46 protein-coding genes (2 of these 46 running past the window's edge) are annotated in these 57,671 nt (G+C 54.2%); 25 read left to right on the top strand and 21 right to left on the bottom strand.

The features are described from left to right. From ACESTR_RS07270 to ACESTR_RS07255, 4 genes are all read left to right on the top strand, one after another. Nucleotides 1–433, top strand: the 3' portion of a protein-coding gene (locus tag ACESTR_RS07270) for an indolepyruvate oxidoreductase subunit beta (protein WP_373179044.1). It extends 152 nt beyond the left edge of the window; the window shows 433 of its 585 coding nt (coding positions 153–585); its start codon lies off the left edge, out of view; it ends in the stop codon at nt 431–433. After that, nucleotides 433–1,746 carry an aminotransferase class I/II-fold pyridoxal phosphate-dependent enzyme gene (locus ACESTR_RS07265; RefSeq protein WP_373179043.1) on the top strand — a complete coding sequence of 438 codons (1,314 nt, stop codon included), beginning with the start codon at nt 433–435 and terminating at the stop codon, nt 1,744–1,746. The genes ACESTR_RS07270 and ACESTR_RS07265 overlap by 1 nt, the downstream gene beginning before the upstream one ends. Nucleotides 1,747–1,750: 4 nt before the next feature. Continuing rightward, entirely contained in the window at nt 1,751–3,043 is a 1,293-nt protein-coding gene (locus ACESTR_RS07260; protein ID WP_278728333.1) for an acetyl-CoA hydrolase/transferase family protein, read from the top strand. A 155-nt stretch (nt 3,044–3,198) separates the two neighbouring features. Then, on the top strand, nt 3,199–3,846 hold the full coding sequence (locus ACESTR_RS07255) for an HAD hydrolase-like protein (protein ID WP_009597796.1): 648 nt from the start codon (nt 3,199–3,201) through the stop codon (nt 3,844–3,846). A 230-nt stretch (nt 3,847–4,076) separates the two neighbouring features. On the opposite strand, the gene ACESTR_RS07250 is transcribed toward ACESTR_RS07255, so the two are convergent. The 6 genes from ACESTR_RS07250 to ACESTR_RS07225 are packed head-to-tail and all read right to left on the bottom strand — an operon-like array spanning nt 4,077 to nt 15,486. Continuing rightward, entirely contained in the window at nt 4,077–6,248 is a 2,172-nt protein-coding gene (locus tag ACESTR_RS07250; RefSeq protein WP_237958767.1) for a S46 family peptidase, read from the bottom strand. Between the two features lie 56 nt (nt 6,249–6,304). Beyond that, the gene (locus ACESTR_RS07245) at nt 6,305–8,257 is read right to left on the bottom strand and encodes a 4Fe-4S binding protein (protein WP_227042542.1); all 1,953 of its coding nucleotides are present in this window, start codon (nt 8,255–8,257) and stop codon (nt 6,305–6,307) included. Between the two features lie 37 nt (nt 8,258–8,294). Beyond that, nucleotides 8,295–9,902, bottom strand: coding sequence for a fimbrillin family protein (locus ACESTR_RS07240; protein ID WP_373179042.1), 1,608 nt, complete (start codon nt 9,900–9,902; stop codon nt 8,295–8,297). Between the two features lie 17 nt (nt 9,903–9,919). After that, nucleotides 9,920–11,419 (bottom strand): DUF6850 family outer membrane beta-barrel protein, encoded by a 1,500-nt coding sequence (locus tag ACESTR_RS07235; protein ID WP_244076257.1) that lies wholly within the window; start codon nt 11,417–11,419, stop codon nt 9,920–9,922. A gap of 3 nt (nt 11,420–11,422) precedes the next feature. Then, nucleotides 11,423–12,652, bottom strand: coding sequence for a DUF4876 domain-containing protein (locus ACESTR_RS07230; protein WP_009597840.1), 1,230 nt, complete (start codon nt 12,650–12,652; stop codon nt 11,423–11,425). Nucleotides 12,653–12,657: 5 nt separating this feature from the next. After that, the gene (locus ACESTR_RS07225) at nt 12,658–15,486 is read right to left on the bottom strand and encodes a TonB-dependent receptor (protein ID WP_009597766.1); all 2,829 of its coding nucleotides are present in this window, start codon (nt 15,484–15,486) and stop codon (nt 12,658–12,660) included. A 441-nt stretch (nt 15,487–15,927) separates the two neighbouring features. Here ACESTR_RS07225 and ACESTR_RS07220 point away from each other — a divergent pair, with 441 nt between their 5' ends. From ACESTR_RS07220 to ACESTR_RS07195, 6 genes are all read left to right on the top strand, one after another. Continuing rightward, nucleotides 15,928–16,617, top strand: a complete 690-nt coding sequence (locus ACESTR_RS07220; RefSeq protein WP_009597793.1) for an ABC transporter ATP-binding protein — start codon at nt 15,928–15,930, stop codon at nt 16,615–16,617. Beyond that, nucleotides 16,614–17,870 (top strand): ABC transporter permease, encoded by a 1,257-nt coding sequence (locus ACESTR_RS07215; RefSeq protein WP_009597886.1) that lies wholly within the window; start codon nt 16,614–16,616, stop codon nt 17,868–17,870. Before ACESTR_RS07220 ends, ACESTR_RS07215 begins: the two co-directional genes overlap by 4 nt. Before the next feature lie 6 nt (nt 17,871–17,876). Then, nucleotides 17,877–19,136, top strand: a complete 1,260-nt coding sequence (locus tag ACESTR_RS07210) for an ABC transporter permease (protein WP_373179041.1) — start codon at nt 17,877–17,879, stop codon at nt 19,134–19,136. 25 nt (nt 19,137–19,161) lie between these two features. Then, complete coding sequence (locus tag ACESTR_RS07205; protein WP_237958774.1) at nt 19,162–20,271, top strand: efflux RND transporter periplasmic adaptor subunit; 1,110 nt, start codon at nt 19,162–19,164, stop codon at nt 20,269–20,271. A 6-nt stretch (nt 20,272–20,277) separates the two neighbouring features. Next, entirely contained in the window at nt 20,278–21,663 is a 1,386-nt protein-coding gene (locus ACESTR_RS07200; protein ID WP_373179040.1) for a TolC family protein, read from the top strand. A gap of 385 nt (nt 21,664–22,048) precedes the next feature. After that, the gene (locus ACESTR_RS07195; protein WP_009597735.1) at nt 22,049–23,710 is read left to right on the top strand and encodes a putative transporter; all 1,662 of its coding nucleotides are present in this window, start codon (nt 22,049–22,051) and stop codon (nt 23,708–23,710) included. A 49-nt stretch (nt 23,711–23,759) separates the two neighbouring features. Here the strand turns inward: ACESTR_RS07195 and ACESTR_RS07190 are convergent, their stop codons facing one another. From ACESTR_RS07190 to ACESTR_RS07160, 7 genes are all read right to left on the bottom strand, one after another. Then, the gene (locus ACESTR_RS07190) at nt 23,760–25,178 is read right to left on the bottom strand and encodes a mechanosensitive ion channel domain-containing protein (protein WP_009597868.1); all 1,419 of its coding nucleotides are present in this window, start codon (nt 25,176–25,178) and stop codon (nt 23,760–23,762) included. A gap of 269 nt (nt 25,179–25,447) precedes the next feature. Next, nucleotides 25,448–25,948, bottom strand: coding sequence for an NUDIX hydrolase (locus ACESTR_RS07185; protein WP_009597837.1), 501 nt, complete (start codon nt 25,946–25,948; stop codon nt 25,448–25,450). After that, nucleotides 25,935–27,092: an MFS transporter AraJ gene (gene araJ / locus ACESTR_RS07180; protein WP_227042547.1), complete on the bottom strand. Its 1,158-nt coding sequence runs from the start codon at nt 27,090–27,092 to the stop codon at nt 25,935–25,937. Before araJ ends, ACESTR_RS07185 begins: the two co-directional genes overlap by 14 nt. A gap of 202 nt (nt 27,093–27,294) precedes the next feature. Further along, nucleotides 27,295–29,853 carry an OstA-like protein gene (locus ACESTR_RS07175; protein ID WP_302267906.1) on the bottom strand — a complete coding sequence of 853 codons (2,559 nt, stop codon included), beginning with the start codon at nt 29,851–29,853 and terminating at the stop codon, nt 27,295–27,297. 4 nt (nt 29,854–29,857) lie between these two features. After that, nucleotides 29,858–31,264 (bottom strand): peptidylprolyl isomerase, encoded by a 1,407-nt coding sequence (locus ACESTR_RS07170; protein ID WP_009597835.1) that lies wholly within the window; start codon nt 31,262–31,264, stop codon nt 29,858–29,860. 4 nt (nt 31,265–31,268) lie between these two features. Continuing rightward, nucleotides 31,269–32,147: a hypothetical protein gene (locus ACESTR_RS07165; protein WP_373179039.1), complete on the bottom strand. Its 879-nt coding sequence runs from the start codon at nt 32,145–32,147 to the stop codon at nt 31,269–31,271. A 59-nt stretch (nt 32,148–32,206) separates the two neighbouring features. Beyond that, on the bottom strand, nt 32,207–33,121 hold the full coding sequence (locus ACESTR_RS07160) for a CPBP family intramembrane glutamic endopeptidase (RefSeq protein ID WP_081488068.1): 915 nt from the start codon (nt 33,119–33,121) through the stop codon (nt 32,207–32,209). A gap of 113 nt (nt 33,122–33,234) precedes the next feature. Between ACESTR_RS07160 and ACESTR_RS07155 the strand changes: the two genes are divergently transcribed. The 13 genes from ACESTR_RS07155 (at nt 33,235) to ACESTR_RS07095 (ending at nt 46,291) form a co-directional block, all read left to right on the top strand. After that, the gene (locus ACESTR_RS07155; RefSeq protein WP_014774660.1) at nt 33,235–34,005 is read left to right on the top strand and encodes a ParA family protein; all 771 of its coding nucleotides are present in this window, start codon (nt 33,235–33,237) and stop codon (nt 34,003–34,005) included. A gap of 12 nt (nt 34,006–34,017) precedes the next feature. Beyond that, entirely contained in the window at nt 34,018–34,893 is an 876-nt protein-coding gene (locus ACESTR_RS07150; protein ID WP_009597738.1) for a ParB/RepB/Spo0J family partition protein, read from the top strand. Between the two features lie 3 nt (nt 34,894–34,896). Beyond that, nucleotides 34,897–36,057 carry a DUF5683 domain-containing protein gene (locus ACESTR_RS07145; protein WP_130063010.1) on the top strand — a complete coding sequence of 387 codons (1,161 nt, stop codon included), beginning with the start codon at nt 34,897–34,899 and terminating at the stop codon, nt 36,055–36,057. 3 nt (nt 36,058–36,060) lie between these two features. Next, nucleotides 36,061–37,443, top strand: a complete 1,383-nt coding sequence (locus ACESTR_RS07140; RefSeq protein WP_130063011.1) for a lytic transglycosylase domain-containing protein — start codon at nt 36,061–36,063, stop codon at nt 37,441–37,443. 1 nt (nt 37,444) lies between these two features. Further along, on the top strand, nt 37,445–38,875 hold the full coding sequence (gene mnmE, locus ACESTR_RS07135; RefSeq protein WP_302267893.1) for a tRNA uridine-5-carboxymethylaminomethyl(34) synthesis GTPase MnmE: 1,431 nt from the start codon (nt 37,445–37,447) through the stop codon (nt 38,873–38,875). Nucleotides 38,876–39,145: 270 nt separating this feature from the next. Next, nucleotides 39,146–40,024 (top strand): helix-turn-helix domain-containing protein, encoded by an 879-nt coding sequence (locus ACESTR_RS07130; protein ID WP_032581293.1) that lies wholly within the window; start codon nt 39,146–39,148, stop codon nt 40,022–40,024. Nucleotides 40,025–40,141: 117 nt separating this feature from the next. Next, nucleotides 40,142–41,257: a tyrosine-type recombinase/integrase gene (locus tag ACESTR_RS07125; protein ID WP_014774667.1), complete on the top strand. Its 1,116-nt coding sequence runs from the start codon at nt 40,142–40,144 to the stop codon at nt 41,255–41,257. 167 nt (nt 41,258–41,424) lie between these two features. Further along, a complete protein-coding gene (locus ACESTR_RS07120) occupies nt 41,425–42,270 on the top strand; it encodes a membrane protein (protein WP_032531600.1) in 846 nt (281 codons plus the stop codon). Between the two features lie 99 nt (nt 42,271–42,369). Beyond that, complete coding sequence (locus ACESTR_RS07115) at nt 42,370–42,744, top strand: helix-turn-helix domain-containing protein (protein WP_014774676.1); 375 nt, start codon at nt 42,370–42,372, stop codon at nt 42,742–42,744. A 2-nt stretch (nt 42,745–42,746) separates the two neighbouring features. Further along, nucleotides 42,747–43,817: an AAA family ATPase gene (locus tag ACESTR_RS07110; RefSeq protein ID WP_014774677.1), complete on the top strand. Its 1,071-nt coding sequence runs from the start codon at nt 42,747–42,749 to the stop codon at nt 43,815–43,817. A gap of 314 nt (nt 43,818–44,131) precedes the next feature. Beyond that, entirely contained in the window at nt 44,132–44,551 is a 420-nt protein-coding gene (locus ACESTR_RS07105) for a plasmid mobilization protein (protein ID WP_014774678.1), read from the top strand. Then, complete coding sequence (locus ACESTR_RS07100; RefSeq protein ID WP_032531601.1) at nt 44,548–45,759, top strand: relaxase/mobilization nuclease domain-containing protein; 1,212 nt, start codon at nt 44,548–44,550, stop codon at nt 45,757–45,759. The genes ACESTR_RS07105 and ACESTR_RS07100 overlap by 4 nt, the downstream gene beginning before the upstream one ends. 4 nt (nt 45,760–45,763) lie before the next feature. Then, entirely contained in the window at nt 45,764–46,291 is a 528-nt protein-coding gene (locus tag ACESTR_RS07095) for a hypothetical protein (protein ID WP_014774680.1), read from the top strand. Nucleotides 46,292–46,351: 60 nt separating this feature from the next. Here ACESTR_RS07095 and ACESTR_RS07090 read toward each other — a convergent pair whose 3' ends face one another. Together ACESTR_RS07090 and ACESTR_RS07085 are read right to left on the bottom strand one after the other, a co-directional pair. Continuing rightward, a complete protein-coding gene (locus ACESTR_RS07090) occupies nt 46,352–46,738 on the bottom strand; it encodes a hypothetical protein (protein WP_032531602.1) in 387 nt (128 codons plus the stop codon). Between the two features lie 105 nt (nt 46,739–46,843). After that, nucleotides 46,844–47,770 (bottom strand): tyrosine-type recombinase/integrase, encoded by a 927-nt coding sequence (locus ACESTR_RS07085; protein ID WP_014774681.1) that lies wholly within the window; start codon nt 47,768–47,770, stop codon nt 46,844–46,846. 40 nt (nt 47,771–47,810) lie between these two features. Here ACESTR_RS07085 and ACESTR_RS07080 point away from each other — a divergent pair, with 40 nt between their 5' ends. Continuing rightward, a complete protein-coding gene (locus ACESTR_RS07080; protein WP_032597889.1) occupies nt 47,811–49,007 on the top strand; it encodes a restriction endonuclease subunit S in 1,197 nt (398 codons plus the stop codon). On the opposite strand, the gene ACESTR_RS07075 is transcribed toward ACESTR_RS07080, so the two are convergent. Further along, nucleotides 49,000–49,482, bottom strand: a complete 483-nt coding sequence (locus ACESTR_RS07075; protein ID WP_215907884.1) for a restriction endonuclease subunit S — start codon at nt 49,480–49,482, stop codon at nt 49,000–49,002. The genes ACESTR_RS07080 and ACESTR_RS07075 overlap by 8 nt on opposite strands. Before the next feature lie 148 nt (nt 49,483–49,630). Here ACESTR_RS07075 and ACESTR_RS07070 point away from each other — a divergent pair, with 148 nt between their 5' ends. Beyond that, complete coding sequence (locus ACESTR_RS07070) at nt 49,631–50,167, top strand: restriction endonuclease subunit S (RefSeq protein WP_373179038.1); 537 nt, start codon at nt 49,631–49,633, stop codon at nt 50,165–50,167. Here ACESTR_RS07070 and ACESTR_RS07065 read toward each other — a convergent pair. The 5 genes in view from ACESTR_RS07065 to ACESTR_RS07045 are tightly spaced (at most 13 nt apart) and all read right to left on the bottom strand, a layout consistent with a single transcriptional unit that may run on beyond the window. Further along, a complete protein-coding gene (locus ACESTR_RS07065; RefSeq protein ID WP_137569174.1) occupies nt 50,160–51,356 on the bottom strand; it encodes a restriction endonuclease subunit S in 1,197 nt (398 codons plus the stop codon). The two genes, ACESTR_RS07070 and ACESTR_RS07065, sit on opposite strands and share 8 nt — an antisense overlap. Nucleotides 51,357–51,361: 5 nt before the next feature. Beyond that, entirely contained in the window at nt 51,362–52,768 is a 1,407-nt protein-coding gene (gene rhuM, locus ACESTR_RS07060) for a RhuM family protein (RefSeq protein WP_014774686.1), read from the bottom strand. Nucleotides 52,769–52,775: 7 nt separating this feature from the next. Further along, a complete protein-coding gene (locus tag ACESTR_RS07055; RefSeq protein WP_014774687.1) occupies nt 52,776–54,329 on the bottom strand; it encodes a type I restriction-modification system subunit M in 1,554 nt (517 codons plus the stop codon). Between the two features lie 4 nt (nt 54,330–54,333). After that, nucleotides 54,334–55,038, bottom strand: a complete 705-nt coding sequence (locus tag ACESTR_RS07050) for a GIY-YIG nuclease family protein (RefSeq protein WP_014774688.1) — start codon at nt 55,036–55,038, stop codon at nt 54,334–54,336. A 13-nt stretch (nt 55,039–55,051) separates the two neighbouring features. Continuing rightward, on the bottom strand, nt 55,052–57,671 hold the 3' portion of the coding sequence (locus tag ACESTR_RS07045) for a type I restriction endonuclease subunit R (RefSeq protein WP_014774689.1). The gene runs 209 nt beyond the window's last position; the window shows 2,620 of its 2,829 coding nt (coding positions 210–2,829); the start codon falls outside the window, past its right edge — the gene reads right to left on this strand; the stop codon is at nt 55,052–55,054.

The following is a 57,671-nucleotide window of genomic DNA, read 5'->3' as shown; positions in this document are numbered from 1 at the left end:
CCTGCGCATCGCGTCGGGCGAAATCGCTTCGGACCTCATTGCGCGGGGCGTCGCCGACATCATCATTTCGCTCGAACCGATGGAGGCCCTGCGCTACCTGCCGTGGCTTTCGAAGGAGGGGTGGGTAATCACCAACACCGCGCCGCTGATCAATATCCCGAACTATCCCGATGCGGAAGCCCTCCGGCGCGAGTTCGACGCACTGCCGCACGTCGTGGCGCTCGACGTGGACGCCATTGCCAAGAGCGCGGCATCGCCCCGCGCCGCCAACATCGTACTGCTGGGCGCAGCGGCGCCGTTTCTGGGCATCGACGCCGAGAAGCTCGAAGCCGGCATCCGCGCCATCTTCGCCCGCAAAGGTCAAGAGATCGTAGAGATGAACCTCGCGGCGTTCCGCGCAGGATACCAATACGCACAAAAACAGACCGAATAATGGAACGGCTTCCACTCGACCGCTCCGTGCTCGACTCCGCGCTGGAGCGCATGGACATCGCCGACATCGCGCAGGCGACCATCCGCCAGTCGGGCGACATCGCCCGCATACTGGAAAACGAAACGGGAACGGAATTCCTGCACCTCGAAATGGGCGTTCCGGGACTCCCGCCCGAACAGGTCGGCGTCGAAGCCGAATGCAAAGCCCTCCGGCAGGGCGTGGCGTCGCAGTACCCCAGCATGTCCGGCATTCCGGAACTGAAGGAGCAGGCTTCGCGTTTCATCCGCGCGTTCCTCGACATCGGCATCGCACCGCAAGGCTGCATTCCGACCGTCGGCTCGATGCAGGGCAGTTTCACACTGTTCCTGCTCTGCTCGCAGCTGGACCCGAAGAAGAACAAAATCCTCTTCATCGACCCCGGATTCCCCGTACAGCGCAATCAGGTGCATATCCTCAATATCCCGCACGCGTCGTTCGACATCTACGAGTACCGCGCCGAAAAGCTGGGTCCCAAGCTGGAAAGCTACCTCGCGCAGGGCGACGTGGCGGCCATCGTCTACTCCAACCCCAACAATCCGGCATGGATATGTCTCACGGAAGAGGAGCTGCGCACCGTCGGCGAACTGGCGAGCAGGTACGACGCCATCGTCATCGAGGATCTGGCCTACCTCTGCATGGACTTCCGCAAACCGCTGGGACGGCCTTTCGAAGCGCCCTATCAGTCCAGCATCGCCCGTTATACGCAGAATTATATCCTGATGATCTCCGGGTCGAAGATATTCAGCTACGCCGGACAGCGCATCGCCGTCGCGGCGATCTCCGACGCGCTCTACACCCGCCAGTATCCCGCGCTCCGGGAGCGTTACGGCATGGCCCGTCTGGGCGACGCCTATGTGCTGACGATCCTCTATGCGGCATCGTCGGGCACGAGCCATTCGGCCCAGTACGCCCTCGCGGCCATGTTCCGCGCCGCGGCCGACGGCCGGCTGGATTTCGTGGCCGAAACGTCGGAATACGCACGCCGCGCACGGCTGACCAAGGAGCTGTTCCTGCGCCACGGTTTCCGCATCGTCTACGACAAGGATCAGGACGAGGCGGTAAGCGACGGATTCTTCTACACGGTCGGCTACGGCGATCTGACCAGCTCGGAGCTGCTGAGCGAACTGCTGCTCTACGGCATCTGCGCCATTTCGCTCACCACGACCGGCAGCCGCCAGCCGGGAATCCGCGTCTGCGTCTCGCAGCTCAACCGCCCCGAACAGTTCGACCTCTTGGAAGCCAGACTAACCGCCTTCGGGCAAAACCACCGATAAGCCTATGCAATTCACGACAGCCGCCGAAGCCGCAAAGCTCATCCGATCGCACAGCAGCGTCTACATTCAGGGCAGCACCTCGATTCCCGAAGTGCTGGTCCAAGCCATGACCGACCGTGCCGATGAACTCACCGACGTAAAGATCTACTCCGGATTCGCCGTCGGACGGGCCGATGCCCCCTATTGCAGGCCCGAATACAAAGACACGTTCCTCGTAAACAGCCTTTTCGTCGCCAACAACATCCGACGCTGGCTGGCCGCAGGTTACGGCCAGTCGATCCCGGCTTTTCTGGGTGAGATTCCGGGGCTTTTCCGCGACGGCACGCTGCCCGTCGACGTGGCGATCCTCAACCTTTCGCGCCCCAACGAGGAGGGTTACTGCTCGTTCGGCGTGTCGGCCGATCTGGCCGTTTCGGCCGTGGAGTGCGCCAAAACCGTCATCGCACAGGTCAATACGGCCATGCCGTTCTCTTACGGCGACGCCGTGATTCATCTTTCGCGCGTGGCGGCGGCCGTCGAGGTCGACGATCCGCTGGTCGAAGTTCCCTCGGCCACGCCCAGCGAAATCGAAAGCAGGATCGGCGGCTACATCGCCGAGCTGATCCCCGACGGCGCCACGCTTCAGATCGGCGTGGGCGGCATTCCCAACGCCGTTCTGGCGGCTCTCACGGGCCACAAGCACCTCGGCCTGCACACCGAAGCGATGACCGACGGGGTCCTGCCGCTCTTGGAAAGCGGCGTAATCGACAATTCGCTGAAAAAGGTCATGCCCGGCACGACCGTCGCGTCGCTGGCCCTCGGCTCGCGCCGTCTGTACGATTATATGGATTACCGCAAAGACCTCGTAATGAAAGACGTGGCGTGGACCAACGATCCGTTCCGCATCCGCGAAAATCCCCGCGTCATGGCGATCAATTCGGCCGTCGAGGTGGATCTCACAGGACAAGTGTGCGCCGACTCGGTCGGAGAACGCATTATCTCAGGCGTGGGCGGCCAGCACGACTTCATGTACGGCGGTGCGCTCTCGGAGGGCGGCAAAACCTTCATCGCCATCCCCTCGACCACCCCGAAGGGCGAATCGAAGATCAAAGCGCTGCTGACCCCCGGCGCGGGCGTCGTCACGACCCGCCACATGGTCCAGCACGTGGTCACCGAATACGGCGTGGCGCACCTGAGGGGCCGCAACCTCGCCGAGCGCGCCCGTGCGCTGATCTCCGTCGCCCACCCCTCGGTGCGCGAAGAGCTGGAAAAAGCCGCCTGCGAACGCTTCGGCTACACGTTCCTGCGGATTAAGTAAATGCACGAAGACAGCAACAGTACAGGCCGCACGTTACCTCTGCGGCCTGTATTGTGTTCTGCGGCGTCCTGCCATGCAGTTTCCTGCCGGAAAACCGGGCGAAAACAAAATAAAAGGCGAACTTTGCCCGTTACCACACAAAAACCTGAAAATCTATGCACTGGAAATACCTCCTTTTCGACCTCGACGGCACGCTGACCGACCCGATGCAGGGCATCACCCGCTCGGTGCAGTACGCCCTGCGGCACTTCGGGATCGAAGTCGAGGACCTGACGACGCTCTGTCCCTTTATCGGACCGCCGCTGCGGGATTCGTTCCGCGAATTTTACGGCATGACCTCCGCCCAAGCCGACGAGGCGTCCGAAAAATACGGCGAATACTTCAGCCGTCAGGGAATCTTCGAAAACAAGCTCTACGCGGGAATTCCCGAACTGCTGTCCGCCCTGCAGGCGCAGGGTGCGACGCTGGCCATCGCCACCTCCAAACCCGACTTTCTGGCCGAACGGATCGCCCGGCATTTCGGGTTCCGCGACCGTTTCACGCTCATCTGCGGCGGAACGGCCTACGGTCCCTGCTCGACCAAAGCGGGCGTAATCCGCGAGACCCTCGCACAACTGCGCATCGACGATCCGTCGCAGGCCGTCATGATCGGCGACCGCCGCTTCGACATCGAGGGAGCCGCGGCCGCAGGCGTAGAGTCGATCGGCGTATTGTGGGGATACGGCAGCCGCGAAGAGCTGGAAAAGGCCAGTCCCGGTTACCTCGCAGCCGACATCCCGGAACTGCGGCGTCTGCTTGCATAGCGCACCGTCCCCGTATTCCCTGCGCGGCCATATGCCGCGCCCCCCTAACCGGGGAAACTCCCCGTCGCGCAAACACCGTAACCGCCCCCGTCGCGGCAGACACGTCCGACGCCGCCTTCGCCCACCTGCCGCCATTACAACACCAAAAGACGCCCGCGACAACCGCAGGCGTCTTCATCTATCCGAAAACCCGGAGTCCCCGGCAGAGCCGGGGCCGATCCGATTCCGAACTATTTTTCAAATTTCATTTCGTCCAGCAGCCAGTCCGCCTCGGCATATTTGTCGATAATCCACATCACATAGCGGATATCGACGCAGACCGTACGCGCCAGATCGGGATGGAACCACACGTCGCCGGCCATCGACTCGCGGTTGCCGTCGAAGGCCAGTCCGATCAGCCGTCCGCGGCCGTCGAGCACGGGACTGCCCGAATTACCGCCCGTGATGTCGTTGTCGGTCAGGAAATTGACGTAGAGCGTACCCTTTTCGCCCCAGCGGCCCCAATCCTCAGCGGCAATCAGCCGTTTCATGCGGTCGTCGACCCGGAATTCATACTCGTCGGGGTTGTATTTCTCCATATAACCCGCAATCGTCGAGCGCGAATCGTAATGCACGCCGTCCGACGGATTCAGGGGCACGACACTGCCGTAAGTCAGGCGCATGGTCGAATTGGCGTTGGGATACTGCGCAATCCCTTCCGAAGCGCGGAAGTCGTAGAGCAGGCCGGCATAACGGCTTTCGGCCTTGCCCACCTGCGCGCGAACCCGTCTCTCGGCCTTGTCCACCCCGCCCGTAAACCGCTGCACCCGCACCGATTCAGTGAGTCTGACCAGCGGATCGCGGCGCATCTCGGCGACCGAGCGGTTCCGTTCGAAATAGGCGTCATAACGGTCGGGATCGCTGCAGAACGATGCATCGAACGCTTCGCGCGCCATCCGGTCGGCATCGCCGCCCGCCGCATCGTACATCTCGGTCAACTGTTCGCCCCACATCTCGCGCGGCACATGCTTCGTGAAGTTCACAATCATCTTCGCCAACAGGTCGCGGTCGGTCTCGACATCGTAGTTGCGGCGCAGACGGCCGCTTCCGGCAACCACGCTCTGCGCATCCTTCGAGTCGATCTTCAGCGAATCTAGCTTCAGGCGGTCCAACTTGCCGAGGTACGACGACACGCGGTTGGCCACCAGCAGCGCCTCGCTCGGACCGAGCCACGCCTCGCGGAAATAGTTGAGACTGCGTTCGGCGCCCCGGCGGCCCTCGTAACCGCGTTCAAGATCGGCAAGCAGCCCGCCGTTTTCGGCCCTGCGCGCCGAATCGGCCTCGATCCAACGCTGCAGACGCTCCTCTTCGGCCTTACGGATCGACTCCACGTCGAAACGGCAAAGACACTTGTTCTCCCACTTGGCGTAATCGGCATAGTTGCTCAGCCCGAAATAGGAGTCGGAATACTTCATGCGCACCTTCGGATCGCGCTCCATATGGCGCTTAAGAATATCCATCCGGTCGTGGCGGTTGGCCACGACGACGGGATTCTTGACACGCTGTTTCTCGGCCACGGCAAACGACGAAGCGTAACGGTTCGTATGGCCCGGAAATCCGATCACCATCGCAAAGTCGCCGTCGTGCACGCCGCCCGTCGCAATACGCAGTACGCGGCGGGGCTTGAGCGGCACGTTGCCGGCGGAATACTCCGCAGGACGTCCCTCCGCGTCGGCATACACCCGGTAGAGCGTAAAGTCACCCTTGTGCTGGGGCCAGCCCCAGTTGTCGTGATCGCCGCCGAAAGCGCCCAGCGTAATGGGCGGAGTTCCGACCAGCCGCACGTCCTTATAAACGTCGTAATAGAACATCAGGTACATTTTGCCGCCCCACATCGAGTAGCACGACACTTCGTGTTCGGTCTGCGCGGCATAACGGTCCTCGATCTCCTTGTACACGCGGCGCATGCCCATTATGCCCCATTTTCCTTCGGCCATCATGCCGTTGCGGATCGCCTCGACCTCCTCGGTCACATCGACCACCTTGCGCAGGAACCACACGGTCTTGCCGGCCACGGGAATCTCTTCTCCGCGCGTACGGGCCCAGAAACCCGTTTCGAGGTAGTTGTGTTCGGGCGTCGAAAGGGCGCAGATGTCGCTGAACGCGACGTGGTGATTGGTTATCATCAGCCCTTCGTCGGAGATCATGCTTCCCGTTCCCATACCGCCGTCCACGGCGACTACGGCGTCGGCGAGCGCCGAAGTCTGCTCGTTGTAAATCTCCTTGTCCTTTATCTTCAACCCCTTGGACTTCATCTGAGGGTAAATCTCCCCCAGCCGGTTGATCAGCCACATGCCTTCGTCGGCCACGGCGGTCTGCATGCAGAGCAGCACGACGGCCAGACAGGCTATCCATCTTCTCATATCTTTCATCTTCATAAAACGGGAGGAAACCGTCAGCCGATCCCCTCCCGGTCATTTTATTCGGTTACGGTCTTGCCCGGATTGGTGAACTTCAGCCGCGGATCCGCCTCCTTGAAGGTCCCGTCGGCCATGCGGAGCGTCCACTTCTCGGCTTGGAAAATCTCCTTCCAGAGCTTCTCGTCGTTCCACATCGACTTCACATAGTGAATACGCATGACGGGCGTCAGGTCGCGCAGCACGAAATCTACGGAGACAATGCCCTCGGAGCACGAAAGGAAGCTCTTGAAATAGGGGAACGCATTGCGGATCGGCATCTTCTCGATACCGGGGAACGCCATCTCGTAGACAGCCTTCGGGAACTGTTCGTCATCGCCCCACTTCTCGATGTTGGCAATGAACCTGCCCGCCTGCTTTTCCACGTCGCGGAACATGATCTGGGCGAACTCCTCGCGCGAAACCTGCCCGGCGACCGCATAGCTCTTGAGTACGGTGTGCATCGGAATCACCTTTTCGCCCTCCTTGGCCGGAATCACCAGCTCTTCGGCGTCAATCGCCTCCTCGAACATCTTTTCGGTAATGCCGGCGGCGGGATCGGCGTAGACCGTCACATCCACGGGGCAGGCGAATTCGGAGGTGAAGCCGTATACGCCCTCGATCTTCTGCAGCACCATGCCGAAGTAGATCATATCCATCCGGTCATGGAGTCCCTCGACGCCGAGTTTCACCACGTCGAGCATCGGCACGTTCTCGCCCGGCATGGCGTATTTACGCAGCGTCGGAGCGAAAATCGCGGCCTGAATCTTCAGCGTGTCGGTCTTGGCGGGGTCGAACAGCACCTCGACGCCGTGACGGCGGACGAAGGTCTTCACGCCGTAAACGCCCGGCACGGTCTGCATCTTGGCCGAGAAGGCCTTCGAAGAGCCGAAGCACTTGATCGTCTGCAATCCCTCCATCTCGAAGGTCTGCAGATTCTCGACCTGCTCGTAATCGCCCCATTTCTCGTCGATCGTGGGCAGCTCCATCGTGGAACCCATCCACACGGCGATGAAGAAAAGCACGACGGCCAGCAGTCCCGGCACCCAGCGCAGCGAACGGCGGCCGTTGACCTGCAGGGCGTCCTTCGTACAGGAGCCGATACAGTTGCCGCAAAGCGTGCAATCGACGTGCTTCACCTTCACGTAGTCGTGGATCGGCAGCTGATAGGGGCACTTTTTCTCGCAGAGACCGCAGTTGTTGCAGGTGCGGATGTCACGCTCGATGTACATCAGCGGGAAGACGCAGCTGCGCATCTTGACAATCTCGACGACATATGCGGCCAGACATGCGCCGCCGATGGTCCAGACCCATGCGTCCGCAACGCCCAGCATGCCGAGAATCCAGCCGCCGAGGGCCGCGATGACGAACAGCAGCGTGAATTTGAAAATGTTGCTGGCCGCCCCCAGCGGACAGATATACTTGCACCAGAACATCTTCACCACGAAGCCGCCCAGCAGCAACAGCGTAAGGCTCGTGAGCGACATCCAGAGCACGATCTCGCCCTTGAATCCCGTAGCCACGGCATAGAACGGATCGAGTTTCTTGCAGAACAGCTCGCTCGACGAGAGCGTGAAATAGAGGATCGTGAAGAGCAGCACGTACTTCACCACGCGCAGCAGTTTGTCTACGATGCTGCCCGACGGAACCTCGACCTGCAGATGCAGTTTCTTTCCGGCGCGGCCCATCCATTCGCCGACGGTGCCCAGCGGACAGAGGTAGCCGCAGAAAAGTTTGCTGAACAGGATCACTCCCACGGCGAGCACGAGGCCCATCATGATCTGGAGCATAGACATCGAGCAGGCCAGCGAGTTGTTCACCAGATAGGTTCCGAAAGCCTGCAGACCGCCGAAGGGACAGTAAGCCTCGACATCGACGGGTTTTTCGCTGAAGTTGGCCCAGAGCACCGTGCCTGCAATGGCGGCCAGTACGCCCCACTGCAGGATGTGCTTCAGGTAATTGGGTTTGCGTTTCATGTATCGTTAAGTATTGTGTTTGTGTGTGCGGAGCGGGTTATTCCTTGTCTTTGATACAACGGACGGGAGCAGCGCAGTAACCGCCTTGGTATGCGACCGTTATACGGTTGAAACTCTTGTTGTAGGTGATCATGCCGGCATAATACTGAATGTTCTTGATACCGCTGGCCGGGTCGTCGGCCGTATTGTAGGTAACCTTATAGCCGGTCGAACTGGGGAAATACCCCATGCCGAACGCCGAGGCGTCGGCAGCCGAGACCGTCGCCATATAGGCCGGGGTCGCCGTAGCGCCCGCCGCATTGACATAACCGCAGCCTGCGATATTAAACCCGTCTTTATTGAGCTTAACGATCGAACCGCCGCTCTGCGTCTGTTCGAAATAGGGCGACGTCGGATCGGTGAGGTTGCCGCTGCCGACACCCGCCAGTTTGAGCCATTCGGCCATCGTCGGGATATGCCATCCTTCGGGGCAAATACCCCGCGCCCCTTCATACTGGTCGAAATTGTCACCCGTCATGTCGCCGGTCATCCCCAGCATCACCGGATAGCTGTACAGCAGACCGTTGCTTTCGACGAGCGACGGATCAGCCGCTTTAGACAGATTGCACGGATACCATACGCCGCTGCCGTCCTTCGGGTCGCTCGATATGGTTTTGCCTTCGGGCACATACCGCAGGTTTTCGGCCATCCACGTACGGCCGTCCTTCAGGGTCACGATCTCGTACTTCACGCCGCCCCATTCGACGGTCGGGGTCTCGACCTCGCCTTCGCCGTCCGGCAGCAGGTCGTCGCCGTCCACCCAGCCCGTAATCGGACCGCTGAACTTCACCTCGATGTCGGCCGGCTGCACGTTGCACTCCATGCGGCGGTTCTCACCCGACTTGAAGTCGGCCGTACCGAGCGTCTGCGTGCGTTTCTTGCCGTCGGCCGTAGTGACGGTAACCATCAGTTTGACACCGTTCTGCGGCACCAGAAGCGCATAGTAGACTTTGTTCGCAGTCGCCGTATTGGCGATCAGGTCGGAAGCCTCCGCGTCCGCTTTGGCCGTAAAGTTGCCCGTCGCTGGATCGAGTACGCCCGTACCCACGGCGCCCTTGATGACGATATTCGTAATATCGAAACCCGATTCGTTCGTCACGTCGATAACGATGCGCGACATCTTGTGCTTGAAAGTCATCTGCGTGGACGACAGCGTCGGCTTGACGCCCGCCTTCACGGCCACGATCAGGTCCGAAGCCGTGTAGTTGTCGCCGCTCTGATCGGCCTTGACCGAGAATTCCGCGGGAATATCCCCGCCCTCCTGCCAAGGATAATAGGCGAAGAGCGTCGAGGTCGCATTGACGTCCTCGTACCAGAGGAACCCCTCGGCTTTGAAATCGGTGCCGTCGAAAGTCATCGGCTTGTTCGACACGAAGTCCTTGCCGTCGGCGGTCATCGTAACCTTCAGGCCGACCTTGTCGCCCAGTTCGAAATCGGTATCCGTGGCGCGCGTAGAGGCGGCAGTCATGGCCGCCGGAGTCAGCGAAGGATTGCCGATCGTCGGAGTGATACGCAGCGTCCGGTCGCCCGGAACGCCATCTTCGCTCTTCGAGCAGGCGGCCAAGCACACTGCCGCGGCTGCCGCGATCATCAAAATCTTTTTCATAGCTCTATCCGTTTAAGTTAAAAATTATATCCCGCACTCACCGTCGCCCGCACCCGGTTGGGCTGCGCGACGTATTGCAGATCGAACCCGTGTTCGTAGCGCGCGTACAGTTCGACGTAGAACCGCTTGATGTTGCGCCGTACGCCCAGTCCGGCACCCAGCCGTTTGGCCGTCAGGTATTCGGTTTCATAATTGTAGTATCCGGTCAGTTGTCCGGGATACTCGCCCGGCTGCTCGCCGGAGGTCTCGAACTGTTTTTCGCACTCCTCGAAGCCGCCCTGACGGTAGTCGGCGGCGAGGGTCAGTTCCCAGAACCCGAAGGCGCGGATCAGCTCGGCATAGACTTTCGTAAAGTGCAGCTTCTGCCCCTTGACATAGGGATACATCAGCGTCGATTCGCGGTTGAGCTGCGAATAGGCCACGCCGGCGCGCAGGTCCGTATGGCGGTTTGCAAATTCGTACTCGCCCCCCAGATCGAGTCCCTTGCGCCCGAAGATAGGCGTCGAGCCGTGAATGTAGGGCTTCGTCACACCGTTGACGGTCTCCGTCGTGATGATGTTCTCGTCGGTCTGGAGCGACCGCCAGTCGAGGTTCAGCCGCACGAAGTGCCTGCGCTGCAGGTTTCCGAGCGAAAGGGCGGCGTTCGCCGTCACCTGATGCGTCCCGAACTCATGCCAGATCATACCGCGCTCGCCCGTCTCGCCCTGCCGGTTGCGATATGCGGCAGCGGCATAGACCGGTCCGTACTGCAGCTGCACGCCCGCGCCCTGCGTATTCTCCCGGACGGGAAATCCCGTGACGCCGCTGGTCGTGAGGTGCATGTCGCTGCTCTCCCAGAGCTGCAGCGAGCCGTACCCCAGACCGCGGTCGAAGAAAGCCTGATACGATTCGGGGGTGGAGCCGATCTCCTCGGCTTCGAGTTTTTCGCTGTTCGTGCCCACGATATAGACCGCGCCCGCGGCGAAACGGCCCGCATGGTACATCACGCCGGGCGAGAATTCGAAGTCGAGCCGCGTATTCTTGTGACGCAGGTCCTTGCGCTTGGCATAGTTCTGCGCTTCGAACTCCACGCGCAGGCCGCCCGTCCAGCGCCTCCCCAGCACGGCCGAAACGCCGCCCGTGAAGGTATAGTCCTCGCGGATTTTGCGGCCCGGCGTAAATTCAAGAATATCCACGGGATAATAGCCCGGTTCGGTGAACATCGAACCGCACATGTTGCGGCCGTCGAAATAGTCGTATCCGAAGCCGCCCGCGAAAGAGACCTTTTTCAGATGGCGCACCGACTCGGTCCGCGCGCCGGCGTTCCAGCTGTCATCCGACGACGAATGGCCGGTCATCCCGCCGTTCTCCTTGGTGAAATAGATTTCGGCATAGGAGCGGCTCAGGCTGTCCTGCCGGATGCCCGCGGCATTCGGGCCGCCGTTCCACGGATTGCGGCGAAAAACATAATCGAAACGCTCCTGTGCCGCGGCGCCTGAGACGGCAATTATCATCAGCAGTGTTAAAATCCGTCTCATAGGCTATTCACGCAAAGATTGTGTCTCACGCTCGTAAAAATCGTTCGACGAATTATTGGTATCCACATATCGGTCGAATCCGGCGCTCGCAGTGGCCTCTTCGTCCAGCCTGCGGTAGAGGCTGTGTCCCTGCGCCTTGGCCGAGAATCCGACGTATCCGGCGTCCACATCGGTATGCAGACGCTTGTTTCTGGTCGCTTCCGACAGGTTGCAGACCTCGACGCCGTCTACGATCCACTCCCACGGAATTTTCGAATAGACGACGCTGCCGCTGGCGATCGCCGATTCGAGATCGTTGGCCAGATAGGCGTCCAGATCGAAATCGCCGGGCGCCCGGAAAAGGATCACGGCGGGCGAATTCTGCGATATCACATAGACCACGGCCGTATTCGTTCCGGTTTTTTTCAGCACTTTCATATAGTGCGACTCGTCGATCTGATCGCCCGGAGTAGGCGTGGGATGCAGCCGGTTGCCGGGATAATGCACCATATCGTAAAGCACGAAGTAGCCTTTCCGGTTGAGATTCACCGACTGGGAATAGGTCTGCGTGTGGTCCACGCCGTAATAGGCCACGACGGCCTCTTCGCCCGGCTCCAACGGGAAATCCGTGCCCGTGCCGGGGAACATCCAGATACAGTCCGGCATGGCGGCGTAGTCGCGGAAAACGATGTTGCCCGAAGGGTCCGTACTCGTCCACGGATTGTTGGCGTTCGAGTTGTAGGGCGCGACCATACCCAGACAAAGGCCGTCGAGGTAGTAGGTGTCGAAACTGTTGTTGTGCAGGACGATATACTTGTCGTCGGCATACGAACCGGTCGCAGGCGGGTCCTGCGGACAGCCGCCCGAATAGATCTCCTTGATGAGGATCGTGCCCGGCTTGGCGTATTTCAACTCTACGCTCACATTCCGGTCGGCGCCGGCGAGGTCCACCTGTTCGACGGCGCCGTTGAAGACCGACGACGCATCGGGGCGGTCGAGCACCGAAAGCCGGTAATGCCCGGCGGCCACGTCGAAGGCCGCCACGCCGCGCGCATCGGTCAGCGCGGTGTAGACGTTGCTCGAATTGCGGTCGGTGAGTTTCACCGGAACGCCCTCCCGCAGGAAGGAGGCGTACTCTTCGGGGTAGACGACCTGCACGCTGAGCGACCGCAGCGTATCGCCGTAGGGATTGCCTTCGAACGACGTGCAGCCGGCGGCCAGCAGACAGGATAATATGCAAAATAGCTTTTTCATCGTTTTCAGAATTTAAGACGCACCGTCAGGCCGTAATAGAAATCGGGCGTAAAGACGACCTTGACTCCCGAAGCGTACGACGCGACGAAAGGCCGGGAATTGGTGAAGTTATTGGCATAAAACGAGATGGATACATGATCCCCGATCTCCTTGGTGATGCTCAGGTTGGCCGAAAAATAGGGATCGTACCCGTCGCCGTTGAACGAGTAGGCATTGCCCGAACGAAGCAGCAGGGAGGAGAAGGCCGGATCGTTTTTCTGGGCGTCGGTGAAGGGATGGCGGTTGCCGTCGAGGTCGAGGTAGGCCACAGGCCAGATCGCCGTATAGCTGTTGCCGTCGTATATGCTGCCGCCCGTGGGATTGCGGTCCTCGTCCACGTTGAAGGCGTATTCGCGGCCGTCGTACTCCGAAAGGTTCTGCGAACGCTTCACCAGCGAAGCTTCGAGCCGGAGGGTGACGATCATGCGGATCGCGGGCACATGGGTCGTGGCCGTGAGGTTCGCATCCAGCGCATGGGTCTTGCGGCCGTTGTAGGTCACGACGGAGCTGCCCCCGTTGTCGGCGTAAATTCCCACGTAGGGGAAGAATTCGCCGCCCGTCGTGGTCGAAGGATAATAGGACGCCTCGCCTTTATTGACGTATTTGGTATAGCCGTAGGCGCCGTCCAGCCGCAGCTGCGTGCGGATAGGATTGATCTGCGGGAAATCAACGACGAACTCCAGACCCATGCGGTCCACGGGCGAGCCATTGTCTTGGTAGGTATTCTTGACGAAGGTGCGCTTGGTGGAAGTCGTCTCCATGGCGATCCATCCGGCCGAGGGGTCGTCCTTGTCGCGGACGAAGATCTCACCCGTCTGGCTGTCCACCCTGAAGAGCGGATTCGACGGCATCTGGAACGAGGAGCCGTCGGGCATCTTCGAGGGCAGCCCCATCACCTTGTAGGAGAACGGCTCGTAGGCGGCGCTCAGTTCATAGGGGTATTTGGTACGGTTGAAATAGCCGACCAGCGAAACCGAAGTGCCGCCGATACGCAGATCGACGCCGACCTCGGCGTTGCGGTTGCGCTGCCAGCGGAGGTTGTCGTTGTAGAGTATCTGGTAAGGCTGCGTGTGATAGACGTACACGCTCCGGTTCGGGCTGTAGGTGTTGCTGAACACCCGCGTATCGCGGTATTCGGGCAGCGGATAGAGGACGTTGAAGGACGGCAGTTTCTCGGTGATACCCCAGCCGCCGCGGACGGTCACATGGTCGTTGATGCGGAACTTCAGGTTCAGGCGCGGCGAAAGACTCGACGTATTTTCATACTGCGTATTCTTGATAAAGGTCTTTTCGGCGCGCACACCCGCCATCAGCTGCAGCGAGGTCGTTCCCAGCGGCACGGTCAGCGTCTCTTCGAGGTAGGCCGCGAGGTTGTGCATGTAGGGAATATCGGTATAGGGGCGGGGGCGGTACCCGTCGGGTGCAAGGGGGGGGGCCGCATAATACTCTCCCTCCCCGACGTTGCCGTTGGCGCGCCACGACGCGCCGATCTTGGCATTGCTATGCACGTCGCCCCAGCTGCGGACCCAAGTGGCCTTCAGATTCGCCGCATAGTCGAGCTGCTTGGAGTCGATATTGCGCGTCGTATAGAAAGTCGCCGGAAGCATTTCGGCGATATAATAGCCCTCGCTTTCGGCATGGACGGCCGGGGTCTCCGTGGCCGACGACTGGTAGGTGTGCCTGCGTGCGAGCTTGTCGGCATAGCTGAGCGAAGCATCGAAATCGACGCACGTGATCCACGGTTTGTTGAGCAGCCATTTGAGCGACGTATTGGCCCGCAGGGCGTTGTCGCGCACCTTCTCCCACTCGCCCACCTGCGCGTCGGGGTCGTCTTCGGTATTCATGCCGCCGATGTTGGCCGTCACGCCGAAATTGAAACGCAGAACCTTGGCGAAGGTGTTCTGGTAATTGAGCGCAATGCCCGTGCGCGAATAGGAACTGTAGGGCGACGTGGGGTTCTTCATGGCCCGCGTGTACTCCACGCTGCTGTTCAGCACGCCGCGGTCGGTACCCAGATCGAAACCCTTCGAGGCGGAGATTTGTTTGGTGCGGGGATTGGTCGAGAGCACCAGCGTATAGGGCGTCTTGCCCTTGCGGGTCGAAATCTTCACCACGCCCGACGAGATATCGCCGTACTCGGCCGAAGGCACGCCCGTCACCACCTCGACCGACTCGATATTCGTCGAAGCGATGTTGCGGGTGCTCGCGCCCGACATTTCGCCCAGCGAAGCGTTGGTCGAGATGCGCACGCCGTCCACCTCGACGGCCGTGCCGAACGAGGCGTTTCCGGCCGCGGAACCGCCGCTGCGCAGCGAAAAGACGTTGTCTTTGGTCAGATCGGGATTTATCGTCTTGCCGCCCGGCAGCAGCGACGAAATATCCGAAGCGTTCACCATTTGCAGGTGGTCGATGGCGTTGCCGCCGATCGTCCGCGAGGTGGCCATGGCATTGGGCGCCTCCTTGGCCGTGACGACGACGCTTTCCAGTTTCAGATTGTCCTCAGGCGCATAGAGCAGGATACGCCCCATGCCGGCGCGGACGTCGAGTTCGGTTTCCGTGGTCGCATATCCCAGACACGACACCACGAAACGGGTCGCGCCTTTGGGCACGCCCTTCACGGTAAAATTGCCGTCGCCATCGGCCACGGCCCACAGTCCGGCCTGCGGCAGCTCGACGACAGCCTGAGCGATCGGTTTGTCGGTGCCCTTGACCAGCACCCGCCCCGATAAATCGTAACGCTGCGCCCAAACAACGGCCGGAATTAGCGTGAATAACAGTAGCAGAAGTTTCCTCATATGATTGACCTAACGCAACAAATATAACTAAAATGAATATTTTTTGTGCATTTTCAACCGTTTTTTTTAACCATTTCAACAATTTTTACGGGCAGGAGATACGATTCCGTCCGGCTCGGCAAAGACCGTTTCGCCAAATCCCCCATGCGTTCCGCACGGAAATACCTGCATTACAGCGAAAACGGACGGCTTATAAACATAGGTCCCAAAGATTAATTTTATTTTCACAGTACTATGTCGCACAAAGTATAAATATTTTACCTATATTTGCGCTTACCAACCGACGGTTTATTGGTGTTTAGTAATTTTTTATTGATTTTCGATAAATATAAATTGTTTTTCAAGAATATTTTAATACCTTTGTTCCCGACGCCGTTTCCCTCAGCTTACAGATCGTAACTACGCAACCTTACAAAACCGCTTTACAACGGCAGACACAATATGATAAAGCTGGAAAACATCAACAAGACCTACGACAACGGGTCGCCCCTGCATGTGCTCAAGGGTATCGACCTCACGGTGGAAAAGGGCGAACTGGTCTCCATCATGGGCGCATCCGGATCGGGCAAATCGACGCTGCTCAACATCCTCGGCATCCTCGACGACTATGACAGCGGCAGCTACTATCTGGCCGGCCGCCTGATCAAGGATCTCAGCGAGACACAGGCCGCCGCGGCCCGCAACAACATGATCGGCTATATTTTCCAGTCCTTCAACCTGATCAACTACAAGAACGCCGTCGAAAACGTCGCCCTGCCGCTCTATTATCAGGGCGTCTCCCGCCGCAAGCGCAACGCCCTCGCCCTCGAATACCTCGACATGCTGGGCCTGAAGGAGTGGGCCGAACACATGCCCAACGAGATGTCGGGCGGTCAGAAACAGCGCGTGGCCATCGCGCGGGCGCTGATCAACAAACCGCAGATCATCCTCGCAGACGAACCCACGGGCGCACTGGACAGCGTCACCTCGCAGGAGGTGATGAACCTGCTGCGCAGCGTGAACGTCGACATGGGCATGACCATCATCTGCGTCACCCACGAACAGTCGATCGCCGACCAAACGGACAAAATCATCCGCCTGACGGACGGCGTCATCAGCAGTATCACCGAAACCGGACTGGCAACGCGATGAGAGAGCTGCTGCTGGAGATATGGACTTCGGTGCGCCGCAACAAACTGCGCACGTTCCTCACGGGATTTTCAGTCGCGTGGGGCATCTTCATGCTCGTCATCCTGCTGGGATCGGGCAACGGACTCAAGAACGGCGTGCTGTCGAATTTCGGCAACTACGCCACCAACTCGATCACCATCTCCGGCGGCTGGACCTCGAAGGCCTACGCCGGCTACAACAAATGGCGCAGCATCGACCTGAAAAACCGGGACCTCGAAATTCTGGTCAATGAATTCCCCGAAGTGGACGACGTCGCCGCCAAAGCGTGGTACCGCGGCTCCACGGCCACCTACCTCGACCGCTTCGCCGACATCAGCCTGCGCGGCTCGCTGCCCAAGATCCAGCAGATCGAAGGCGTCGAGATCGTCAAGGGACGTTTCATCAATCAGGCCGACATCCACAACTACCGCAAGGTGATCGTCATCGACGAGGCGCTCGAAAGAATACTCTTCCGCGGCGACGACCCGCTGGGCAAGCCGGTCAAAATCCACAACAACATCTACCGCGTGGCCGGCGTCTACAGAGGCGACGCCCAGCAGCGCAATTCGATGGGCTACATCCCGCTGACGACCGGCCAGCTGATCTTCAAGGCCAACGATCCGGTCGTGGACAACGCGATCATCACCGTACACGGACTCGACACCGACGCGCAGATGGAGGCGTTCGAACAGCGCATCCGCAAACGGCTGGCCGCCGAACACCACTACGATCCCGAAGACCAGAGCGCCCTGTGGATACGCAACACGATGGAGCAGTACAAGAGCATGATGATCGTCTTCGGCGGCATCAACCTCTTCGTCTGGATCATCGGTCTGGGCACCCTGCTGGCGGGCATCGTCGGCGTGAGCAACATCATGCTGGTGACCGTCACGGAGCGCACCTCCGAATTCGGCATCCGCAAGGCCCTCGGCGCCAAACCCGTGTCGATCATCCGCCTGATCCTGACCGAATCGGTGATGATAACGGCCATGTTCGGCTATATCGGCATGGTGCTGGGCGTTGCCGTCATGGAGGCGGTCAACTATGTCATCAACCAGACGCCGGCCCAGACCGGAAACTTCGGCGGCAGCATCTTCCTCAATCCGACGCTCGATCTGGGCGTGGCCGTCAGCGCCACGGTCGTACTGGTCATTGCGGGCCTGATCGCAGGATACGTCCCCGCCTACCGGGCGGCACAACTGAAAACGATCGACGCCCTGCGTTATAATAAATAAGGAGCCATGAGATTTTTCGATACGGACCGCTGGAACGAAATCTGGCAGACAATCAGCCGGAACCGCAAGCGCAGCATCATGACGGCGCTGGGCGTATTCTGGGGTATCTTCATGCTCATCGTACTGCTGGGAGCCGGCATGGGGCTGGGACGCCTGTTCCGCGCCCAGCTGGGCGGCATGTCCACCAACACGGTGCTGCTGCAAAGCAGCCGCACCTCGGTCCCCTACAAGGGCATGCCCACGGGACGCTGGTGGAGAATGGACAACGACGATCTGGAAGCCGTCAGCAAACTCGAAGAGGTGGAGTACACCTCAGGCGTCATCTGGGGCAACGAACTCCACTGCAGCTACAAAGAGCGCAAGGGCGACTATCAGATGATGGGATACACGCCCGACTACCAGAAGATCAACCCGCAGAAGATCATCGCAGGCCGTTACATCAACGAGGTAGACATGGTGCACAAGCGCAAGGTCTGCATCATCGGCACGCAGGTGCAGAAAGACCTCTTTCCGGGCGAACCCGACCCGACGGGCAAAGTCATCAAGGTCGGAGGAAGCTACTTCACCATCATCGGCGTCATGCGCCGCGAATCGTCGGCCATGTCGTTCAGCGACGTCGAACGCACGGTTGTCGTCCCGATCTCGCTGGCGCAGCAGATGTTCGGCTACGGCCGCACGATACACCTGCTGGCGCTGGCCGGCTACAAGGACGTTCCGAGCAAACAGGTCGAGAAAGCGGCCCGCGAAGCCGTCTTCGCCCGGCACATGATCTCGCCGGACGACGAAAAGGCCGCTTGGACCATGTCCGCCGGAGAGATGTTCGACAAGGTGATGAGCCTGTTCTGGGGCATCGGCCTGCTGACGTGGATCGTGGGACTGGGCACGCTGCTGGCAGGTATCGTCGGCGTGAGCAACATCATGCTGGTGCTCGTGAAGGAGCGCACGCAGGAGATCGGCATCCGCCGCGCGCTGGGCGCCCCGCCTACGGCCATCATCTCGCAGATACTTTCCGAGAGCTTCATCCTCACCTTCATCGCCGGAATACTGGGGCTCACGGCCGCCGTCGGCGTGCTGTCGGTCGTGGATTCGGTCTACTATCAGGCGGTCACCGTGGCGCAGGAAGGATTCGAAGTGTCGTGGCAGATCTCCTTCGGGACGGGCATGCTGGCCCTCTTCATCCTGATCGCAGGCAGCCTGCTGGCGGGCGTCATCCCCGCATACCGGGCCTTGAGCATCAAGGCGGTGGATGCAATACGCGAAGAATAAACGATTAAACAAACAGATTACGGCTATGAAAAAATTTCTGAAAATCTTTCTGGGAGTGCTCTTTGCGGCGCTGCTTCTCGGAACGTTCTGGTTCCTGTGGCAGAAGACCCGCCCCGTAAAGGTCGTCTACACGATCGTGCAGCCCAAACTCGACACGCTCAAACAGTACGTGGTCGCCACGGGCAAGGTCGAGCCGCGCGACGAGGTGCTCATCAAGCCCCAGATTTCGGGCATCGTCTCCGACGTCTACAAGGAGGCCGGGCAGATGGTCCGCAAGGGCGAGGTGATCGCCACGGTGAAGGTCGTCCCCGAAATGGGTCAGCTGTCGAGCGCCGAATCGCGCGTCTCGGTGGCCGAAATATCGCTGGACCAGACCCGCCGCGAATTCAACCGCACGGAAGCCCTGCACAAGAAGGGCGTGGTGTCGGACGAGGAGTACGAGCAGGGCCGCACCGCGCTTCGGAAAGCGCAGGAGGAGCTGCAGAACGCCAAGGAGAACATGGAGATCGTCAAGAACGGCATCACCAGCCGTTACAAGGAGCTGAGCAACACCCAGATCCGTTCGACGATCGACGGCATGATCCTCGACGTCCCGGTCAAGGTCGGAAACTCGGTGATCCAGTCCAACACCTTCAACGACGGCACGACCATCGCCACGGTTGCCGACATGTCGAACATGCTCTTCCGGGGCAACGTCGACGAGACCGACGTGGGCAAGCTCCACGAGACGATGCCCGTCAAGCTGACCATCGGCGCCCTGCAGAACGTCGAGCTGGACGCCCTGCTGGAGTACGTTTCGCCCAAAGCGACCGAGGACAACGGCGTCATCATGTTCGAAGTGAAGGCGGCCGTGAAGATTCCCGAAAACGTCTTCGTGCGCGCCGGATACAGCGCCAACGCCAGCATCGTGATCCAGAGCCGCGAAGGGGTGCTGACCCTGCCGGAAAGCACCGTCGAATTCGAGGGCGACAAAACCTACGTCTACCTGCTCACCAGCGCCGACGGGGCCGAGGAGCAGACCTTCGACAAGCACGAGGTCAAGATCGGGCTGTCGGACGGCATCAACATCGAACTGACCGAGGGCGTGACCGCCGAGAGCAAAGTCCGCGGCGCACGGGAAGAGAAGAAGAAATAACCACAAATGCATCGCAGCATGAAAACCAGCACCCTATTCGCCGCCCTCAGCGCGGCTGTCATGACGCTCTGCACGGCTGCCGCCGCGGCTCAGACGGTACAGGCCGCGCCGCAGGCCGCAACGCCGGCGCCCGGCACGCCGTGGTCGCTCGACGACTGCATCGGGTATGCCCTGCACAACAACGTCGGCGTACAGCAGCAGGCCCTGCAGGTGGAGCAGACCGACGTGAAACTGTCTACCTCAAAATACAGCCGGCTGCCCGACCTGAGCGCATCGGTGGGCTACAACGCCACCTTCGGGCGCGGCACCTCCGACGACAACATCCGCAAGACGGGAACCATCCAGAGCGGCTCGTTCGACGTCGGGGCCAGCATGCCCCTCTTCGACGGATTCCGCATCAACCGCGAAATCAAGGGCGGCAAGCTCGACCTCGCCGCCGCCATGCAGGATTTGGAACGCGCACGCGAAGACCTGTCAATCAACGTCATGACGCTGTACCTGCAGGTTCTCTACAACAAGGAGCTGACCCAGATCGCCGAACGCCAGCTCGAACTGAGCACCCAGCAGGCCGTCCGCAGCCGCGAGCTGGTCGCCGCGGGCAAACAGCCCGAATCGGCACGCTACGAAAGCGAAGCCCTGCAGGCCAACGACGAACTGAATCTGACGCAGGCCCGCAACGACCTGCGGCTGGCGCTGCTCAACCTGAGTCTGGCCCTCAACCGCGAGAGCGCGGCGGGATTCGACATCGTGGCGCCGCAATTCGACAGCGTGGCGCTCGCATCGCTGCACATGCTCGGCACGGCCGACGACGTCTATGCCTATGCGACGGAAAACCGCCCCCACATCAAGGCGGAACGCCTGCGGCTCGAAAGCGCCGAAAATGCCGTCCGGATCGCCAAATCCGCGCTCTACCCCTCGCTTTCGCTGCGCGGAGGCTACGGCACGGGCATCTACAGCACGCAGGAGGCCGCCTTCGGCACCCAGTTCCGCAAGAACAGCAGCGAGTTCGTCGGCGTGTCGATGAGCGTTCCGATCTTCAACCGCCGCGCCACGCACAACAGCATCCTCTCGGCCCGGATAGCCATGCGCAAACAACAGCTGGCCGTGACCGACGCCGAGCAATCGCTGCGCAAGGAGATCGAGCAGGCGTGGTACAACGCCGACGCCGCCTACGGCAAATACCGTTCGGCGGACGCCGCCCTCGCCTCGGCACGGGTGGCCTTCGCCTACGAACAGCAGAAAGCCGACGCAGGCCGTTCGACGGTCTTCGACTTCAACGACGCCAAAACACGTATGGAAAAGGCCGAGTCGGAACTCGTGCAGGCGAAATACGAATTCGTATTCCGGTCGAAAATCCTCGACTTCTACCGCGGCCGGCCGCTCGAACTATGACAAACAGCCGTAAACAAGCTCGCACCGAATAAACAAATTAGGGCGGTCGAAATTCGACCGCCCTATTGCTGTCCGGAATACCAATCCCTCAAGTATTCCGACAGCTGCCGGGAGAGGCTTTCAGGCTCCTACCCGGCGCAGAAGCCCTTTTGCGTCACTAATACCCTCTTCGTCCCCTGTGCGAAGCAGGATGAAACAAAGATATGAAAATATTCCGAAGCTGTACACCCCGCGAGCGTTTTTGCCATAACTTACGGCTGAAATGATTCACACGAGTGGACGAAAATGTTGCATACAGTCTCTTTCAGCCAACAAAACGTTCGGCAAAGAAATGGCTATCTGAAAAATTTGCCCTACTTTTGCAGCTGAATTACAAACGGTAAAGATGGAGTGGCTAAAAAGTTTATTCGTCGAACATTCGGCGCTGCAGGCCGTCGTGGTGATCTCGCTCATCTCGACGATCGGCATCGGACTCGGTAAAATCCGCTTTTTCGGCATATCGCTGGGCGTGGCGTTCATCTTCTTCGCCGGCATTCTGGCCGGGCATTTCGGACTCACGATCGACCCGCAGATGCTGACCTATGCCGAAAGTTTCGGACTCGTCGTCTTCGTCTACGCCCTCGGTCTGCAGGTCGGCCCCGGTTTCTTCAACTCGCTGCGCGCCGACGGACTGCGCCTGTTGTCGCCGGCGGTCGCCGTAGTGCTGATCGGCACCGCGCTCGCCATAGGCATGAGCTTCACGCTGAACGTCTCCATGCCCGACGCGGCCGGCATCCTCTGCGGAGCCACGACCAACACCCCGGCGCTCGGCGCCGCGCAGCAGACGCTGCAGCAAATGGGCATCGACCCCAACGGCGCCGCCCTGAGCTGCGCCGTGACCTATCCGCTGGGCGTCGTAGGAGTCATTCTGGCCATCGTCTTCATCCGCAAGGTCTTCGTCCGGCCTTCGGACATGCCCGAACCGGACGCCGAGCACCGCAAGAACGTCTTCATCGCCAGCTACCACCTGACCAACCCCGCCATCTTCGGCAAAAGCGTCCACGAGATCGCCTCGCAAAGCCACCACCACTTCGTCATTTCGCGCATCTGGCGCAACGGGCGGGTGTCGATCCCCACCTCGGACAAGACGCTGCAGAAGGACGACATCATCCTCGTCATCACCGCCCCGTCGGAAGCCGACGGCCTGCGGCTGATCTTCGGCGAGCAGGAACTGAAGGACTGGAACGCGGAAAACATAGACTGGAACGCCGTGGACAGCCAGCTGATCTCCCAGCGCATTCTGGTCACGCGGCCCGAAATCAACGGCAGGAAACTCTCCTCACTGCGCCTGCGCAACAACTACGGCATCAACATCAGCCGCGTCTACCGTTCGGGCGTGCAGCTGCTCGCAACGCCCGATCTGCGGCTCCAGATGGGCGACCGCCTGACGGTCGTCGGCGAAGCCGCGGCGATCCAGAACGTCGAGAAGATTCTCGGCAACGCCGTCAAGAACCTCGACGAACCCAACCTCGTGGCGGTCTTCGTCGGACTGATTCTGGGACTGGTGCTGGGGAGCATCCCCGTCAGCATTCCGGGCATCAGCCTGCCCGTAAAGCTGGGTCTGGCGGGCGGCCCGATCGTCATCGGCATCCTGATCGGCACGTTCGGTCCGCGTCTGCATATGATTACCTACACCACCTACAGCGCCAACCTGATGCTGCGCGCGCTGGGGCTGTCGATGTATCTCGCCTGTCTGGGGCTGGAAGCCGGCGCGCACTTCTTCGAAACGGTCATGCGCCCCGAAGGGGCGTTGTGGCTCCTGCTGGGATTCCTGCTGACGTTCGTTCCCGTCGTATTACTGGGCGTCTTCGCGCTGCGCGTCCTGCGCATCGATTTCGGCTCGGTATCGGGCATGCTGTGCGGCAGCATGGCCAACCCGATGGCGCTGACTTACGCCAACGACACGATCGAAGGCGACAATCCGTCGGTCTCCTACGCCACGGTCTATCCCCTCTGCATGTTTTTGCGGGTGGTCATCATTCAGGTGATGCTGATGATTTTCCTGTAGATTGCGGCCCTGCGGCCTGCTCCGGGTTCGGCTACTGCGCCCGGACCGGCTACGGCGTCGGCTCCGGTTTCCGCCCCGACTCCGGCTCTTGCTTCGGCGTCGGTTCCTGCGTAGGCGTCGGTTCCGGTTTTTGCTCCGGCTCCGGTTCCGGCGCCCGGTCCGGCCCCCTTCTCTGCTCCATTTTCCGCCCCATTCCCGGCTCCGGCTTCAGATAACGCAGCGCCGCGATATCGCTGCCCGACGGATTCTGGAATACCCGCAGGTCGAATTCGGGAATCACGGCCAGCACGTGGTCGAAAACATCGGACTGTATCCGCTCGTAATCCACCCATATCACCGTATCGGTAAAGAAGTAGAGTTCCATCGGAAGTCCCGTCTCGGTAGGCTGCAACTGACGCACCATCAGCGTCATCCCTGCGTTCACGGGCACTTCGTTGCGCAGATAACGTTCGAGATAGGCCCGGAAGACGCCGAGATTGGTCTGATGCAGGCCGTTGATCCTGCGTTCGCCGGGTTTGATGCCGTGCGCGGCATTGTACTCCTCGACGCGGCGTTCGGTATCGTCGATATATTCGCGGATCAGGTCGATACTGCGGTATTTATTCAGCATCTCAGGCGTACAGAACCGCACGCTGGTCATGTCGATACTCACCGAGCGCTTCACGCGGCGGCCTCCCGACGCCTGCATGCCGCGCCAGTTCTGGAACGAATCGCTCACCAGCAGGTAGGGCGGCAGCGTAACGATCGTATTGTCGAAATTGCGGACTTTCACCGTCGTGAGCGACACCTCGATCACCGAGCCGTCGGCCCCGTATTTGGGAACCGAAATCCAGTCCCCCACCTTGAGCATGTCGTTGGCCGAAAGCTGGATGCCGGAGACGAATCCCAGAATGCTGTCGCGGAAAATCAGCATGATGATCGCCGCCGACGCTCCCAGACCGGCCAACAGACTGGCGGGCGACTTGTCGATCAGGATCGAAACGATCAGTATGCCGCAGATCAGCGCTGCAATGCCCTGCCCGGTCTGCCTGAGCCCCTTGATCGGCTTGTTCTGCCATGCGGGACGCGCCGAAGCGATTTGGAAAACCGCAAAGAGCACGGCATTGATAAAGCGGAATACCGCCACGACGATATAGACCTCGACCAGCCGCGTCACGATCGTCCGGGCTTCGGACTGCTCTTCGAAAACCACCGGCAGAACGATCCCCAGCACGACGGCGCTGACGACGTTGCACAAACGGCTCAGCACGTCGGGGTTGAACAGATCGTCGTCCCACGTGGCTTTGGTGCGCTTGACGATGCGCCGCATGCCGCGCACGAGGATCGTGCGGCACACGAAGTCGAAGAGCGCCACCGCCAGCAGTACCAGCGTAAAGGCCACCCAGCGGTCCCAGCCGCTGTCCTGCGCGGACGCGAGTCCCAGCCATTCGAGCAGGGCGTCGGCCCAATGTTTCAGGAGTGTCTGCATACGGCATTCCTATCAATTATCAGACCCGTTCGTGAAAAATGATTCCGAGGTCGTCGTTTTACAAAAAAAGATGTGCGATACGGCGGTGCCGCACCTATCCGGCATACGTTCCGCCGACATCGGCCCTCCCCGGCAGCGCGGCCGGATACGGCGCGGATGCAACACGAATGCGGCACAATCGGGGCAAAACGCGGCACGAACCGGCCCCGCCACATTAAGCCGCTGCCTTACAGCCGCTTCCCCGTTTACAAAGATACGAAATAAAGCGGTTATTCAAAAATCAGTTTCGCTTCGCCTTCGAAATTCGGAGTGAACACCCCTTTGCCGAGGTTTTCCAGCACCTCGGCCCGGCTCCAGAACCGCCCGCCGTCCAGTTCGTCGCTCGGCGCAACCGGCCCGTCGTACACCGCACGATGGACATAGACCAGTTCGCGCTCCCGCTCCGAGCGGAATACGTAGACCGCTACCCGTTCGGGCGTAAACTCGGTCACCCCCAGCTCCTCGCGCACCTCGCGCCGCAGGGCTTCATCCACCGTCTCGCCGTAATCGACATGGCCGCCCACGGCCGTGTCCCAGCGTCCGGGCTGAATGTCTTTCCACTCCGGCCGCTTTTGCAGGTAGAGCTCGCCGCGGGAATTGAACAGATGCAGGTGCACCACCGGATGCAGCAGCATCGACCCGCCGTGGCATTCGCCGCGCGTAGCCGATCCCACGACAACGCCGGAGGGATCGACCACCGGAAAAAGTTCCGAACCGTTATCGCATCTCATGGCGGGGATATTTACGTATATAAATCACGACGGTCAGCAAACCGAGCAGGACGAATCCCATGCCCGCGAGAGCCGTATAACGATACCCCAGCCTGTGGTCGATCGGCAGGCCGCCGCAGTAGGCGCCCAGCGCATTGCCCAGATTGAATGCCACCTGCACCAAAGCCGCCCCCAGCATCTCGCCGCCGCGCGAATTCTCCAGAATAAGCAGCTGCTGGGGCGACGAAACACAGAACAGACATCCCGTGCAGAGCACCATCAGGGCGACGGAGAGATAACGGACGTGCGCCCCGAAGTAAATCGCGAGGAGCGTCGCCGCGGCCGTGGCCAGCGTGAAACGCACGACCTTCTCAGGCGTAAAACGATCGGAAAAATGGCCTCCGATGATATTGCCCGCGAACATGCCGAACCCGGCGAGCATAATGATCAGCGTCAGGTCGTCCGCCGTGAATCCCGAAGCGTGAATCATCAGCGGGCTGACGTAACTGTACCAGCAGAAAATGCCGCCGTTGCCCAGCATCACCGACAACAGCACGAGCCACGGCGCGAGACTGCGCAGAAAACGAAACTGGCCTTTCAGCCCCGTATCGGGCAGCGGTTCCATGCGCGGCACCCACAACCGCACCAGCAGCAGCGCCACAACGCCCCACACGGCCACGATTCCGAACGTGGCGCGCCACGTCAGGACGTTGCTGATATAGGTTCCCAGCGGCACGCCGAACAGATTGGCGACGGTCATGCCGACGATCATGATCGACACGGCTTCCGTACGCTTCCCGGCGTCGGCGACCCGCTCGGCGACGATCGACCCCACACCGAAGAATGCGCCGTGGGGAAGTCCCGAAACGAAACGCAAGCCCAGCAGCGACCAGTAATCGGGAGCCAGCGAAGCGCAGAGATTACCCGCCGCGATCATCGCCGTAAGCGCCAGCAGTATCTGTTTCAGCGGACGTTTCCGGGCGACGAGCACCATAAGCGGCGCGCCGAAGCAGACGCCCAGCGCATAGGCGGAAATGAGGTGCCCCGCCTCCGGAATCGAGACGCCGAGACTGCGGGCGATATCGGGCAGAATGCCCATCATCACGAACTCCGACATTCCGAGCGCAAGCGTTCCGAACGCCAAGGCTATCAGACTCTTTTTCATAGAGGAACTACATTAACCGTAACCGGCTGCAAAAATAACACAAAAGGTGAAAAGTTATTCGCCTTTCACCTTTGCATTCTGTTGTTTTTACGGTCATCCCGGTCGGCCCGGCCAAACAATCGGGTCAAACGCCCCGGCTGAACGATCGGGCAGAACCGCAACCAACCGAACGATCCGGCAGAACCGAACCGGCTCCGCGCCGCTATTCCGCGGGCGCCTCCGTCTTGCGCGGCTGGCCCACTTCGTAGCCGAGGGAGTGCATCCACTCGACCGTCGCGGCATCGACCTGATCGTTGCGGTCGGTCCAGCGGCGCTGTTCGATCAGACGCTTCCTGTGCTCGTCGATGCGCTGCATGATGGGGAAATCGGGATGTTTCATCTCCGAACGCCGCTCGCGCTCCGAAGGACGTATCCGGCGGTCGAAGACCTCGGCCTGCGAAGGCCGCCGCGCCCCCTCCCACTTGAATCCCTTGAGACGGATATCCTGCGTCGGCGGAATCTTGTCCATCGGGTAGAAATTATAGACCGGATCGCCGCGGTAGGTGATCTGCACCACCTGCTTGTCTTCGATAAAGAACGATATTTCGCCGCTTTCGATGACGCCCATCATCGTGATCTCGACGGGTTCGCCGTCCTGCATGTAATAGATGGTCTGGGCATTGCCGTTCACGTCGTTGCGGTAAATCTGGTTGTTGAAGAAGTAAGCCGTCATGGTCTTGCCCGCCACCTGATTGTAGTGCATCGTATCGAGCTGGCTGACCATCATCGGACTGCCGATGAACTCGGCCCGCGTAAGCTGCTGGTTCTCGGTGAAAATGTCCATCACGTCGGAGGTGATCTGGTTGTTCTCGTTCCACAACACGGGATCGATGTAGAGGTGGATCGTCGAATCGGTACTGATCGCCGTCATCGAATCGCACACGGTCTGGAAATCCGAGCGGTAGATCTTCACGTTCCGGAACCCTTTCAGCAGACGGTATATGCTGTCGCGGGGCGCAGCCAGCGAGTCGATCGAATCGGCCGGAACCGCCATCGCCGCCGTGTCGGTCAGCAGCGAATCGACCAGCAGGTTCAGCAGCGAATCCTGCTCGGCCATGTTGAGCACGATCAGCGAATCAAGTTCGCGCAGGGCCGTCGAATCGATCTGAATCATCCGTCCTTTGCGCGTCGCACGCGCCTGACGGGCCTTGAGCTTCGATTCCGCCTTCAGGCGGCGCGCCGTGAGCCGGGCTTCCTCGCGCTCCTTCTGCTCCAGCAGCCGGGCCGTCATTTTCTCCTTGCGCCGGGCCGCTATCTCGTCCAGCTTCTTCTTTTTCTCCTTGGCGGCGGCCGCCTTTTCCTCGGCCTTGGCTCTCTTCGCCGCCTCTTTCAGCAACGCCTTGCGCTGGGCGACGGTCAGCGTATCCGCAGCATTGGCCAGCGAATCGGCAGGCGCCGCTCCGCCCAGAGAATCAGCGGGAGCGGGTCGGTCCGGCGCGTCGAGAGGCGACGACGTGGCATGCGGCGAATCCGCGTCTCCGCCGGCCGCCAATGAATCGGGTGCGGAACCGGCGGTTGCCAACGAATCGGCGGCATCTACGCCCTGCGGCCTGCGGCCGGAACGGGGACGCCCCAGCGAATCGGCCGGAACGTCGACTCCTCCGGCAGCATGCGCCAGCGAATCGGGCCCCGACAGCGCCAGCGAATCGTGCCCCGACAGCGCCAGCGAATCGGGCCCCGACAGCGCCAGCGAGTCGGCCGAACGGGCCAGCGAATCAGCGGCGGCAGCCTCCGCGGCCCGGCGTTCGGTGTTTTCGTTGATCGTGAACAGGAACATCGAATCGGCGCGCATGAAAAGCGAATCGCCCTGCGAGAGGTCGTAGCTCACGATCGACGGGCGGCGCGTGAGGAACGCGTTTCCCGGTTCCTTCCAGTATTCGCCGTAATCGCCGAAGGCGAGCACCTTGTGCTCCGTATCGTCGATCTGAATGTCGCGCCATAAAATTATATGGTCTTCGGCCCGGTAGAAATCGATGCTGTCGCTCCACATCTCCTGCTTGTCGGTCAGCACGTACCCGTTGCTGGTCACCTTGTAAAGCGAGTCGGCTTTGCGGTAAGCGCCGCGGTCGGCATACAGATAGTCGCCCTCCTTGTTCCAGATATTGGTGTGTTTAAAGAAAAAGGCGTTGTCGGTAGCCATGTTGTAGACCACCGAGTCGCCTTTCAGTTCGTATTCGTCGTTGCGCATTTCGACCCGATCGACGCAGACCAGCTCCTTGCTGTTGGCGTAGTAGTAACCGCGCACCGACTCCAGCCGGCTGTCGCGGTTGACAAGCACGCCGCCCCCGCCGAATTCGCCGACGTTCTCCTTCGTGTTGAAAAGGAACTCGTAGGTGTAGAGCGTGGCGTCCTCGTCGACCACCTTGACGATATCCGAAAATACGCGGGCTTCGTTCACCTCGCCGTTATACTCGGCCCGGTCGCCGTAAATATAGGTCGTATTCTTGTTGATCAGGACATTGCCGAAGAATTCGATGCGCATGTCCGAATAGCGGACGGCGCTGTCACACGTAATGACGGCGCCGTTGTGCTGCGCGGCGAAGTTGCCCACCAGAAAAATCACCGAATCGCCCGGAGCCACGGGACCCATGTTGTCCGACTTGAGGTCGATGAGTTTCTTCTCGGCCGGCTGCTCCGCCTCAGGCGCCTGCATCCCGCCGCGGGCGAAAATCACACTGCCGGCGGCCAATGCGACGACCGCTATGGAAAGAAGCCTGCGCACGGTTTTACTTCACCCAATGTTTGTTCTCGAACGCTCCGTCGCGGAATTCGGGATCGATATAGACATACATGGCGTCGATCTTCTTCGACAGCCAGTCCTTGAAGACCTTTTCCTGCTTGGCGTTGAGCGCCATCTCCTCCAGCCGGAGGTAGTCCTCGTTGAGCGACGCCACGTGCGTCGGAATGATCTCTACCAGCTTGACGACCTTGGCCAGCTGGTTGCCCATGATGTCCTCGGTCAGGAAAGCTTCCGACACCTCGCCGGGCTTCAGCCGCACCAGCGCGTTGTAATCGTTGAGCGCGTTGAAGTGGGCGAAATCCTCGCGCAGGAACTTCGTCACGGTCAGCTTGGCGTCGAAAGCGCTGAAACGCTCCAGAATGTCGTGGTTCGAAACGATACCGCCGTTCATCTTCGACGTCGCATCGTCGGAATAGAGCAGCGCGGCCTTCTCGAAGGTGATCGAATCCTTGCGGATCAGATTGGCGATGCTGTCCAGAAAATGCGTGCCCTCCGTAAGCTCGTCGATCGTATAGACCGGACGCAGCAGGATATGGCGGAAATGGTAGAGACTCCCCCGCTTGTCGAGCATCTGAATGATGTGGAATCCGAACTGCGATTCGACGACCTCCGAAATCTGTCCGGGCTTCATGTTTTCGAGCGCCGCGGCGAACGAAGAGTCGAGACTGGCGAGCGGCGCAGGGTCCATCTCGCCGCCGCGCATCATCGTTCCGGGGTCCTGCGAATACATGCGGGCCAGATTCTCGAACTTGGCCTTGCCCGTGATGACGCGTTCGCGCATGTCCAGCAGACGCTCGCGCGTACGCTGCTTGGCCTGCGTGATCGACTTGGGGAAACGGGTGATCTGCGCATAGACATACTGCTCGGCGATGGTCGGCAGGCTGTCCTTGTCGATCGACTTGTAGAAACGCTCGACCTCGCCCGGAATGACCGCGACCTTGCTCACGACCTCGTTCTGCATGGAGCTGGCGTAGGACTGCTCCTCGTAGCGCTGACGCATGTTCTCGCGGATGTTGAAAATGGCCATGTGGTGCTTGGCTTCGAGCCGGGGAATCGATCCCTCGGCCTCGATCATGTTCTGCACCTGCTCCTCGACGTGCGAAGCGATGTCGCCGGCATTGATCTTCACCGAGTCGATCTGCGCCTGATTGAAGAGCAGTTTCTGGGTCATCAGCGCTTCGAGCGCCTCGTTCATCGGATCGCGGTCGGAGGTGTACCCCTCCGCGCGGCGCTGCGCCGTGAGCTGGCGCGCGTGATCCGCCACCTCGGAATAGAGAATCGAGGAAGAACCCACGACGGCGACCACCTTGTCGAGCATCACCTGCTGTTTCTGGGCGAAGGCCCCCGCAGCGAGCACGGCGAGAGCCGCCGCCATTATACCTTTTTTCAACATTGCGTTATACTTTATCGTTTGTATTTTCAAAAATCTTCGCCTCCCCGTTCTCCACGGCGCGGTTGTACAGCTCCTCCTCGTGGCTGCGGATGATCTCGCCCTGCCGCTGGTTGAAGAGGATGCGGCGGATCGTACTCCGCAGGCGTTCGAGGGGAATAGGCTCGCCCTCGCGCCGCACGGCGTCGATCTGGAAATAATAGTACGAATGGCTGTCTCGCATCGCCTGCACGGCGTTCGACGACAGCACCGAATCGTAATTCTGCGACCTGAGGGTCGGCAGGAAACTCAGAAACTCCGGAAAATCGACCCACTGTTCCCGGAAATCGGTCACCGTGAAGTCGTTTTTCTCGCAGATATCCCGGAAATCCTGCTGCTGGGCGGCGGATTTGGCCCCCATCAGCTCCTTCAGCTTCCGGGCCTGACGATAGCCTTCGCCGAACTGCACGATCCGCCCCTTGACCAATGTACGGTCCAACCGGAAATCGGCCTTGTGCGCATTGTAATAGGCCGTAATCTCGTCGTCGGCGAACGTCGTGTCGATGCTCCGGTCCACATACAGCTGGTTCAGCTTGCGGATCAGCAGCGCCTGACGGTACTCCTCGACCATCTTGTCGATATCGTCGCCCGAAGCCGAAAACAGCGTCTCGGCCTCCTTGAGCTTGAGCTGCTTGCGCACCCACCGGTCCACGTATACCTTCATGAACGCCGCGCTGTCTTCGCCCGTGACTCCCTTGGGAACCACCGACTCCACATCGCGCAGCTGCAGCTGCTTGCCGCCGGCGCGCGCCAGCGTGGTATCGCTGGCGAAATAGCCCGGCATCTCCCGGCAGCCCGCCAGAAAAACCGAAGCCGCCACGACTGCTATTTTCGCTCGCAAATTCATAATCCGGAGGACAAAGATACAGTTTTTACTCGTAACTAACGCAGCCCCGGCCCAGATTATTACGCCGCCGCCCGATTTTTATCCTCGGCTTTCAGGCGCCGCAGCGCGAGGAGCATCATGTAACCCGAAACGGCGAAGACAGCCAGCGCACCGATATAAATCAGCACATAGAGCGTCCTGCTGCCGACCAAGTCGATCAGCATGGCGTTGCCGTGCCCGGTGACCAGCGCCAGATAGGCGATTCCGTTATTGACGGCATGGAGTATGATCGTAGACCAGAGCGAGTCGGTCCGCATGTAGACGAATCCGAGCACCAGACCGATGGCGAAGGCGTTCACCGCGACGGTCGGATGCACGTGCACGATGCCGAATACGGCCGATGAAACCAGCCATGCGGCCATCACGCCGTATTTTGCGCGCGTCGATTCGAGCAGCACGCCGCGGAAAATCACCTCTTCGAACAGCGGCGCCATCACCACGACCGTAACGATCGCCCACGCGCCGCGTCCGTAGGCGTTGGGCACTTCGGGCAGCAGGCTCAGCAGCGGTTCGAGCACCACCGACGTGGCGAGCATGAAAACCACGCCCCAGAGCAGCAGGACGGGATTCAGTCCGCGGGAGGAGAAATGCGCGATGATTTTCGGACCCCGGCGCCGGCTGCGGTAAAAGAGAAATCCCACGAGCGTAAGGGTCATGGCGACAAAATAGGATACGGCGTTGAAATGCCCTACGAGCACCTGTTCGGCGGTGCTCACCGTTTCGTCGGCGCTCGCCAGCAGCGCCTGATCGGGCCACTTGCAACCCACCAGCAGCGCCGTTACGGCGCCCACGACCTGCGCCAGCAGGAAAATGCCGAAAAAGACCAGATAATCGGCCAGTGCGGGAAATTTCCCCTGCAGTTTCCAGATTTTACCGACGGCCTCAGGAGCCGGCGCCGGCTCCTGCACGGGAGCCTCTGTTTTTTTTTCTGTCATATAGCGTGTAACTATCAATCCGTTCCGAGTTCAAAGATAAGCAATTTTCGGTTACGGTTATGGATTTCCATTTAAAATCATTAAATTTGCCCGATTATAAACCCGATCGAAACATGGCAAAGGTTATCGCATTAGCGAATCAGAAAGGCGGCGTGGGCAAGACCACGACGGCCATCAACTTGGCGGCCTCGCTGGCCCTGCTGGGCAAGAAGGTGCTGCTGCTCGACGCCGATCCGCAGGCCAACGCCACCTCCGGCTTGGGCTTCGACATCAATCTGGAGGGCGTCTACGAATGTATCGCAGGACTCAAAAAGCCCGAAGAGGTGCTCCTCCAAAGCCCCGACGTGAAGAATCTATGGGTGCTGCCCTCGTCGATCGATCTGGTGGCCGCCGACACCGAACTGCCGAAAATGGAGGATGCGCACCACGTGATGAAACGCATCGTAGACTCCGTCCGCGACCGCTTCGACTACATCTTCATCGACTGCTCCCCCTCGCTGGGCTATACGACCGTCAATATCCTCACGGCCGCCGACACGGTGCTTATTCCCGTGCAGTGCGAGTACCTCGCCCTCGAAGGGCTTTCGAAACTGCTCAACACCATCCGCAAGGTCAAAAGCGGCCTGAACCCCGCACTGGACATCGAGGGCTTCCTGCTGACGATGTATATGCGCAACAGGCTCAACAACCAAGTCGTGAACGAGGTGCGCGAACATTTCGGTCAGCTGGCCTACGACACAATAATTCAGCGCAATATCCGTTTGGGAGAAGCCCCCTCGCACGGAAAGCCCGTCATGCTGTACGATGCCGGGGCCGTGGGTTCGGAGAACTACCTCACCTTGGCGCGGGAGTTCCTCAAACGCAACCGTAAACGAAGCAAATAACAGAACGCAGCTATGAAACAACCGAAGGGATTAGGGCGCGGACTCGACGCCATATTCGGCACCGACGCCGTAGACGCCAAGCTCAAGCCGATGAGCCAGATGACCGAAATCGACATTGCGGAAATCATTCCCAACCCCACGCAGCCGCGTACGCAATTCGACGAAGAGGCCCTCGACGAGCTGGCCGACTCGATCCGCCAGCTGGGCATCATCCAGCCCATTACGGTCAAGAAATCGGGCGACGGCAAATATATCATCATCAGCGGCGAACGCCGCTGGCGGGCGGCGCAGCGCGCCGACCTGAAGAGCCTTCCGGCCTATGTCCGCGAGGTGGACGACGAAAACCTGCACGCCATGGCCCTCGTGGAGAATATCCAGCGGCAGGACCTCAACGCGATCGAAATCGCGCTGGGCATGCAGCGTCTGATCGAGGAGTGCAACCTCACGCAGGACGCGCTCTCCGAAAAGGTCGGCAAGAAACGTTCGACCGTCTCGAACTACATGCGTCTCTTGAAACTGCCCGACGAGGTGCAGCTGGCCCTCAAGGAGGGGCTGATTTCGATGGGACACGCCAAGGCCATCGCCGGCGCCCCGCAGGAGCTGCAGCTTCGCACGCTGAAGAAGATACTCAAGAAGAGCCTTTCGGTCCGTCAGGCCGAGGAGCTGGTGCGCACGCTCACCGAGCAGCCCGCCGAAGCGGCACAAAACATGGAGGACGAAGAGTATCCCGAAAGCTATTCGCGGCTGGTGGAACAGCTCGAAAAGTTCTTCTCGCAGGAAATCAGCATCAAACGCTCGAAAAACGGCGGCGGACGGATCGTCATCGGCTTCGACGACGACAAGGACATCGAACAATTCATCGAACGGTTCTCCGGCCGCCTCAAATAAAATATGGTAAGAATCCGGTTCAGACACCTGCTGCCGATACTCGCGGCACTCACGTTGTGGCTTCCCGCCCAAGCGCAGCTCCACCGCGGGGCGCGCACCATCGTGCGCGGGGGCATGCTCGTGCAGCGGGATTCGCTCGCCTCGAAAACCGACTCGCTGGCCGACCTCTCGCTGGTCCGCGAACTGGATTCGCTGATGACGGGACTCTTCGCGGCCGACTCGGCCGCCGTCGCGGAGCTGCGCACCGACGACATAAGCAAAGCCGACTCGCTCTACCGGCTCAAAATGGCCGGCATAAAGATCGAATCGGCCCCCACCAAGCATAAACGCGGCTGGCTGATGAGCGATTCGATGTCGCTCTCGAAGGTGTGCTGGATCTCGACCGTACTGCCCGGTTACGGACAGATTTACAACAAACAATACTGGAAACTGCCCGTTCTCTACGGCACCTTGGGCGCGGGTCTGGCCCTCTATCTCCACGAAAACAAGACCTACAAGCCCCTCAAGCGCGAATACGAAGCCTACACGAATAAAAACCTCTCGCGCACGCCCGAACTGGACGCGCTGCAAAGCAGGATGATCCGCAGCAACACCCGCCGGCAGGTCTATCTGGGCCTTACGGTGGCCTCGTACATCTACTTCATCGGCGACGCCGCCGTGAACTACTCGACCAACGAGGTATCGGACGTCAAGAAAGCCACCACGCTGGCCTGCATCTTCCCCGGCGCGGGACAGATTTACAACAAAAGCTATTGGAAAGTCCCCTTCGTCGTGGGCGGTTTCGCCGCAATGATCTACTGTATCGACTGGAACAACCGCGGCTACCAGCGTTTCAAAAAGGCATACCGGCTGCTGAGCGACTACGAAAAGAATCCGGACGCCTACCCCGACGGCCCGACCGACGAATTCCACGGCCGCTACTCGGCGGACTTCATCCGCAACCTGCGCAACAACTACCGCCGCAACCGCGACCTCTGCATCATCATCTCGGCCGGACTGTACGTCCTTCAGATCGTGGACGCCCATGTGGACGCCCACCTGAAGGACTACGACGTCTCCGACGACCTGTCGATGAATCTCGAACCGCTGGTCGATTATACATACGTTCCCTCCGCCGGCGGCAACCGTGCGGTATTCGGGTTCAACCTGAGTTTCAAATTCTAACCGATGAGAATCCTCCTGACCATAGTGCTGCTGATGGCCGTCGCTGCGCCCGCATCGGGCCTCGACCGCAAACCCCGCAAGAAAGAGAAGAAAAAAGCCCGGACCGAAGCCGTCGCCGAACCCGTGCCGGCCCCCGCTCCTCCGGCCGCAAAGCCCGCACACACCGAGCGCAAAACCGAACCTGCCGCGCCGGCGCCCGCACCGATCCCGGATAACGACATGACGCTGGGACAGACGGCCGCGCAGGCCGATTCGCTGGTCGCCGTATGGCGCGAAAGGCAGTGCTGCGATTCGTTCAGGGAGTTCTTCGACAACTATATTCTGGTGGACAGCACGCAGACCGGCGCTGTTCCCGACTCGGTCTATACCCGGCGTCTGCGCGACCTCGCATCGCCCATCCAGCTCCCCTACAACAGCATCGTCCGGGGCTACATCAACCGTTACACCGACTCCCGCTACGGCACGATCAGCCGGATTCTGGGCATGTCGCAGTACTATTTCCCGCTGATCGAGGACGAACTGCTCAAAGAGGGGCTTCCCATCGAGCTGCGGGCCCTGCCGATCATCGAATCGGCGCTCTCCGTCACGGCCGTATCGCCCATGGGCGCCGTGGGACTGTGGCAGTTCATGCCCTCGACAGGCAAAAGCTACGGACTTGAGGTCAATTCGCTGGTCGACGAACGCCGCGACCCGGTCCGTTCGACGCAGGCCGCCTGCCGTTACCTCAAAGACCTTTACGCCATCTACAAAGACTGGTCGCTGGCCATCGCCGCCTACAACTGCGGTCCGGGCAACGTCAATAAGGCGCTGGCCCGCGCAGGCGAGAAGAGCCGCACCTTCTGGGACATCTACGACTACCTGCCCCGCGAAACGCGCGGCTACGTCCCCGCCTTCATCGGTGCGTCGTATGCCTACGCCTACCACCGCCAGCACGGCATCGAACTCACCGAAGCCCCGATTCCGCTGGCCACCGACACCGTCCGCATCGACCGGATCATGCACCTCCAGCAGATCGCCTCGACAATCGACGTGCCGATCGAAACCCTGCGCCAGCTCAACCCGCAGTATAAACTCGACATCATCCCGGCCACGACCAAACCCTATACGCTGGTGCTTCCGCAGCGCAGCCTGACGCAGTACGTCGCCAACGAGCCTGCTATTCTGGCCAAAGACTCGCTGTACCTCAAGGAATACATCAACCCAGCGAACCTCGACAAGAAGCGTCAGGAACGTTCCGGAACGGTCTACACCGTCAAGAAGGGCGACACGCTGGGCGCCATCGCCCGCCGCTACCGGGTGACCACGGCGCAGCTCATGCGCTGGAACAACATCAAGAGCGCCCACAAACTCCGCATCGGACAACGGCTCCGCATCGAAGGAAGGTAAGATGATCTGCGACCACGATACCATTGCAGCTCCGGCCACCGCCGCAGGAGGGGCGCTCGCCGTCATCCGCGTAAGCGGCGGCGACGCGCTGACGATCTGCGACCGCATTTTCCGGGGAAGCGCGCCGCTGGCCGACGCCGAGGGCTATACGGTTCATTACGGCCATATCATAGCCGACGGGCGAACGCTCGACGACGTGCTGGTCACGGTATTCCGGGCGCCCCGTTCCTATACGGGCGAGGACGCCGCCGAAATCTCGTGCCACGGTTCGCAGTACATCGTTTCCGAAACGCTGCGCCTGCTGACCGCCGCCGGCGCACGCATGGCCCAACCGGGCGAATTCACCATCCGGGCCTATCTTGCGGGCAAACTCGACCTCTCGCAGGCCGAAGCCGTGGCCGACATCATCGCCTCGTCCTCGCGGGCGTCGCACGCGCTCGCCGCCAACCAGATGCGCGGGGGTTATTCCGCAGCGTTCGACACCCTGCGCGAAAAACTGCTGCACCTCACCTCGCTGCTGGAACTCGAACTCGACTTCTCGGAAGAGGAGGTCGAATTCGCCGACCGCACCCAGCTGCGTGACACCATGCGGCAGATCAAGGAGCGGATCGACGCCCTGCGTAGCTCGTTTTCGCTCGGCAACGCCATCAAGGAGGGAGTCGCCGTAGCCATCGTCGGAGCGCCAAACGTCGGAAAAAGCACCTTGCTCAACCGCCTGCTCAACGAAGAACGGGCCATGGTCTCGGACATCGCCGGCACGACGCGCGACATCATCGAAGAGCGCGCCAACATCGACGGGATCGTTTTCCGGTTCCTCGACACGGCCGGCATCCGCAGCACGAACGACACCCTCGAACAAATGGGAATCGCCCGCACCATGTCAAGCATCGAACGGGCGCAGATCATCATCCGCCTGATCGACGCATCGCAGCCCGCCGTACCCGTATCCGGCGGAAGCCCTTCATCCGGACAAACGGGCCGGAAATCCGCCCCTGCGGTTCCGAGCGCCGATTCGGCCGCCGACACCCAAAGCCCGGACTTTCCGCTCCGTCCCGACCAAACGCTGCTGACGGTATACAACAAAATCGACAAAACACCCGGTCTCGCACTTCCCGAAGGCGCCGTCGGCATCTCGGCACGCAACGGCGACGGCATCGACGACCTGCGCCGGATCCTGCGCGACGCGGTCGATACGGAAACGCTCTACCACGGCGGCACGGTCATCTCCAACAGCCGCCATTACGAAGCCCTCACGTCGGCATCCGAAGCCCTGAGTGCCGCCCTCGACGGCCTGCGCGACAACCTTCCGACCGATCTGCTGAGCGAAGAGATCCGTCAGGTCATCCGCCATCTGAGCGGCGTCACCGGGCAGGACATCGTCCCGGAAGAGGTCCTCAAAACCATATTCTCGAAGTTCTGCATCGGAAAGTGATGGCTTGGAAATAGCCATAAGCAACCATAACCATTTAGAATAAAGTCGCTGTATTTCAGTGACTTTTCTATTTTAACGGTTTCCAATCCGTATTTGGAGATAACGGTTTTTATCCATATTTTTCTATCATATTTCTACCACGACAGAAATTCACGGTTAACCCGAATGTCACAGTGACGCATTAGTTGACGTGTGTTGACAGTGGTTTACATGTGTTGACAAAAATCGGGAGAAATAAGGCGAAATTACCGCCAATATAAACGAGAAAATATGGAAGTAAGAAAGATTTGTCAATGGTGCGGAAAGCCATTCATAGCTCAAAAAACAACGACCTGTTATTGTAGCCATCAGTGTTCCAATCTTGGCTACAAGGAGCGCATCCGGGAACGTAAGCGACAGTTGAAACGGTCGCAAGAATTATTGCAACCTCGACAAGCCGCCGAGGGGCAGGATTTCTTCTCTTTTGCCCAAGCAGCAAAGTTAATAGGCGTAACCAGACAGTACATATATAAATTGGTAAAGGAATCCAAACTTCGGGCTTCACGCATCAGCGGCAAGAAGTCACTCATCCGCCGTGCTGACATTGAACTGATGATGAAAACCAAACCTTACGAGCGTGTCGTGCCCAAAGAGGACTTCGACATCTCTGAGTATTGCACAGCCGAAGAGATTGCAGAAAAATACAAAGTCAACGCTAAATGGGTGTGGACTTACACAAGGCAACATAAAGTGCCGAAAGTGAGAATCCGCCAGTTCAACTATTACAGCAAGAAACATATCGATGCCGCCTTTGCCAAATACGAGGTGGATTCCGACCTTACTGAATGGTACACACCGGAAGAGATTCAAGAGAAGTACGGCATGACACGTGTCGCCATCCGTTCGCAGGTGTATCGGAACAACATTCCATCCAAGAAGGAGCATGGGCAGATATTCTACTCCAAGCTCCACTTCGACCTCTCAAAGAGTTCCGAACAGGAGAGCAAGGCGGAATACTATACCGTCAAGGAGGCAATGGAGAAATTCAAGCTCTCTCGTGATTCGGTTTACGGTATTCTGCAATTCCATCAGATCAACCGTGAGAAGAACGGACGGTTCGTCAGATTCCTGAAAGTGGAGTTTGACCGGGTAATGGGTGTCCGCAAATAGTCTAATTTATGACTATCCGTAAATTATTCAAAAATTAATCCCTGCTGTAGGTAATCTGCATGATTACATTATAGAGTTTCGCCGACGAATTAATAATAACCATAAAAATATAACATTATGCATGAATGCAAGACCGTGACATTAAGGACACGTCCGCTAAAAGGCAGGATGATGTCTTTCTATCTGGATTATTATCCGGGGTATCGAGACAAAGAGACAATGAAAGTTATCCGTCATGAATCGCTTGGTATTTATATCTATGCCAATCCGAGAAACAAACGTGAACAGAATTTCAACGAGGTAATGACCGAGAAAGCCGAAGCCATCCGTTGCCGCAGGTTCGAGTCGGTAGTCAATGAACGGTATGACTTCTTTGACAAGTACAAACTCAAGGCAGACTTTCTGGAGTATTATCGCAAGCAGCTCCGTAAGCATGACCAGAAATGGGAGTTTGTCTATCTGCATTTCAGTAACTTCGTACATGGTAAATGCACCTTTGAAGAGATTGACATCGACCTCTGTAACAAGTTTCGGGAATATCTGCTGAGTGCCAAGAAGCTAAGGCGTAACGGACGTATCACACGGAACTCCGCATCAGGATACTGGTCTACTTTCAGAGGTTTCCTGAAAATACTCTATCGTAATGGGATGATAAAGACCAATGTCAATGATTTCTTGGAAAAGATAGAGACAGAAGATGTAATGAAAGAGGCCCTGTCAGTTGAGGAATTGTACAAATTGGCTGAGACACCTTGCAAGAAACCTATTCTGAAAACGGCATCGCTGTTTTCCTGTATGACCAGCTTGCGCATCAGTGACATTCTCTCGCTATGTTGGGAAGACATCGTGGACTATTCTGCCGGTGGGAAATGTGTACACATCATTACGCAAAAGAACAAGGCGGAAGACATCATTCCCATCAGTGAAGAAGCTTTGGGATTGATTGGCTATAATTCTGAAAAGAAAGGTTTGGTATTCAAGGGGCTTATGCGCAGTTGGACGCAAATACCGATGAAAGAATGGATTCGTTCTGCCGGAATTACCAAGAACATAACATTTCACTCGTATCGTAGAACATTTGCGACGCTACAAGCAGCTGCCGGGACGGACATCCGCACCATACAGAGCATCATGGCACACAAGAGTATCACCACCACTCAAAGGTATATCAAAGTCGTGGATGCCAACAAACGTGAAGCCAGCAAGAAAATCACCCTGACACGGCAAGACTGACAGCTGCTTTGTCCTCGATTTCTGCAGTCAGAGTATGATTTTTCACCCAAAATCATACTCTAACCGTTATTTTTTACAAATATTGAGCGATTCGTCATCACTAATTATATATATCTGGAATATAGCACATAACTTTGCCATATAACCATTTCAAATACTTGCAGCAGATGACAAATAATACTCAAATTCGGACCAAGAGGATAAGTTTTATTCTTGCATTATTGGTAATTGCCTATGTGGCAGTAGACACTTACCTATTCACTTATCACCAAATCAATACCACAACAATAACAACTCCAGTTATAATAGGCCTTGTGGTTACAATTATATTGTGCGGTCTCCTGCAACGATTTTTCTACACTTGGCTAACGAAGAATCCTATCAACTTCTCTTTGGGCGAGCTATTTACGCCTATTGTAGAATCAGAGAACGCCATAGAATCTATGGATGCTACTGAAATACTGCCCATCGAGCAACCGATGGGTTTGGCTGAACAGGAGTGTCCTCCGTCCCAACAGTCAAATCAAAATACTGTAAACTCTGATTGTCCGCAAGATTCTCATTTGAATAAATATGATTCCATATTAGTGGAACTCAAAAAGAAAGAGATTGAAAGGCAAGCGGAAATCATGGATGCGATTCGGGAATATGTAACCGTCAAGACTGCCCCCTATCTCTCCAAAGAGGATATTGCCACCCTCATTTCCAATATAGAGTATATGGCTTACGATCAACCTGAGTCATATAAACCGATTCGTTCCAATATAGACAATCCGCTGAGGTCGCCTGGACTTCGCCATTTGGCATGGAATGTCGGTGAACGCTTGGGAGTACCCTTGGCGAAAAGAGCCGTTTTTATCAAAGAATCATTTCCATACGAACTCGTAAACGCGACCCTTGAATATCTTAAACTTAATTTACGGGATAATGTTCCAAGCCAGATTCCCATTGATGTACCAGATAAAGGCGACTATCGCTTCCATTTAGATGTAGATAATGATGACTCGCAATAAAAAAAGTATGCAGACGAAATAATTAATCCGGTCTGTATTGTTCTGCAAGGTTTCATTGAGTTGGTTCGCAGCATGTTAAACGATTAAAATAGTCATAATATGGAAAAAGACCAACTGACATTCAACGACCTACCGAATGTGGTAGGCGAACTATGCGACAGAATCGCAAGTATGGAAAACCTGCTTACGGAGAAACTTTCCAAGCAGTACGAAACCAAAGAGAACACGCACGTCCCCATGACCGTACAGGAGGCTTGCAACTATCTTAAAATGCCGTTGTCGACCTTTTATTACAAGGTCAAGAAAGACGATATTCCGGTTATAAAACAGGGAAAGCATCTCTACATCTATCGTGACGAACTGGATAGATGGCTGGAATCTTCCCGGAAGAATCCGGCTCCGCAAAGTTTCGAGGACGAGAATGAGTCTTTGCTCGCCTCCCATCGCCGTAAACCGAACCCTAAAAACTGGTAGCGATGGAAAAGACAGACACTATTATTCTTTCTCCTGAAGAATTGGCCGCTTACATGGCGGAGTCTACAATAAGCGTAACGAGTACATACGAACACTCCCCGGTGGTTCTGATGGTGGACGATACCATTATCGGAACATTGGGAAACTTCAGTGCTTCCATCGGAAAAGCCAAAAGCAAGAAAACTTTCAACGTTTCAGCCATTGTCGCATCGGCATTGAATAACAGCACCGTACTTCATTACCGGTCTACATTTCCCGAAAATAAGCGGAAAATTCTATACATAGACACAGAGCAGGGGCGGTATCATTGCCAACAGGTATTGAAACGCATATTACGTTTGGCCGACTTGCCGGAATACAAGAATCCGGATAATCTGATTATGCTGGCTCTGCGCAAGTTTTCCCCTAAACTACGTCTGGCGATAGTCGAACAGGCCATTGGCATAATACCGGATTTGGGATTGGTCATCATAGATGGCATTCGTGATTTCCTTTACGACATCAATTCCTCCAGCGAATCCACCGACATCATCTCCAAATTCATGCAGTGGACGGATGACAGGCAAATCCATATCCATACCGTCTTGCATCAGAACAAGAATGATGAACATGCCCGTGGTCACATCGGCACGGAACTAAACAATAAAGCGGAAACCATCATGCAGGTCGAAGTGGACAAAGAGGACAAAGCTGTAAGCGTGGTCGAAGCCGTCCATATCCGTGACCGTGAGTTTGAGCCTTTCGCCTTCCGCATAAACGAGGAAGCCATGCCCGAACCGGTAGAGTCCTATCTGCCCAAAGAGAAGAAGACCGGACGACCAACCAAAGGACCGTTCGATCCGGACAAGGAGATTCCAAAGAATGTACATCGTCCAGCATTGGATACCGTTTTTGCCAATGGCAACATCAGCAATTACGATGATTATATAGAACGCTTGAAAGAGGGTTACGGATTGCAGGGTATAAAACTCGGTTATAACAAGGCGGTAAAGGTCGCAACATTGCTCAGCGACGAACGAATGGTTATAAAAGAAGGGAAAGATTATGCCTTCAATCCAGAATACCATTATTGAGTTCAACTTTACTTTATTGTCGGGGCGTATACATAAGAATAAAGTAAAGTCGGCAGGAAGACATCATGTGAGATATTCATATTCTCCCCTCTTTTAGAGGCTCATTTCATTCTATGTTTCCTATCCGAGTGCCAGTTCACTATACGCATCCGATATGGCTTGCCGTGAAGCATCAACAGGTAACTGTTGCGAGATATGCCAAGGTATAACCTCACTGCGTTACGGTTGTACATTGGCGCTCTCGCCTGCTCAGTTCCCTCGCCGGTGCGGTACTCGCAAGCTCGCACCTATTCAACCATTATAAAACGATTCAAATGAAAGAAGATATTGAAAATACATCGGACTCCTCGAAAGAAACCAGAAGTGTCTTTATCGGAGCTAAAGTCACTCCTACTCAGAAGGAGCATATAAAATCACTGGCCGGGCAATGCAGCATGACCGTAAGTGACTACATATTATCACGTGCGTATAACTTCAAGCCCAAAGCAAGGCTTACGAAAGAAGAAGCTGCTCTGTTGCAGAATCTGGACGATTGTCGGTCAGACCTCATAAAATACACATCCGCCCTACACGGAATGTCCACAAAGCAGCGCATGGCAATGTTCAATCAGATTCCGTTCATGGTCGGCTGGCTCAAGGAACTTGGCAATGTGGCCGAAAATGTCTGCCAGTTCCTGAATGCAGTAAAAGAGAAGAATAAAATTCCGTCTAACCCAAAATCCGAAGAAGAATGATTGCGAAAGCCAAAGCCATATCGCACGGTATAAACGACATCCGTTACATTACCGGCGAATCACAGCACAAAAAACATCCGGAGAAGATTTATCGGGTATTGGACAACCTATTGCCCTCAGAACCGGACGCTATGGGGATATGGAACTCCATGCAATTGACCCTATCCCAGCATCGACCGATAAAGAACTCCGTTATCAGAATCGAGCTGAGTCCTTCGCCCGAACATACCCAGTTCTATGACATAGAGGACTGGCAAAAGCTCTGGCACGACTTTGCTGAGGAGTTCGACAAACAAGTGATTATCGGCAAGGACGGAAAAGTCCGTTCTTGCCAAACCAATTTGGCTAATAGCAAATACTCGGTTTGGCTGCATACGGAATCTAAAGGCGAAGTCCCCCATCTCCACGCTGCGATTTGCCGTTTGGATGAAAATGGCAATATCAACAATGACCACAACATTCATCTTCGAGCACAACGTGCAGCCGAGCGAGTGGCAAAGAAACGTGGCTGGACGACTGCAGCACAAATCCGAAATCTCAACATTCCACAAGTAAATCGGGACTGCATGGAGGTGCTGAAAGCAATGCCATTGTGGTCATGGGATGACTACAAGAATGCTCTTATACGGAAAGGTTATACCGTCCATGAAAGGGAGGACAAGAAAGGTCTTCTCCGTGGATATGCTCTCATGAATGGAAACACCAAATACAAGGCTTCAGAATTGGGAATCGGCAGGAACCTGATGGTCTCGAAACTTCCTGCAACATGGAAGAGACTGCACCATCAGCCAACTTCCGTCATTAGAAATAATACTTCCCAAACCGTTCAACAGGTAGCGACACATAAGGTTGCCCCTATTGACTATACCCAATATCTCACATATAGTCAGGATATGATTTCCTATGTCCTCAGTCATGAAGGCAAGGATTACAAATTCTATATCCCAGAAAAAGTACTTGACTGTTTCAATGACGAATTTGATTACAGGTTTATTGCCAACTGTCAGGAACTTACCGATATGGCTGTAGCTATATTTGTCGGACTGATAAATACCCCCAATGTAACAACCGGTGGAGGTGGTGAAGGTTCGCAAAGCGAGCTTCCGTGGAGAGACAAGGACGAAGACGATTTGCAATGGGCTCGCAGATGCGCTCGTGCTGCCAGCCGTTCGTTAGGGAAGAAACCGAAAACAGGACTAAAACGCTAAGCCCATGAAAAAGAAATTTGATTTTTCCGCAGAAATGAGTGAAGTGGAATCCATAAAAACCACTCCCAAGAATGAATATCTGGAAGAAGAAAAACGACTACTCGATGTAAATGCCAAGGAACTTGCCAGCCTGAATGACAATGTATATAAGCTGAGAATAGAAGTTGAAAATCTGTCCGGCTCTATACGAAAGTGCAAACCTATCATTTCTGAAGAAATGCAAAAGTTGGCAATTGAATTTGGAGCAACACTTCTCTGCAATTTTCTTGGTCAGATTGAAAGCAAATGCAAGGAAGCCGAGCGGAGAATAAAAAAAGCCGACAATGCTATCCATATCCCGGCTACCGCATTCTACATTTTGATTATCATTGTAGTCGCTCTGTCTTCTTTTTTCGTGTGCATGATAGTGGCTAATGCAGAGATTTTGCATTCCGGATTGATTTGGAAAGCAGTTATCTGCTGTATTCTCATTGCCGTTTTAGGAATTGGTATAGCGTTAATAGTACAGAAGTTTTTAGATAGAGGTAAATAAACGAAAAGTCTCAATCGGATAGAGATTGCTACCAGTTGAGACTTTTATAATATGCCTATGTTATTGAAATTTTATTACAGGAACTACTTTTTCACCAAGTTTGGTCTCATAACGAAATGTTCCTATTTGCATAGCCTTTTTACCTTTAGGTACTTCAATTACCTGATCATCATAAAACAGATTCTGGCCATCTGTCACAATATAGACGACCGGCCCAGTAAAAAATGAAGTTGAATGCCCTTTCTCCTCACAATTGGCCAAAGCACCATCCCCAAGAACCTGAAAAACTTCAAATTTTGTTGCGGTAGTAAATACCGTCTGTTGCTCGGCAATCGTAATATCCGATTCGTTAGCATTTGAATTGGTAATACCTATAACAAAAAGTACTGCAATTGTTAATACACACCCAGTAACAATTCCCAAGAAGAATATCAAACCCTTTCTCATAAGTAATATTTTTAATAACATTCAAATATACAACATAATTCTGAACCACAAAACAATTGTGAGCGAAGAAATTACAGCATTAATTCCCTCGCTCTATACATAACTTTATTTACCCAGTGACTTGAAAACCTTGGTAATGCAACGCTTTTTCTGCTCCATATTGGGATGAACATATAAATCCAAAGTAGTTGAAATGTTGGAATGCCCTAATAATACGCTGACTGTTTTATAGTCACAACCGACTTCTATACAGCGAGTCGCGAAACTGTGACGGAGTCCATGATACTTCAGCTTGGGAATATCAAGTTTCTCCATAAGCCTTTTATAGTAGTTGCGATATGTGCGTGGCTCTGTCGGACGCTCATCATTAGTAAGAATGTAATAATCGTCATTAATTACTTTTTTCAAAGGCTTTAACATAGTAAGCAATTCTTTGTTTATCGGGATTTCACGGCAAGAGTTTTTTGTCTTTGGCGTGTTGATGACCAGCTCTGTATGTTTTCTCTCTCCTTCTATGATATAGATGCGTTCTATCGTCCGGTTAACGGTTAGAATCCCGTCATATACATTGATGTCGCTCCATTTCAAAGCACAGATCTCCCCTATACGCAGACCGGTACTAAGGCTGATATAGATACCAAGTCCCGGAAAGGAAAAGTGGCTCTGAATATAGTTCAGAATCTTTTTATGATTTGCCACGGACAAGACCTCCAACTTTTTACCAGCAACGTCTGTTGGGTACTTAATATCCCATTCGTAATAGTTCATCCATTCGTTTTTCACCCCGAATTTCATAACCATCTTTAGGACAATAAGAATGTCCTTAACAGATTTCACGCTCAATCCGCCTTCCAACTTTTCAAGCACAAAGCCTTGTACATCATTTTCATGAAGTTCGTTACTCTCACCAAACTTTGGCAAAATGTGATTTTCAAGAATCAACATGTAGGCTGCCAATGTCGATTGTTTCACATACGGTCGCTTGTTCTCTCGCCATGCGTCCGAAATTTCTCTAATTGTCTTCTGAATCATAATTTTGAATTTAATTGGTTCTAATAATTAGAGAAATATAATAGGTAATGTTCCCCATTTGAGATTTCCGGAGTTTAGTGGAGAGTGGGAAGAGCATACGCTTTCTGAATATTTGGAGTTCAAGAATGGTCTTAATCCAGACGCTAAACGTATTGGAAGTGGACTACCATTCATTTCGGTGATGGATATTCTTTCAGAAGGAGTTATCAATTATGACAATATTCGTGGCAAGGTCAATGCTACTGAAAAAGAAATAGAATGTTTCGGAGTGAAAGACGGAGATTTGCTATTCCAACGTAGCTCAGAAACATTGGAGGATGTTGGACGAGCTAATGTGTACATGGATAATCGTACCGCCATTTATGGAGGCTTTGTTATTCGTGGTCGTAAAATCGGCAATTATGATCCTTTGTTCTTTAAGTATTTGCTTGCTACGCCATTAGCGCGCAAAAGAACTTGCAGAATGGGAGCAGGAGCACAACATTTCAATATTGGGCAGGAAGGATTATCCAAAATATCATTATATTTTCCATCAATTGAGGAACAGAGAAAAATAGCTGAATTTCTATCTCTCATTGACGAACGAATAGCAACCCAAAACAAAATCATTGAGAAACTTCAATCCTTAATCAAAGGACTTGTTGACGAATTGATGACAGTTCTTTTGAAAGGAAAACTTTATCCGTTTTCTTCTTTCTATATTAAAGCTGGTGAAGGTGGCACTCCGACGACATCGGTAGTTGAATATTATACAGAAGGCACAATTCCATTTATTAAGATTGAAGACTTGTCTTGTAAATATCTGACAAATAATAAAGACTTTATAACAGAACTGGGTATGCAAAAATCATCAGCATGGCTTATTCCATCAAAGTCTGTTATATACTCCAATGGTGCTACCATAGGTGCAATATCTATAAATGAATATCCAGTTTGTACCAAGCAAGGTATATTGGGCATTGTTCCGAACACAAATATCAATGTAGAGTATTTGTATTTGCTGATGTCTTCTTCTTACTTCTCAAAAGAAATAAGCAGAATTATTACAGAGGGAACAATGAAAACTGCATATCTTAAGGACATCAATCATATCAAATGTCCTTTACCATCTATGGCACAACAAAAGAATATAACAAACTTAACATCCTCAATAGAGGAAAAACTGTCTATAGAACAGGAACTTTTAAGGTTCTTGAATTTACAGAAACAATATCTATTGCACATGATATTTATATAAACAACATACGCAGCAGGTAAGATTTTTGTGCGCTTAGTGATATAACAAGGTTTTGTTCCACAACTAACTTTTGCTCGATGTTATGTAGCAATGATGCAATCCTTATTCGCTTTTCAATGGATGGATAGAATAATTTTGCCTTCCCATAATCTTTGAAGTAGATGTGAGGGATAGCCATTCCTGTTATATATGGAGTGAAATTGAACGCCATAAGTGCATAATACAGGTAAAGAATTGAGTAGTTTTCTTTGGCTGTTAGATAGTTGAGTGTTCCAATTACAGAAAAATGGTCATTAACATACGACAAAGAACCAACACCGGAACCATCTTTGACTATTAAAATTGATTCGCCATTATAAGCATAGTTGTTGGTATAGCCAATAAGTCCAGTTGCACCATATACAGGATATGAGCCAGTCACAGATACGCAATTTTCTTGCAATGTGGATGAATGGCATTCAAGGCAATCACACAAGCGTATATTGGGAGTTCCTGACTGTGTAAGTTGTGCTGCAAGTCCTTTGATTAAGGATTGAATAACGGAAATGTCTGCGATTAGTAAATATTTGTTCGCACGAAAAGATTTGTTAGAAACTACTATATGCTTGTCGAATATTGCGACATTGAAAAATGGTTACGCATTCCAGAGTGGCAAGTATAATGCACTGGGCAAATGGAAAATCCTCACAATAACAAATGTGCCTGGCGAGCGATATATAAACGATGAAGATTGCAATTGCATAATCAACTTGCCGAACGATATACAAGACCACCAAGTATTAAAAGAAGGAGATATTTTAATATCTCTTACGGGTAATGTTGGGCGTGTTTCTCTTTGTAAGAATGGGAACTATTTACTCAACCAACGAGTTGGTTTGTTACAACTTGCGAAAAATGTAAATCAAGAGTTCCTATATCAAATTCTATCTTCTCAAAGATTTGAGAATAGTATGATAGCTTGTGGTCAAGGTGCTGCCCAAATGAATATTGGTAAAGGGGATGTAGAAAACTATGTGTTACCGTATTCCTCAAATGGCAATAACATTCTTTTTGCTGCAAAAATACTACATTCATACGATGAGTGCATCATTAATGAGCTGCGAAGACTAACCTTGTTAACCATGCAGAAGCAATATCTCCTTACCCAGATGTTCATATAAACATCTGGGACAAAAGATAGTTCTTTTGCCTATTGAATAGTTTAAGAACTGATAACTCATTGTCGATTTTCGCATCAATGCCTTGCAGTGTTGACGCAATTTTCATATTGCGACTATGTCCATAAGTTGGAATCATTATTCCGCGAACAATATCAGCGTTAATATTACTTTGTGTACCAGTTTCAAGATATTTGTGGATGTGGCGATACTTAAAATATGACAAGTAGTAGTACAGATAATCCAATAAATCTTTGTCTCTGAGCTGCATCGCAAACATTGCCTGGCTTGTAGTAATAGGTACTTCATTTATAGTTACCAAGCCAACCGATGCGTACATTGATATTATTAAACTATACTCTGGAACCACCCATGCCGAAGAGTTCTCTAATCCACTTCGGCTCAAATGATTTTCCGTGTATCGGACATACTTACCTTGCTTTGTTATATCGTTAATACTCAAGAATGGTATTTCTCCATTATAGTATTCTTTATTTGTAGAAGTTGGAGTGCCGCCAGCCTTACCTTTTGAGAACAAAGTGTCTAATCTATTCCATCCATTAGGCTTTTGAGCAAATGCCTGTTTACTAATCGCAGACTTTAGTTTTTTCAAATCCTCAATGATTTTGTTTTGGGTAGCGATACGCTCATCAATTAAAGATAAGAGCTTCGCAATTTGTTCCTGTTCGTTTTGTACAGGAACAGCAACTTTAATCTTGCGAATTTCATTTGCTGAGATTTCTAAGAATGTTGATCCACAAGCATTTCTAATCAAATCTTTTTTCTTAGTTTGAATCAAGTAGTATAGAAAATCAATATTACATTGTTTCGCAATAAGAGATTGAAAACCTTGATTTGTAGTACATTCATTTGATGCAATAGAACATTCTCCTACCGTGGCACGAGAACTTAATAATATAGTGTGTAATGGTAATAGCTTTGCACTTGAATTATCTAAACCATCTCTTGTAATAGTTCTTTTGCTAAAGTCTACATATTTATTTTTACCGATTTCACTTGGAGTAAACCATTGTATATCTCCACCCCAATATGATTTCACTGTAGTATCAGGTGTGCCACCTCCAACCACTGTTGCTAAATCATTTATGGTGTACTTGTTCCACTCTCCACTAAACTCCGGAAATCTCAAATGGGGAACATTGAGGACTTTATTTTCGTTATTATCTGCCATAATCATTATTCTTTATCGGGATTGATATCAAACGGCAACAATTTGTCACCATCATTAAACCGGTCGAAATCGGAGATAAACGAACGGTCTTGAATCACTTTATATTTTTCATACTCACCATACGCCTTCTCTCGTGCCTCTTCTTGAGAAACTTTACCGGCCGAATCTTGTGCTTGATAGTCCATTGTAGCAAGAAACTGTTCAAGACGCTGCTTCCAGTCTGCCATCGTTGTAATGATATGGCGTTGAGCACGCTGTTCTGCAAATTCAAGAAATGCGTTAGTTACGCCGTTGAGTTCTGAAACCTCTTTGTCAGACAAGTAGTTCTTTGCTACAATCGTATCAGATTTCTGTACTCTGCCATTGGGAGCTTTTTTCCAAGTAGTCAGTCCCATGTGCGGCATTTCCGAGTCGGCACGTTCATATACTATTTCGGCAGCAGTACGATGAGTTACAGCCAAGTGCATCATGTTTTGCACCATCTTGAAGAACAATTTGGTACAATCCGACTTCGGGTCGTAATCCGCACTGCATTCGGCATAGATGTCTGTTATCTTTTGGTAGTATCTGCGCTCTGAGGTACGTATCTCACGAATACGCTCCAGTAAATCGTCAAAATAATCTTTGCCAAAATGTTTTCCCTGCTTCAAACGTTCATCATCAAGCGCATATCCTTTAATAATAAACTCCTTCAATACAGATGTAGCCCAGATACGGAACTGGGTGGCTTGATAGCTATTGACACGATAACCTACCGCAATAATAGCATCCAAATTATAGAACAGAGGTGTACGTTCCACATCCCTTTTTCCCTCTGATTGAACTATCCCAATTTTTCGGATAGTTGCCTCTTTTGTAAGCTCGCCTGTTTCGTAAATCTGACCAAGATGATAGTTGACAGTCCGTACATCCACCCCGAACAAATCGGCCATACGCTTTTGTGACATCCAAAATGTTTCACTGTTGAATATCACTTCTATTCGTGCCTCGCCTTGCGCCGTTTTATACAGCAAAATGTTAGAACTCAACGAATTTTGCATCAATTCGTTTATCGAAATTGTTCGAGTAAAATAATCGCGAGCTTGTTGTACCAACACTTTTTTGACATTGGCATTTTCGGCAACAATCATACATGCCATACGAGACAGACGGAAGATATTGACCTTACGGAATGAACCGCTTCCAATCCTTACCATATCAACCGCTTGGTTGAAATGGTCGTCTACATTCATTCCTTTTTCACCTGCCACCTTGATAGCCTTGTCTATGACTCTTTGGAATTTCCAATAAGCCGAATAGCCCATAGCAGCGCACAGGTCGCGAGAACTCCAGTATTCGTTTCCGCCCTCATCCTGACGGCGTATATTGTCGAATGATGGACGCATTTCGGGGATGTTGTCTATCTCTGCCATAGTGTAATTATTCAACCAGTCCCAATTCTTTCAAATAGCCTTCTATCTCCTTATCCAGTTCGGCTCGCTTGGCTTCCAATTCCTTTATTTCAGCCATGACTGCTTTGATGTCAATAGGCTCTTCTTCCTCAAAAGTATCGACATAACGAGGAATATTCAGATTATAGTCATTTTCGGCAACCTCCTGTAACGTAGCGAGGTGACTGTACTTTTCAATTTCCTTGCGGTCACGGTAGGTTTCTACAATCTTCTGTATATGCTGAGGGCGGAGTTTGTTTTGGGTCTTGACCTTTTCAAACTCTTTGCTGGCATCAATGAACAAGATATTATCGTCTTCCTTACGGCATTTCTTCAATACGAGAATACAGGTCGGAATGCTTGTACCATAGAAAATATTGGCAGGCAGCCCGATAATGGCATCAATATAGTTTTTCTTCTCTATCAGGAAACGGCGTATAACGCCCTCTGCATTCCCTCGGAACAGAACTCCGTGCGGAGCAACGCAAGCCATCGTACCACCTTCATTGAGGTGATGAACCATATGCAGAATAAAAGCATAGTCGGCTGTTTTCTTAGGTGCAAGTCGTCCTGCTTTACTGAAACGGTCGTCGTTGTTGAATTTGTCGGCAGCACTCCATTCGGCAGAGAACGGAGGATTTGCAACCACTGCATCGAACTGCATATCATCGAATGCGTCCCATTCAAGCGTATCGCCATTCTCTATTTTGAAGCTGCTGAATCGGATACCGTGCAGCAACATATTCATTCGGGCAAGGTTGTAAGTAGTCGGATTTTTCTCCTGTCCATAGATATATGCCGCCTTACCGATACTTGCTGCACGGAGCAATAGTGAACCACTACCGCAAGTAGGGTCGTAAACATTACGCAAACGGTTATGCCCAAGAGTAACAATCTCCGCCAATATGCGGCTGACCTCTTGCGGAGTATAGAACTCACCGGCTTTCTTGCCTGCACCGGCAGCAAACTGACTGATCATATACTCATAAGCATCGCCCAAAATATCAATCTCCTGAGAGGCCTCCACTCCGAATTTTATATCATCAAGTGCAAGCAGAACATTGCTTATAAGCGTATTCTTGTCATCGGTTGTCTTTCCGAGCTTAGGGGAAGCAAGGTCAATATCCGAAAACAGACCACCAAAATCCTCTTCGCTGTCACGTCCGAGCGTACTATCCTCAATGCGTTTCAATGAGCGTTCCAGCATCGGAAGGATATTTTCTTTCCGCTTGATAGTTTCGATTACAGACGAAAACAAGAATTTCGGTTCAATGAAATAGCCTATATTTTCCAAGCATTGGTTCTTGACCTCTTCCTGCAATTCCGCAGCATCCGAATCGGTCATTTCCCATAATTCCTTGAATGTAACTTCATCATCCTCCAATGCACTGTTGGCGTATGTTTCTATCTTCTCCGACAGGTATTTATAGAAAATGAATCCCAAAGTAAAATACATAAAATCGCTTGCCGACATATTGCCGCGCAAACGGTTTGCGACCGCCCAAAGCTGGTCACGGAGTTTCTGTTGCAGTTCTTCACTCATATCCTTATTGCTCTATATTATTCTGTATTACATCACTTTCCGGCAATGGTATATTGCTTTCAATTATACTTCTCAGGTCATCCAGCACTTTCCCTTTATATGAGAAATATTTTGCCCCTTGATATGCACCCGATGTATTCCGTTTCTCTTCCGGCATAAACGTACCGACAAAAGGGGACAATTTATAAATACGACCTTGATATTCAACGGAATCATCGCTTGCCACCTTGACTTCTGTATTCGTAGGCATGAAGGTAACACATTCCCCTATTTTAATACCGACCATGCTGAATTTGAAACGCCCTCGCTTTACGGTTCGCTTCTGCACGACAGGCAATGAATCTTTTTCGTTATGGCAAACCGGTTTATTATCTACATAGACCGTAACAACCGCATCATCAATCATCTTGGCTATGTCATTGAATATATCCAAAGCTATTTGCGGCGGCACATTGAAAAACTCCCGATTCTGACGAATACGCAAATCCGTCAACCGATCAATAGTCTTGTGTACATGCTTTTCAACATCGTTATATTTGACCGTCTGAATGGTTGCATAAATCTCAAAAGGCAACGGAACAGCCGTGTTGTCAAGTTCCTTGGAACGTATATCTACAGGCCGCGCACTTTTACCGATTTTGACCCAATCCTCACGAAAACTTGGATTAGTCAAGATATACACATATCCGGGTTCATTTGTCTTTACCATATCAGTATTTCTTTTAATCCCAACTGAAAGTGCGTATGATATTACGCAATCTGTCTAAAATCCTCGTCAACGCCTTTCTCGTCTTTATCAATCCGAGATGCTTCTCTTTCAATGCCTTTTGTATGATTTCTGGCTGCTCTTTTTGCAGATAATCATATTCTTTAAGGAAATGATTCAATACTGATGACGATATTTTCTCTTCCTCAGCCAATGAGTTGACGGCATTTTCTCGTTCAACAGCAATATAGCGGTTCAACCGTTCTTCCAAATCGCTTGTACCGTCAGCCTTGCCTCGCTGCATCATGAAATTTTCCTTATCGTCATCCACATTCTTTTGAATGAAGCCATCAATAAGTTTTGCCTTGCTGCGCATTTCAGCATCCTTAATCATCGTGTCAATGATATTCTGGCGGCGTTCCGCGTAATCGGCACTATATGGGTCAAGTTCTGCAATGAGTTCAAGGATATATGCCACATTGATAATGTCGCTATGTAGGAGTTCAAGGCAGAAATCCACATCACCGAGGTCTCCGTCATCCGGAACATCTGTATCATCATCCGGTTTGGGTGACGGTGCTGGAACAACGAGTGCAAAAGTATCATGGATATCAAGATACTTACTTCTGAAATCCATAAATTGCTGTTCCGTCATGCCGAGATCATCAGACTCTTCATTATAATCCTCGTATATCTGTATTTCAGCATGTTTACGGATAATATCACGGAACGCCAAAACAAACTCTTTCTTAGCTTTTTCACTCTGCAAAAGGTCTATACAATTTGTGTCCGGATATTTCTTCAAAAAATTGGTAGCAAGCTCCTTGTATTCCTGTTTGACTTCTTCAAACGGAGGTCGCACTATTTCTTCCGGATTGTTACTGTTGCTGAACAATTTGATAGCGGTATCAACATTGCTTTTCAAATCACGGAAACACACAATCTTTCCGAAGCGTTTCTTTTCATTCAGCACACGGTTTGTCCGGCTGAATGCCTGCAACAAGCCGTGGTATTCCATATTCTTGTCTACATAAAGCGTATTGAGTTTCTTGCTGTCAAAACCGGTAAGGAACATTCCGACGACCAGACAAAGATCAAGCGGCCTCATATCAACTCGCTTCTTTTTCATACGCAGGTTGATGTCATCGTAATATGCACGGAAGTTCTCTGTCGTAAACGATGTCCCGAACATTTCATTGTAGTCATCCATGATGGCTTGCAGTTCATCAACCTCACCGGCACTGTCATTCAGATAAGAACCTGTACCCATTCCTGTCAGATCATCATCTTGACTTCCATTGGCTGCATAAGTAAAAACTGCACCTATACGAATCTTGGGATTCAGTTCCTTGAATATCTTGTAATAACGGATAAGCATCGGTACGGACTGTACAGCAAACAATGCATCGAACTCTCCGTCAAATGTTGACTTATTGAAATTATTAAGGATGAATTTAGCGATTTCCGTCATGCGATTAGTACTGCCGTTCTGCACTTCCTCACTGCCATGATAATACTCTACAAGGAAACCGAGAACATTTTCATCGGCAATGGCATCTTTAATCAGATAGCGATGCAGGCAGTTGCCGAATACCTCTTTGGTCGTATGCCCATCAACTGCATTTTCTGTAAAAATAGGAGTTCCGGTAAAACCGAATATCTGGGCATTATCGAAGAATTGCATAATCTTCTTATGACTCTCCCCGAAGTGACTGCGGTGGCACTCATCAAATATCATCACGATACGGGAGTGGCATATCGAATCTATCTTGCTGCTGTACCATATCTTACTTACGGCAGCATTGAGTTTCTGAATAGTGGTAATGATAATCTTGGAGTTACTATGCAGCCGTTTTACCAGTTCATCCGTATTGTCCGTACCGTCAACAGCTCCCGGTTCAAAGGCTTCATATTCCGACTGCGTTTGTGTGTCAAGGTCATGACGGTCAACAACGAACATTACCTTATCTACATCATCCAACTCCGAAACAAGCTGTGCTGTTTTGAATGAAGTCAAGGTTTTTCCTGCGCCTGTAGTATGCCAGATATAACCGTTATCGTTGGAGTTCTGTACCCGATCCAATATCTTTTCTACAGCATAAAACTGGTATGGGCGAAGTACCATCAAGCATTTATCCCCTTCATGCAATACGATATATTTTCCGATAATCTTACCGAGCGTACACTTTTCCAAGAAAAATACAGCAAACTTATCCAGTTCATTGAATGGCAGATTTGCCGCATCCGTCCAGTTGAACGTGAATTTATATCCACCATTGGGATTATTGGCGAAATAACGAGTATTTACGCCATTGGAGATAACAAATAGCTGAATATAGTCGAACAGCCCATGAAAGGATGTCTTATGATAGCGTTGTATCTGATTGTATGCCTGCTTGAGTTCTACACCCCGACGCTTCAATTCAATCTGAACCAGAGGGAGGCCATTGATAAGAATCGTCACATCATAGCGACACTTCTTTCGTCCCTCCACCGTAATCTGATTCGACACCTGAAACTCGTTCTGACACCATTGTGTACGATTAAGGAATTCCACCCAAATACGCTGCCCGTTCATCGTGTCAAGAGGATATAGGTCACGAAGTTTCTTAGCCTTTTCAAAGCGAGTACCACCT

The sequence above is a fragment of the Alistipes sp. DJF_B185 genome (assembly GCF_964250025.1).
Lineage (GTDB): Bacteria > Bacteroidota > Bacteroidia > Bacteroidales > Rikenellaceae > Alistipes > Alistipes finegoldii.
Note: the sequence above shows the minus strand (reverse complement) of the source record. Positions and strands in the feature narration are given on the sequence as shown.

Excerpts from the sequence above, each read along its gene's own strand:
- ACESTR_RS07235 (WP_244076257.1), bottom strand. The coding sequence starts at position 11,419 with ATGAGACGGATTTTAACACTGCTGATGATAATTGCCGTCTCAGGCGCC.
- ACESTR_RS07195 (WP_009597735.1), top strand. The coding sequence starts at position 22,049 with ATGGAGTGGCTAAAAAGTTTATTCGTCGAACATTCGGCGCTGCAGGCC.
- ACESTR_RS07205 (WP_237958774.1), top strand. The coding sequence starts at position 19,162 with ATGAAAAAATTTCTGAAAATCTTTCTGGGAGTGCTCTTTGCGGCGCTG.
- ACESTR_RS07215 (WP_009597886.1), top strand. The coding sequence starts at position 16,614 with ATGAGAGAGCTGCTGCTGGAGATATGGACTTCGGTGCGCCGCAACAAA.
- ACESTR_RS07190 (WP_009597868.1), bottom strand. The coding sequence starts at position 25,178 with ATGCAGACACTCCTGAAACATTGGGCCGACGCCCTGCTCGAATGGCTG.
- ACESTR_RS07210 (WP_373179041.1), top strand. The coding sequence starts at position 17,877 with ATGAGATTTTTCGATACGGACCGCTGGAACGAAATCTGGCAGACAATC.
- araJ (WP_227042547.1), bottom strand. The coding sequence starts at position 27,092 with ATGAAAAAGAGTCTGATAGCCTTGGCGTTCGGAACGCTTGCGCTCGGA.
- ACESTR_RS07065 (WP_137569174.1), bottom strand. The coding sequence starts at position 51,356 with ATGGCAGATAATAACGAAAATAAAGTCCTCAATGTTCCCCATTTGAGA.
- ACESTR_RS07100 (WP_032531601.1), top strand. The coding sequence starts at position 44,548 with ATGATTGCGAAAGCCAAAGCCATATCGCACGGTATAAACGACATCCGT.
- ACESTR_RS07050 (WP_014774688.1), bottom strand. The coding sequence starts at position 55,038 with ATGGTAAAGACAAATGAACCCGGATATGTGTATATCTTGACTAATCCA.
- ACESTR_RS07090 (WP_032531602.1), bottom strand. The coding sequence starts at position 46,738 with ATGAGAAAGGGTTTGATATTCTTCTTGGGAATTGTTACTGGGTGTGTA.
- ACESTR_RS07165 (WP_373179039.1), bottom strand. The coding sequence starts at position 32,147 with ATGAATTTGCGAGCGAAAATAGCAGTCGTGGCGGCTTCGGTTTTTCTG.
- ACESTR_RS07145 (WP_130063010.1), top strand. The coding sequence starts at position 34,897 with ATGGTAAGAATCCGGTTCAGACACCTGCTGCCGATACTCGCGGCACTC.
- ACESTR_RS07105 (WP_014774678.1), top strand. The coding sequence starts at position 44,132 with ATGAAAGAAGATATTGAAAATACATCGGACTCCTCGAAAGAAACCAGA.
- ACESTR_RS07250 (WP_237958767.1), bottom strand. The coding sequence starts at position 6,248 with ATGAGAAGATGGATAGCCTGTCTGGCCGTCGTGCTGCTCTGCATGCAG.
- ACESTR_RS07185 (WP_009597837.1), bottom strand. The coding sequence starts at position 25,948 with ATGAGATGCGATAACGGTTCGGAACTTTTTCCGGTGGTCGATCCCTCC.
- ACESTR_RS07230 (WP_009597840.1), bottom strand. The coding sequence starts at position 12,652 with ATGAAAAAGCTATTTTGCATATTATCCTGTCTGCTGGCCGCCGGCTGC.
- ACESTR_RS07155 (WP_014774660.1), top strand. The coding sequence starts at position 33,235 with ATGGCAAAGGTTATCGCATTAGCGAATCAGAAAGGCGGCGTGGGCAAG.
- ACESTR_RS07115 (WP_014774676.1), top strand. The coding sequence starts at position 42,370 with ATGGAAAAAGACCAACTGACATTCAACGACCTACCGAATGTGGTAGGC.
- ACESTR_RS07170 (WP_009597835.1), bottom strand. The coding sequence starts at position 31,264 with ATGTTGAAAAAAGGTATAATGGCGGCGGCTCTCGCCGTGCTCGCTGCG.
- ACESTR_RS07255 (WP_009597796.1), top strand. The coding sequence starts at position 3,199 with ATGCACTGGAAATACCTCCTTTTCGACCTCGACGGCACGCTGACCGAC.
- ACESTR_RS07085 (WP_014774681.1), bottom strand. The coding sequence starts at position 47,770 with ATGATTCAGAAGACAATTAGAGAAATTTCGGACGCATGGCGAGAGAAC.
- ACESTR_RS07110 (WP_014774677.1), top strand. The coding sequence starts at position 42,747 with ATGGAAAAGACAGACACTATTATTCTTTCTCCTGAAGAATTGGCCGCT.
- ACESTR_RS07055 (WP_014774687.1), bottom strand. The coding sequence starts at position 54,329 with ATGAGTGAAGAACTGCAACAGAAACTCCGTGACCAGCTTTGGGCGGTC.
- ACESTR_RS07095 (WP_014774680.1), top strand. The coding sequence starts at position 45,764 with ATGAAAAAGAAATTTGATTTTTCCGCAGAAATGAGTGAAGTGGAATCC.
- ACESTR_RS07220 (WP_009597793.1), top strand. The coding sequence starts at position 15,928 with ATGATAAAGCTGGAAAACATCAACAAGACCTACGACAACGGGTCGCCC.
- ACESTR_RS07225 (WP_009597766.1), bottom strand. The coding sequence starts at position 15,486 with ATGAGGAAACTTCTGCTACTGTTATTCACGCTAATTCCGGCCGTTGTT.
- ACESTR_RS07245 (WP_227042542.1), bottom strand. The coding sequence starts at position 8,257 with ATGAAACGCAAACCCAATTACCTGAAGCACATCCTGCAGTGGGGCGTA.
- ACESTR_RS07120 (WP_032531600.1), top strand. The coding sequence starts at position 41,425 with ATGACAAATAATACTCAAATTCGGACCAAGAGGATAAGTTTTATTCTT.
- ACESTR_RS07125 (WP_014774667.1), top strand. The coding sequence starts at position 40,142 with ATGCATGAATGCAAGACCGTGACATTAAGGACACGTCCGCTAAAAGGC.
- ACESTR_RS07150 (WP_009597738.1), top strand. The coding sequence starts at position 34,018 with ATGAAACAACCGAAGGGATTAGGGCGCGGACTCGACGCCATATTCGGC.
- ACESTR_RS07140 (WP_130063011.1), top strand. The coding sequence starts at position 36,061 with ATGAGAATCCTCCTGACCATAGTGCTGCTGATGGCCGTCGCTGCGCCC.
- ACESTR_RS07160 (WP_081488068.1), bottom strand. The coding sequence starts at position 33,121 with ATGACAGAAAAAAAAACAGAGGCTCCCGTGCAGGAGCCGGCGCCGGCT.
- ACESTR_RS07265 (WP_373179043.1), top strand. The coding sequence starts at position 433 with ATGGAACGGCTTCCACTCGACCGCTCCGTGCTCGACTCCGCGCTGGAG.
- ACESTR_RS07200 (WP_373179040.1), top strand. The coding sequence starts at position 20,278 with ATGCATCGCAGCATGAAAACCAGCACCCTATTCGCCGCCCTCAGCGCG.
- mnmE (WP_302267893.1), top strand. The coding sequence starts at position 37,445 with ATGATCTGCGACCACGATACCATTGCAGCTCCGGCCACCGCCGCAGGA.
- ACESTR_RS07240 (WP_373179042.1), bottom strand. The coding sequence starts at position 9,902 with ATGAAAAAGATTTTGATGATCGCGGCAGCCGCGGCAGTGTGCTTGGCC.
- rhuM (WP_014774686.1), bottom strand. The coding sequence starts at position 52,768 with ATGGCAGAGATAGACAACATCCCCGAAATGCGTCCATCATTCGACAAT.
- ACESTR_RS07260 (WP_278728333.1), top strand. The coding sequence starts at position 1,751 with ATGCAATTCACGACAGCCGCCGAAGCCGCAAAGCTCATCCGATCGCAC.
- ACESTR_RS07130 (WP_032581293.1), top strand. The coding sequence starts at position 39,146 with ATGGAAGTAAGAAAGATTTGTCAATGGTGCGGAAAGCCATTCATAGCT.